The organism is Alphaproteobacteria bacterium, from assembly GCA_019746225.1.
Taxonomy (GTDB): Bacteria; Pseudomonadota; Alphaproteobacteria; order Paracaedibacterales; family VGCI01; genus VGCI01.
Genome location: JAIESE010000017.1, coordinates 1 through 57,671 on the forward strand (window position 1 = coordinate 1; position 57,671 = coordinate 57,671).

Annotated in this window: 43 protein-coding genes, 1 tRNA gene and 1 pseudogene (1 of these 45 running past the window's edge); 26 read left to right on the top strand and 19 right to left on the bottom strand. The window is 44.6% G+C overall.

Annotated elements, in window-relative coordinates:
* On the top strand, positions 1–300 hold a 300-nt coding region (locus K2Y18_03285), incomplete at its 5' end, for a hypothetical protein (protein MBX9804762.1).
* Complete coding sequence (locus tag K2Y18_03290; protein MBX9804763.1) at positions 300–965, top strand: phospholipid methyltransferase; 666 nt, start codon at positions 300–302, stop codon at positions 963–965. The genes K2Y18_03285 and K2Y18_03290, both read left to right, overlap by 1 nt.
* 15 nt (positions 966–980) lie before the next feature.
* Here K2Y18_03290 and K2Y18_03295 read toward each other — a convergent pair whose 3' ends face one another.
* Positions 981–5,825, bottom strand: a complete 4,845-nt coding sequence (locus K2Y18_03295; GenBank protein ID MBX9804764.1) for a hypothetical protein — start codon at positions 5,823–5,825, stop codon at positions 981–983.
* 317 nt (positions 5,826–6,142) lie between these two features.
* Here K2Y18_03295 and nuoL point away from each other — a divergent pair, with 317 nt between their 5' ends.
* The 12 genes from nuoL (at position 6,143) to K2Y18_03355 (ending at position 19,986) form a co-directional block, all read left to right on the top strand.
* Positions 6,143–8,113, top strand: coding sequence for an NADH-quinone oxidoreductase subunit L (nuoL, locus tag K2Y18_03300; protein ID MBX9804765.1), 1,971 nt, complete (start codon positions 6,143–6,145; stop codon positions 8,111–8,113).
* Positions 8,114–8,116: 3 nt separating this feature from the next.
* Positions 8,117–9,910: an NADH-quinone oxidoreductase subunit M gene (locus tag K2Y18_03305; GenBank protein ID MBX9804766.1), complete on the top strand. Its 1,794-nt coding sequence runs from the start codon at positions 8,117–8,119 to the stop codon at positions 9,908–9,910.
* A 61-nt stretch (positions 9,911–9,971) separates the two neighbouring features.
* On the top strand, positions 9,972–11,444 hold the full coding sequence (nuoN, locus tag K2Y18_03310; GenBank protein ID MBX9804767.1) for an NADH-quinone oxidoreductase subunit NuoN: 1,473 nt from the start codon (positions 9,972–9,974) through the stop codon (positions 11,442–11,444).
* Between the two features lie 10 nt (positions 11,445–11,454).
* Complete coding sequence (locus K2Y18_03315; protein ID MBX9804768.1) at positions 11,455–12,180, top strand: biotin--[acetyl-CoA-carboxylase] ligase; 726 nt, start codon at positions 11,455–11,457, stop codon at positions 12,178–12,180.
* Between the two features lie 492 nt (positions 12,181–12,672).
* On the top strand, positions 12,673–13,398 hold the full coding sequence (locus tag K2Y18_03320; protein MBX9804769.1) for a LuxR C-terminal-related transcriptional regulator: 726 nt from the start codon (positions 12,673–12,675) through the stop codon (positions 13,396–13,398).
* 205 nt (positions 13,399–13,603) lie between these two features.
* Positions 13,604–15,187 (top strand): ribonuclease J, encoded by a 1,584-nt coding sequence (locus K2Y18_03325; GenBank protein MBX9804770.1) that lies wholly within the window; start codon positions 13,604–13,606, stop codon positions 15,185–15,187.
* Between the two features lie 22 nt (positions 15,188–15,209).
* A complete protein-coding gene (gene mce / locus K2Y18_03330) occupies positions 15,210–15,614 on the top strand; it encodes a methylmalonyl-CoA epimerase (GenBank protein MBX9804771.1) in 405 nt (134 codons plus the stop codon).
* Entirely contained in the window at positions 15,614–15,799 is a 186-nt protein-coding gene (locus K2Y18_03335; protein MBX9804772.1) for a hypothetical protein, read from the top strand. Before mce ends, K2Y18_03335 begins: the two co-directional genes overlap by 1 nt.
* Positions 15,792–16,520, top strand: a complete 729-nt coding sequence (locus K2Y18_03340; GenBank protein MBX9804773.1) for a gamma-glutamyl-gamma-aminobutyrate hydrolase family protein — start codon at positions 15,792–15,794, stop codon at positions 16,518–16,520. The genes K2Y18_03335 and K2Y18_03340 overlap by 8 nt, the downstream gene beginning before the upstream one ends.
* On the top strand, positions 16,517–17,263 hold the full coding sequence (locus tag K2Y18_03345) for an rRNA pseudouridine synthase (GenBank protein ID MBX9804774.1): 747 nt from the start codon (positions 16,517–16,519) through the stop codon (positions 17,261–17,263). Before K2Y18_03340 ends, K2Y18_03345 begins: the two co-directional genes overlap by 4 nt.
* Before the next feature lie 289 nt (positions 17,264–17,552).
* Complete coding sequence (locus K2Y18_03350; GenBank protein MBX9804775.1) at positions 17,553–18,122, top strand: DUF924 domain-containing protein; 570 nt, start codon at positions 17,553–17,555, stop codon at positions 18,120–18,122.
* 232 nt (positions 18,123–18,354) lie between these two features.
* The gene (locus K2Y18_03355) at positions 18,355–19,986 is read left to right on the top strand and encodes a hypothetical protein (GenBank protein MBX9804776.1); all 1,632 of its coding nucleotides are present in this window, start codon (positions 18,355–18,357) and stop codon (positions 19,984–19,986) included.
* 197 nt (positions 19,987–20,183) lie between these two features.
* Here the strand turns inward: K2Y18_03355 and fabZ are convergent, their stop codons facing one another.
* The 5 genes and pseudogenes from fabZ to K2Y18_03380 all read right to left on the bottom strand — a co-directional run bounded on the left by fabZ (position 20,184) and on the right by K2Y18_03380 (position 25,931).
* A complete protein-coding gene (gene fabZ / locus K2Y18_03360; protein MBX9804777.1) occupies positions 20,184–20,639 on the bottom strand; it encodes a 3-hydroxyacyl-ACP dehydratase FabZ in 456 nt (151 codons plus the stop codon).
* A gap of 53 nt (positions 20,640–20,692) precedes the next feature.
* Positions 20,693–21,712: a UDP-3-O-(3-hydroxymyristoyl)glucosamine N-acyltransferase gene (lpxD, locus tag K2Y18_03365; protein ID MBX9804778.1), complete on the bottom strand. Its 1,020-nt coding sequence runs from the start codon at positions 21,710–21,712 to the stop codon at positions 20,693–20,695.
* Positions 21,713–22,076: 364 nt separating this feature from the next.
* Positions 22,077–23,987 (bottom strand): annotated as a pseudogene (locus tag K2Y18_03370) (acetyl-CoA carboxylase biotin carboxylase subunit).
* A gap of 11 nt (positions 23,988–23,998) precedes the next feature.
* Entirely contained in the window at positions 23,999–24,331 is a 333-nt protein-coding gene (locus K2Y18_03375; GenBank protein MBX9804779.1) for a 2TM domain-containing protein, read from the bottom strand.
* 67 nt (positions 24,332–24,398) lie between these two features.
* The gene (locus tag K2Y18_03380) at positions 24,399–25,931 is read right to left on the bottom strand and encodes an acyl-CoA carboxylase subunit beta (protein ID MBX9804780.1); all 1,533 of its coding nucleotides are present in this window, start codon (positions 25,929–25,931) and stop codon (positions 24,399–24,401) included.
* A gap of 114 nt (positions 25,932–26,045) precedes the next feature.
* On the opposite strand from K2Y18_03380, the gene K2Y18_03385 reads away from it, so the two are divergent.
* The 4 genes from K2Y18_03385 to K2Y18_03400 all read left to right on the top strand — a co-directional run bounded on the left by K2Y18_03385 (position 26,046) and on the right by K2Y18_03400 (position 29,835).
* Positions 26,046–26,876, top strand: coding sequence for a hypothetical protein (locus K2Y18_03385; protein ID MBX9804781.1), 831 nt, complete (start codon positions 26,046–26,048; stop codon positions 26,874–26,876).
* Positions 26,877–27,050: 174 nt separating this feature from the next.
* On the top strand, positions 27,051–28,151 hold the full coding sequence (ychF, locus tag K2Y18_03390; GenBank protein MBX9804782.1) for a redox-regulated ATPase YchF: 1,101 nt from the start codon (positions 27,051–27,053) through the stop codon (positions 28,149–28,151).
* A gap of 13 nt (positions 28,152–28,164) precedes the next feature.
* Positions 28,165–29,379, top strand: a complete 1,215-nt coding sequence (locus tag K2Y18_03395) for an MFS transporter (protein ID MBX9804783.1) — start codon at positions 28,165–28,167, stop codon at positions 29,377–29,379.
* Positions 29,380–29,385: 6 nt separating this feature from the next.
* Positions 29,386–29,835, top strand: coding sequence for an NUDIX hydrolase (locus K2Y18_03400; GenBank protein ID MBX9804784.1), 450 nt, complete (start codon positions 29,386–29,388; stop codon positions 29,833–29,835).
* 69 nt (positions 29,836–29,904) lie between these two features.
* On the opposite strand, the gene K2Y18_03405 is transcribed toward K2Y18_03400, so the two are convergent.
* Together K2Y18_03405 and K2Y18_03410 are read right to left on the bottom strand one after the other, a co-directional pair.
* Positions 29,905–30,258: a hypothetical protein gene (locus K2Y18_03405; GenBank protein ID MBX9804785.1), complete on the bottom strand. Its 354-nt coding sequence runs from the start codon at positions 30,256–30,258 to the stop codon at positions 29,905–29,907.
* A gap of 301 nt (positions 30,259–30,559) precedes the next feature.
* Positions 30,560–31,249 (bottom strand): hypothetical protein, encoded by a 690-nt coding sequence (locus K2Y18_03410; protein ID MBX9804786.1) that lies wholly within the window; start codon positions 31,247–31,249, stop codon positions 30,560–30,562.
* A 190-nt stretch (positions 31,250–31,439) separates the two neighbouring features.
* Between K2Y18_03410 and dnaE the strand changes: the two genes are divergently transcribed.
* From dnaE to K2Y18_03435, 5 genes are all read left to right on the top strand, one after another.
* Positions 31,440–34,913, top strand: coding sequence for a DNA polymerase III subunit alpha (gene dnaE / locus K2Y18_03415; GenBank protein ID MBX9804787.1), 3,474 nt, complete (start codon positions 31,440–31,442; stop codon positions 34,911–34,913).
* A gap of 162 nt (positions 34,914–35,075) precedes the next feature.
* Positions 35,076–35,693 (top strand): hypothetical protein, encoded by a 618-nt coding sequence (locus tag K2Y18_03420; GenBank protein ID MBX9804788.1) that lies wholly within the window; start codon positions 35,076–35,078, stop codon positions 35,691–35,693.
* 81 nt (positions 35,694–35,774) lie between these two features.
* Positions 35,775–36,278, top strand: a complete 504-nt coding sequence (locus K2Y18_03425; GenBank protein ID MBX9804789.1) for a hypothetical protein — start codon at positions 35,775–35,777, stop codon at positions 36,276–36,278.
* Between the two features lie 162 nt (positions 36,279–36,440).
* Positions 36,441–37,700 carry an MFS transporter gene (locus K2Y18_03430; GenBank protein MBX9804790.1) on the top strand — a complete coding sequence of 420 codons (1,260 nt, stop codon included), beginning with the start codon at positions 36,441–36,443 and terminating at the stop codon, positions 37,698–37,700.
* Between the two features lie 110 nt (positions 37,701–37,810).
* Positions 37,811–38,491, top strand: a complete 681-nt coding sequence (locus tag K2Y18_03435) for a hypothetical protein (GenBank protein MBX9804791.1) — start codon at positions 37,811–37,813, stop codon at positions 38,489–38,491.
* Here K2Y18_03435 and K2Y18_03440 read toward each other — a convergent pair.
* From K2Y18_03440 to rpsB, 7 genes are all read right to left on the bottom strand, one after another.
* Positions 38,445–40,538, bottom strand: a complete 2,094-nt coding sequence (locus K2Y18_03440; protein MBX9804792.1) for a hypothetical protein — start codon at positions 40,536–40,538, stop codon at positions 38,445–38,447. The genes K2Y18_03435 and K2Y18_03440 overlap by 47 nt on opposite strands.
* Before the next feature lie 208 nt (positions 40,539–40,746).
* A complete protein-coding gene (locus K2Y18_03445) occupies positions 40,747–46,152 on the bottom strand; it encodes a hypothetical protein (GenBank protein MBX9804793.1) in 5,406 nt (1,801 codons plus the stop codon).
* Positions 46,153–46,364: 212 nt separating this feature from the next.
* A tRNA-Arg gene (locus K2Y18_03450) sits at positions 46,365–46,441 on the bottom strand.
* 26 nt (positions 46,442–46,467) lie between these two features.
* Positions 46,468–47,025: a ribosome recycling factor gene (gene frr / locus K2Y18_03455; protein MBX9804794.1), complete on the bottom strand. Its 558-nt coding sequence runs from the start codon at positions 47,023–47,025 to the stop codon at positions 46,468–46,470.
* Between the two features lie 21 nt (positions 47,026–47,046).
* A complete protein-coding gene (gene pyrH, locus K2Y18_03460; GenBank protein ID MBX9804795.1) occupies positions 47,047–47,799 on the bottom strand; it encodes a UMP kinase in 753 nt (250 codons plus the stop codon).
* A gap of 44 nt (positions 47,800–47,843) precedes the next feature.
* Positions 47,844–48,782 carry a translation elongation factor Ts gene (gene tsf, locus K2Y18_03465; GenBank protein MBX9804796.1) on the bottom strand — a complete coding sequence of 313 codons (939 nt, stop codon included), beginning with the start codon at positions 48,780–48,782 and terminating at the stop codon, positions 47,844–47,846.
* A 49-nt stretch (positions 48,783–48,831) separates the two neighbouring features.
* Positions 48,832–49,716 (bottom strand): 30S ribosomal protein S2, encoded by an 885-nt coding sequence (rpsB, locus tag K2Y18_03470; GenBank protein ID MBX9804797.1) that lies wholly within the window; start codon positions 49,714–49,716, stop codon positions 48,832–48,834.
* 322 nt (positions 49,717–50,038) lie between these two features.
* Here rpsB and K2Y18_03475 point away from each other — a divergent pair, with 322 nt between their 5' ends.
* The 3 genes from K2Y18_03475 (at position 50,039) to tmk (ending at position 52,768) form a co-directional block, all read left to right on the top strand.
* Entirely contained in the window at positions 50,039–50,824 is a 786-nt protein-coding gene (locus K2Y18_03475) for a septal ring lytic transglycosylase RlpA family protein (GenBank protein MBX9804798.1), read from the top strand.
* A 24-nt stretch (positions 50,825–50,848) separates the two neighbouring features.
* Positions 50,849–52,078 carry a D-alanyl-D-alanine carboxypeptidase gene (locus K2Y18_03480; protein MBX9804799.1) on the top strand — a complete coding sequence of 410 codons (1,230 nt, stop codon included), beginning with the start codon at positions 50,849–50,851 and terminating at the stop codon, positions 52,076–52,078.
* A gap of 63 nt (positions 52,079–52,141) precedes the next feature.
* On the top strand, positions 52,142–52,768 hold the full coding sequence (gene tmk / locus K2Y18_03485; protein ID MBX9804800.1) for a dTMP kinase: 627 nt from the start codon (positions 52,142–52,144) through the stop codon (positions 52,766–52,768).
* 5 nt (positions 52,769–52,773) lie between these two features.
* Here the strand turns inward: tmk and K2Y18_03490 are convergent, their stop codons facing one another.
* The 4 genes from K2Y18_03490 to K2Y18_03505 form a co-directional block, all read right to left on the bottom strand.
* Positions 52,774–54,342 carry an MFS transporter gene (locus K2Y18_03490; GenBank protein ID MBX9804801.1) on the bottom strand — a complete coding sequence of 523 codons (1,569 nt, stop codon included), beginning with the start codon at positions 54,340–54,342 and terminating at the stop codon, positions 52,774–52,776.
* A gap of 453 nt (positions 54,343–54,795) precedes the next feature.
* On the bottom strand, positions 54,796–55,392 hold the full coding sequence (locus K2Y18_03495) for a hypothetical protein (protein ID MBX9804802.1): 597 nt from the start codon (positions 55,390–55,392) through the stop codon (positions 54,796–54,798).
* A 96-nt stretch (positions 55,393–55,488) separates the two neighbouring features.
* Positions 55,489–57,384, bottom strand: a complete 1,896-nt coding sequence (locus K2Y18_03500) for an extracellular solute-binding protein (protein ID MBX9804803.1) — start codon at positions 57,382–57,384, stop codon at positions 55,489–55,491.
* Positions 57,385–57,390: 6 nt separating this feature from the next.
* On the bottom strand, positions 57,391–57,671 hold the 3' end of the coding sequence (locus tag K2Y18_03505) for a cytochrome c family protein (protein ID MBX9804804.1). It continues 286 nt past the right edge of the window; only the last 281 of its 567 coding nucleotides appear in the window; its start codon lies beyond the right edge, outside the window; it ends in the stop codon at positions 57,391–57,393.

Consider the following 57,671-nt stretch of genomic DNA (forward strand, 5'->3'; position numbering starts at 1 on the left):
ATTCCAGGTATCAAGGTCATTGAAGGTGATGCGAATCATTTGGCGACATTGATTGCACCTGAAATAAAGGAGAAAGTCGGCGTTGTGGTTTCCGCAATTCCCTTGATGTATCTTGATGAAACCTTGCGCAAGTCCTTGATGAAGGCTGCTTTTTCCGTGTTAAGGCCAAACGCAAAAATCGTTCATGTCACTTATAATCCTAAATCTCCTTTAACCTTCTGGAGTGGTTTAAAACAAAATCGAGTCGGTGCGACTTGGTTCAATTTGCCACCCGGTTTTGTCTGGCAGTTTCAAGAATAATGCTGTATACCGCTCAAGCCAAAAGAGATGAGAATTTGCTATTCTTCAGACGCCTGTTGAAAAATCCGAAGGCTCTAGGAGCCTTGGCACCAAGCTCCCTTGCTTTATCCAATTTTATTTGTCGACATGTTGAAGCAACGCCTGATAGTTACGTTGTGGAAATAGGGGCAGGTACAGGTCGATTTACGAGATCTTTGTTGAACAATGGGATCAATCCAGCCCAACTTTTTGTGGTTGAAATGGATGCGGAACTTTGTGAGTATTTGAGCCTCCATTTTTCCCAAGTGACCGTCATTAATGGCGATGCAAGTAAGTTGCTTGAGATTCTCCCCCCTCATATCATTGGAAAGGTGAGCACCGTCATCTCTGGCATTCCTTTGGTGAATTTGTCCGCCACCCTTCAAGCTGGGATTGCGGATGCCTGTTTTGCCGTGTTGGCGGAAGGGGGTCGCATGCTGCAATTCACCTATGGGCCTATTTCTCCCCTGTCCAGCAGGAAGTTGGGGCTTCACAAAAAGCGCCTCGGTCATGTGTTATGGAATTTCCCCCCGGCCGTGATTTGGGCCTATAAACGCGGCGGGGTGGACGAAAAGAAACCGCAAATCTTTAAACGTCGCTTACGCTATTTTCGTCGAAAGATGGGGCTTAAAGCTAAGCCCTCCTAATCAAGTTGTCTCATTCTACTTATCTCCTTGAAATTTCCGAATAACCTTCACGACAGGCGGGGCTGCATAAAAGTTGAGAAAATCTTCCATGGTTAACCCATCTTCAGATTCAATAGTCAAGAGGTCTGGATCAGCCGATACAGCTTCTTCTATAATAGAGGCGTTTTCACCACTCATCATGAGATGCACAAAGTAGGGCAGGCCTCGACTTTTCCATTCTGTTTTTCTGAGGTGTTTTAAGTTTTGTGTAACCAAAATGCTCAAAGCAGGTTTGGGTAAGAATTGAATCGAAGCCAAGAAAAAATCTTCATCATTGTGTTGCCATAGAAACAACCATGGTACTAAGTGAGTCAATAGGCGAAGATCTTTTGTAGGCTTCGTTTTTATGAGGGAAATGAATTGGGCGGTTTCAAATCCATAAAGAAGCTTAGGGGCGTCTTTAGGGTCGAGAAAGGCCTGCATTTGAAGAACCATGTCAACAGGATTCTCGGCATGAAGGGCGAACGTGAAGGGATGTCTAAAGTAAAAGTAGGAGTCACCGTCCTTTTCGCAAAAGTCCGTTTCTTCGGCAAATTCACTGGCGCCGCCTGGGTAAAGTCTTTTCAAGATCTGCGGTACAAATGCGGTACAGGGTTTCGTTAAAAATAAATTAAGCGAGCTTCGCAATGCCTTTGAATTGTGGGGGGCGTTTAAGAGTTCATTAATGAGGGCCAAATCGGGACAAGTAATTTTAGTGAATACAGTTGCTACCATAGCGCACCAATTCTTTTCAAGGAATTGTACATAACTGGACACCCCACCCGTGATGTCCGCATATTGTACATGTCCTCCAAAAATTTGGAGGTATTTATTTATAAATGCCATAACCTCTTTTTCTTCCTCTTTATGAAGGGGGGGCATAATGGCCATATGGGCATAGATCTCTGGATTTGCCTCTGTTAAAGAAAAAGTTCTAAATCTCCTTAACCATTCCTCTTTGTCTTCCGTCCATTTCCTTTCATGGGCTGCAAGACATGTTTTGACTTCAGCAAACTGAGGAAATTCTTCAAGAGACTCATCTAATTCGGCTGTCCAATATTCACTCGGGGTCTTTACGTATTGTGTTGTCATGCCTTTAGGGATATCTGAAAGAAGCATCAAAACGGTTCTCCTTTTCTTATTTCCCTGAAAGAAAGAGTTTTCATTTTCTCGAGGAAATTGTTTGTGAATTTGGGCAACGGCACCCAGCATTTGAAATTGGTTATTCAAACCATCTTCCGATGTTGTACGACCCCACATTTTGGAAAAGATATCAAAGGCAGATCTGCTTTCATTCGTCTCGTTCTCGTCGTTTTGACCATTTTCTGCGCGAAGAGCCTGAAGTAATTCCTGGCGCCAAGCATACATTTTTGAGCGATGGCTTTCGATCTTCCCATCAAAGATTCTCATTAACTGCAATTTTTTTATTTTGTGGTCACATAGATCCAAAAGACGCGCATCGGGGCATGTCATTCTAAGCTCGTTGAGGTCTTGACCGGGCTGCAGGGAGGCGAGTTTCATCGTCCATTGACGATTTTCTGAATGACTCATGGGATCTTTAACTTGCCAATACTTGGAGATATCTCTTGGGTTTTTGCCAAATAGGTCAAGGTAGGGTGGGTAGGAATCTTCTTTGATGGAGAATCCATTTTCCAAACAAAGGGTGGTGACCTCACTTAAAGCCGTCGCCGAACGCCCCTCTAAATATCCTTGTTGAAAGGCGCCAAGAAGTCTTAAACCCTTGCTATTTCGGACTTGAAATATCTTCGTTTGCGTCTTCAAGTAGTCCACCAGATCTCGACAGAGGCGATTTTTCCAGTCAATGAGGTCAAAGAGATAGGGGCTCCCCGAATCACTGACTTGTAAAAGGGGTTCTTCTCCTTCTTTACATTTTAAGATCTGAAGAAATAGGAGTTGATGAGGTAAACAATGGCTCGTTGAATCTTGCACCACCAAAATCCCATGAAGATAATTTAAAATTTCTCGAGGCGTAAACCAACCTTTCGGAAAGAAAATTTCCGTAAAAAGCCAGCCGGCAATTTGGATTAACTTTGTTGAAAATATCTGCGCTCGAACATACTCCTTAAGACCTTCAGGCTGAGGAGCGATTTTGAAAAGATTGACCAACTGGGCGATTTTAACTGTGGGATCTGTTCTGTCGCTTAAACTAGAAAATATATCTTTTGGTTGTTGCAATCGATGTATTGTAAACACAGACTTATCGTTAAAGCCTAACTGTTTATTTTTTATATAACCGATGATAAAGTTATAGGATTCGAGCCACCGAGAATCTAAACAAATCCGTGCCCATTTGGATAACTCATCACGCGTAAGCTTGAGTTCAAGTCGCTCTTTGAGATCTTCAAATAAGAAACGGAGCATGTCAGGACAATTGCTTTTCAGAGCAGCAAACAGAAATGTTTCTTTAAGATGTTCTGATTCAACAAAAATTTCAGGATCAATGTCTAAGTATTCTTTAACGGCTGCAACATGTCCATGGCGAACCAGGTGCAATAAGCCTTCTGCGGATGCTTTCTCAGCGAGTTCATGTCCCGTAACACCTCTGTAAATGAGTTGATGGAGCCGTTTGGCAACGGGGTAATCTTGAAAACACCCTACCATGACCGAGTTTCCTTCCGATAACCATTCCGCCACCATGGCAAGGGAAACCAAGTGCATTTGTCGTTTGTACTTTTGTTCCAATCCTTCTTTCCAGGCAAAACGATTAAACGCTTTGACACGAACATTTTTTGGATCGAACATAATATCAGGATGAAGCAGAATGCGCACCTCTGGGACTAAATTTCTCTTTTGGTCTTTTGCCTGGTCAAAGTGTTCGGGAGAGACATTTTGACGATCATGTTCTGCCTTTACGTTGTCACACACATCCTGCGTGGTGAGGGTCGTTTCTGTTTCAGAATGCTTGCCTTCACGTGTATAGGGGCTCCCACCCCCATAAGCGGGATAGGTGTGTGTAGCAAAAATCTCAGGATTCACCTGGAGAGCAAGCATCACGCTGTTCGGATGATCCTTGTGAGCATTTGCAATAAATTGTTGAAAGAGGGATTCGAAATAGATATTGGTTGGATTCCCAAAGCCACAAAGAGCAAGGGCTTCCTGAATTGCAAAGCTCAACTCGGGTGGTTTAACACAATGGTTATTCATAAGGTATTCTAGTGAAGAGGAAGTTGTTAGTGTGTTTTTGAAACCTGCAAGAAGGAAGAAGTTCGCACATAAAATTAAATTTTGCCTAGGATTTTGGTGGGCCTGTTGCCGATCATAGTCTTGATAACCAAACATTCGAATGACATCGGCCATGGTTTTGACACCTTTGAAGTAGATGTCGGTGCCTCTGAGAGCTGCCGGACCCTCGAGAAAAGAAGCACGCATGAATTGTCGCAAGCTTGTGAAAGTTTGGAAGATGCTGTGCAAATCTTGGGTGGTGGCATGGTAAAAGGTTTGCCAAGAGGGTTGGGAGCGTTCCCATTTCAAAATAGATTTTACAACGGCTCGATCAGAGGCCAAAGCTGTTACGTCTCTTTTTCCATCCGACTTGCCATCTTGCCCATAATAGAGATCGAAGAACGTGCCGACATTTCGTGTATCAGCTGCATCTTGGGGGTCTAGACATTCGACAAAGTCTTCTGGTGTTTTGTAATCGGGTCCCAAATTGATCTTTAGGAACATATTACTAAAAGAAACCATGCCTTCATTGGTCACTTCAGGCGTTGAGTTATTGGAAAACTTTTGTTTGAGGTCAATAAGGGCACCCAAATGTGCGGAAACTGCTTTTGAGAAAATTAAAGAATCTTCAGGGGTGTCGAAAGAAACTGCTTCATGGTTGTTCTCTTGAAATTGATCATAAGAATCTTTGTTTTGCCAAAAGTAAATCCATCTATCCTTGTATTCCTGACATCTAGCCTCAAAACTCTGCTTTGATTCATCTTCTAATTGAACGGGTCGAATCGGGATCGGCGATTTTCTCATATTCTCTTGGGCTAAGGCTTGGAGCTTAGGCAAAGCACCAGGGTCCACGACGACTTCTGGCCAATTGTTTGAGGGCATAGGCGCCAAGTGAGAATTATTGGCATGTCCCGATCCAACAAGGTAGAGACGATTAATAAAAGGGCGAACTTTTCGAGAAAACCGATTAATTTTTTTATTCACCTGCAGGCTTTCTAGAAATATGATTCCAGCAGGCGTTGAAAGCGTTGTAAATAGTTCGGGGTAGACTTCAATGGTTTTGTCCTCCTGAACCGTGATCATTGGATTCCCCGACTGAACGGCCTCTAACAGAAGGCTGGCCTTAACCCATATCACATCCGTCACTTCGCGACCGGTGGGAGGGGCATTTTGTAACCTATCCAGAAAGACTTTTTCATCTAAGCGTTGGACTTGTTGCCAGTACAATCTGTGCAAGAGTGATCCAGTGTAAGTATCAATAAAAGGTTGATCTTGTAGGAGAAGGGGATGGTGGCAATACAAGTGATTTGACTCTTCGTCAGATTCAAAAGATGCCGTATGGGCGAGGGTTGGTTCATCCCCGCGTTGTTCATCGCTGGATCCCCCATAATTTCCCCAATATCCCTTTTCTTTATTTTGACTATCTGTTCGACGGGCTAGATGGATAAGATCTTGATCATAGTGTAGAATTCCAGACGCTGTTCGACCCATTTGAGGACGAAACGTTCTTTTGGCTGGTGCTGATGAAAAACGACGCAATGTTTCTCTTCGGGCGTCTATATTTTCTACGGTGTCCAATTGCATGGCAAAGCAAGGGGATAGGGATTGTAAGAGAAAGCACAAACTTAACACTGTAGAGAATAATTTCTTTAGCAACATTGTGTTTCCCTTTCAAGAAATGGAGTTCTTCTGCTTTATAGAAGTCCGGGCTAGTATTTTATAAATTTTTGGAAATGTTTGTATCTGAGACTATAGAAGAGTGTCTGGACGATTACAATAAAAATTGATGGGATGCTTTAGTTGTTTATTATGTTTTTGAAAAATTAACATTTTGCTGACTCTTGCCAGGATTGCAGTGAAAATCTGAATTCACATGCTTTCTCCCCATTGGCGGCGGCAGGAATCTCGTGTTAAGGTTAGTTCCATCAGAAGCATCAACACGAAAGTATGGGGATTGCTCCCCGATTGAGGAAGGAATGGATCTGTTTCACCTTGCTGAACTTGCGATCTTTGCACCCTTATTAGGCTTTTTAATAGCTGGGTTTGGGAGTATGAATACCCGAGGCATTTTACAGGATGGTGGCCAGTTTGGCGACCGGTTTGCCTTTACGGTAACTTGTGCTTTTATGGGGGTATGCTGCCTTGCATCGGTGTTTTTGTTTTATAAAGTCGGCCTTGATCATCAAGAGGCATCAACCTTGTTGATTCCCTGGATTGAGGTTGGAACATTTCAGGCACATTGGGGGATAAAACTCGATGCTTTAAGTGTTACCATGATGATGATTGTTTCCATCGTCTCTTTCCTCGTCCATGTCTATTCCATTGGCTATATGAGTCACGACCACTCGATCCCTCGATTTATGGCTTATTTAAGTTTCTTTACTTTCGCAATGCTTTCCTTAGTAACGGCACCCAATTTGCTTCAACTTTTCTTTGGGTGGGAAGGGGTGGGGCTCGCCTCCTATCTTCTCATCGGCTTTTGGTATGAAAAACCGTCAGCCAATGCGGCAGCGATGAAAGCTTTCATCGTGAATCGAGTCGGGGATATGGGCTTGGCGCTTGGGATTTGTGCCATATTTATGGTATTTCATACCGTTGATTATGATGTTTTGTTTCAAAGTCTTTCGGTCTATTCAAACAGTTCAGCAGACCGACCGGTCCTCTCTTATCTTGGACGTGAGGTTGACGTTCTCAATTTTGTTGGCATCTTATTGTTTATAGGCGCTATGGGAAAGTCGGCTCAGCTCGGGCTACATACATGGTTACCAGATGCCATGGAAGGCCCAACACCCGTTTCGGCATTGATCCACGCTGCAACCATGGTAACCGCAGGTGTATTTTTGGTCGTGAGAATGTCTCCCTTATTTGAATTAGCGCCTTATGCAAGAAATATGATCTGCATCGTGGGTGCTGTAACGGCCCTATTTTCGGCTTTAATTGCAGTGACGCAAAACGATATCAAACGAATCATTGCGTATTCAACTTGCAGTCAACTTGGGTATATGTTTTTTGCAGCAGGTGTTTCGGCGTATGGGGCGGCTATGTTCCATTTATTTACCCATGCATTTTTTAAAGCATTGCTGTTCTTAGGCGCAGGGGCGGTGATCCATGCCATGTCTGATGAACAGGATATACGTCGCATGGGGGGAATTCGAGCGATGATTCCTATAACCTATACCATGATGTGGGTAGGCAGTTTGGCTTTGGCAGGGGTTCCTTTCTTTGCGGGTTATTATTCAAAGGATGCTATTTTGGAAGCGGCTTATCTTCAAGGGAGTGCGATCGGTTATTTTTCATTTGGTGTTGGTTTAGTTGTTGCAATTCTCACGGCCTTCTATTCTTGGCGCCTCCTTCTGTTGACTTTTCACGGAACTCCGCGGGCGGATGATCGGGTGATGGCACATGTCCATGAAGCTCCCATATCCATGAAAATTCCTTTATATTTATTAGCCCTTGGTGCCATTTTATCCGGTTATTTTGGGCAAAACTTGTTTTTGAATTCGGCGTTCTGGGGAAAATCCATCGCCTTTGTTGCCGCTCAACCTCATGATCCTATCCCTTACGGGGTCTTTTTCCTTCCTCTCTTGTGTGCGATTTTGGGTATTTCTTTAGCTTATCGGTTCTATTATTCAGATCAGGATCTTCCTAATCGACTGGCTGCGAGATGGCAACGCCTGTATTCCTTTTCTCTCAACAAGGGCTTCGTGGATGAACTGTACGACTGGCTTTTTGTATCTCGAGCATTGTCGGTGGGGCAATTGTTCTGGAAGAAAGGGGATGGTGTCGTGATAGATGGTTTTGGTCCAGATGGTGTAACGAAGGTATCTCTTGGGGTTGCGAATCTTGCTGGCCGGCTTCAAACCGGTTATGTATATCATTACGCCTTTGCGATGTTAGCGGGTCTTGTGGCTCTCACGACATGGCTTATCGTTGCAAAAGGATTTTAACCGATGTCTGATTTGCCTCTCTTATCTGTAATAACTTTTCTCCCTTTGGTCGGTAGTTTCTTTATATTGGTGATGAAAGGGGAGGAGGCGACCATCGCGAGTAATGCGCGCAATGTGGCTTTATGGATCTCCTTTTTGACTTTTGCACTCTCTCTTGTCCTTTGGTTTAACTTTGAGGTTGACCATCTCTCCTATCAATTTGTTGAAAATACGCGTTGGGTTAGGGACTTGGGCATCCGCTATCATTTAGGGATTGATGGAATTTCCCTATTCTTTATCCTGCTCACCACATTTTTAACGCCCTTATGCATCTTGTCGAGCTGGGAGTCTGTTCAGGTTCGCGTTCGAGAATATATGATGGCTTTTTTGTTATTAGAAACCTTTTTGATCGGGATGTTTAGCGCTCTCGACCTGATATTATTCTATGTGTTTTTTGAAGGCGTTTTAATCCCTATGTTCCTCATCATTGGCATTTGGGGAGGAGAGCGTCGGATTTACTCTTGTTTCAAGTTTTTCCTTTATACCTTTTTGGGATCCATCTTGATGCTGGTTGCGATTCTTTCCATTTACTTCATAACGGGAAGCACAGATCTCCCCGTTTTGTTAGATTTCAATTTCCCCTTGTTGACCCAGAAATGGTTGTGGTTGGCGTTTTTTGCATCCTTCGCTGTTAAGGTTCCCATGTGGCCTGTTCATACGTGGCTGCCGGATGCGCATGTGGAGGCACCAACGGCTGGGTCAGTTATTTTGGCGGGGATCCTTCTGAAAATGGGGGCCTATGGATTTTTACGTTTTTCTATTCCCTTATTCCCAGGTGCGACGATATATTTCACACCCATGATGATGACTTTAAGTATCATCGCGATCATCTATGCCTCTCTTGTGGCTTTGGTTCAAACGGATATGAAGAAACTCATTGCCTATTCTTCGGTCGCTCATATGGGGTTTGTCACCCTGGGGATCTTTACCATCACCAACCAAGGAATGAGTGGGGCTGTGATGCAGATGCTGAGCCATGGCATTGTGGCTTCTGCTTTGTTTTTGTGTGTGGGAATTATTTATGATCGCCTTCACACACGGGATATTGAGCGTTATGGTGGGTTGGTTGCGCGCATGCCTTTGTATGCATTGTTTTTCATGATCTTTACTTTTGCTGCTGTTGGGTTGCCGGGCACAAGTGGATTTGTAGGAGAGTTTTTGGTCATCCTTGGCGCTTTCCAGACGAATACGTGGGTAGCAACATTTGCAGTCTCAGGGATGGTTTTGGGGGCAACTTATGCCTTGTGGCTCTATCGCCGGGTGATTTTTGGAAAATTAGTACATGCCGATTTAAAAGCGATTTTGGATCTCAATTTGAGAGAAGCCACGATTTTGGGGTCACTGGCAGGCCTTGTGTTGTGGTTGGGAATTTACCCCCAACCATTTTTGAATATCATTAATCCAGCGGTGAATGAGCTCATAGAAAACCACAAAAACTGGGTGAGGGATGAGACAATCGTTGCCCTTCGTGAGGGAGTGAAAGAGGATGCATCTGACATTCTTGCTGACAGGTCTCAAACCGGGATTGATTCTTTGGGGGTGATCCCAGCAAAGGCCTTTGGAGATTACAAAAATTCAAGATTTTTTCAGCGTCATTGCGAGCCTCCCGTACGACCCGAAGGGGTAGGGGGTGCGCGGCAATCCAACGGCAACAGGAATGAGGTAGAAACAAAGTATTTATTAGATGATGCTGTATATAACTTGTCTTTGGCCCCTGGGTTGCTTTGTCGTTCGCCTTCGCCGAAAGCTGCGGCTTAACGACTCGCAATGACGATGGAAAGGGATGAAGCATCACACTAACTAAAGTTTAGGAAAAACCATGAACCTTGCCTTTGAAACATTAGATCTTAGCCTCATTTTCCCTGAACTGGTCCTTTTGGGATCAGCCTTTATTTTACTGATTATTGGGCTGTTTCGGGGAGAATATGCCTTCCACCGGGTTATGCTCATTTCAAAAATTGCGTTGGCAGCTGTATTCATCATTGTTTGTGCAACACATCCCGCACGTGAAGTTGCTTTTCAAGGCGCATTTGTGAGTGATGCTTTTTCGATATTGATGAAAGCCCTTGTACTTGGTAGTGCTCTCATTGTGTTGATGGTCAGTCGCAAGTCCCTAGCCTCGGAAGATATTGCGCAGTATGAGTATCCAATTTTGGTTTTGCTTGCGGTCTTAGGAATGATGGTGATGATCTCAGCAAATGACTTGATCAGCCTATTCATTGGTCTAGAGTTGCAAAGTTTGAGTCTCTATGTCTTGACAGCCCTGCGCCGCGATAATGTAAAATCTTCAGAAGCGGGTATGAAGTATTTTGTTCTAGGAGCTTTGTCGACGGGCCTTTTGCTTTATGGTTGTTCTTTGATATATGGGTATACAGGAACGACGAATTTTGATGTGATCGCAGACATGCTAAAAGGAATGAAAAGTTTCCCTTTGCCTATGATGTTTGGGTTGGTTTTCTTAATGGCAGGGTTGATATTTAAGATTTCAGCCGTTCCCTTTCATATGTGGACACCTGATGTTTATGAAGGCTCGCCCACATCGATTACTACTTTTCTCGCTTCAGCGCCTAAAGTTGCCGGATTTGCCCTGATCACACGTGTGTTCATCTCCCCTTTTATCAGCATTTTACCTCAATGGCAGATGATGCTTGCGGTTATTGCAATTGCTTCTATGGTTTTGGGGGCCTTTGCTGCCCTTAACCAACGCAATATCAAGCGCCTCTTGGCGTATAGTGCCATTGGAAATATGGGATATGCATTAATTGGCATTGTTGTGGGGACGGAAGAAAGCGTGACAGCGAGCATTCTCTATATTTTCTTGTACTTGATTATGATTGTGGGTGTTTTTGCATGCCTTCTCAATATTACGCGTCGCAGTCAAGAAACGGATACCATTGAAGATTTGAAAGGTCTGGTCCGTTTCTACCCAGGGACGGCGTTCATCTTAAGCTTTTTGCTTTTTTCTATGGCAGGCATTCCGCCCCTGGCTGGGTTTTTAGGGAAGCTGTATATTTTTAAGGCAGCCGTGGCTGCCAACTTCTATATCCTCGCCATCATCGGTGTTTTGACCAGTGTGGTGGCGGCAGCTTATTATCTTTGGATTGTGAAAGCGATTATGATGGATGACCCGGACCTAGATCGATGGGCAGAACATTATCGCAGTTATAGAAGGGAGCCAGCCATGACCTTCGTATTGTTGGGAACTGTTGCGGGTCTCATTTGGGTATTTATCGTTCCAAGTCCTATCATAAAGTTAGCCAATGATGCAGCTGCATCCTTGTTTGATTTTTAGGGACTCACTGTTGCAAGAATTCATCCTCTATGATTACTCAGTTATTGGAAGCACCAATGATGAAGCCAAATCCCTTTTGAGCCAAGGGGCTAGCGAAGGAACTGTTGTTCGGGCAGAATCTCAAACAGCGGGTCGTGGGCGTCGGGGTAGAAAATGGGTCTCTGAGCCTGGTAATTTATATTTTTCAGTAATTTTGTGTCCAAAGTGCCTATTAACAACAGCAAGTCAGCTTTCCTTTGTGATTGCCTTAGCTGTGGGCAAGGCAATTTTACCTTATCTGACCAATCCTGAAATATTAGCCTACAAATGGCCCAATGATTTGCTTCTTCAAAAAGAAAAAGTCGCTGGGATTTTAATTGAAACAGAGTCGGCAGGCGGACAACTGGCCGAAGCATGTGTGATTGGTATAGGGCTAAATCTTATCTCGATCCCTGAACATCCGGCTTACCGTGTAACAGCTTTAAAAAATCATACCAAAACAAACTTAAGTCGGGATATTTTGTTTTCTCAGCTCCTTGATCAAATCAAAAGTGTCTATCAGATTTGGCAGCGTGATGGCTTTACCCCCATTCGTGAAGCTTGGATGGAACGTGCCTATGGCCTTGGGGAAAACTTGACCGTAAACCTTGGAAAAAATGACATCTGTGGCGAGTTCCTTGGGCTGAGCGATGAGGGGGCGTTCTTGCTGAAGGATAACAATGGGGTTGTTCACTGCCTCGTATCCGTAGAAATCTGATGCAACATTCTTGCTAGTTGTTTGTTTCACCCACCACTTTAAATTCATCTCATAATCTATAGACTAGCGTAGTTTTGACGTATTGACCCCATATGAGGGTGTATGAACTATGGCTTGATGCTTCTTATATTAGGTTTCGAAGCATTGATAGAGTTGAGTAGATCAGCCCAGTCTGGTCCCCGGGCTGATCTACCCAGCTTATCATTTTCTGGAGTTTAATTCCTTATTTCCCTTCTTTTGAGAATATCTCCCCATTCATTTGGTTTTTATGAAGTTTAAAGGTTTCATATTGCTCTTTAAGGCCGATCGTTGTATTTATATATATAAAGTCCACCAGTTACTGGGAATAAAAATAGGACATCCATTTTGCATCGAATAATACTTTAGGTTGTTTTGATATAAAATTTATACATTAATCTTGTAAATTAAAATCAAATAACTACATATACTTGGAGATTGTTTTTGAGCATTATGCGAGAGGTTTTTTAAGCAATGATTGATATTACAAAATATCCCTACTTCAACTACGATGAGACTATTGAGCGTCTTTTGGCTCCTATGAACAGTCAAGCTGATCTCAAATTCGTCAATTTTGATAGAATATTCACGGATCGTCGAAAATTTCTGATTATCCCAAATAGCGATCAAGCCTTCGATAGTCAAGTCGATTACTATTCACTTGGTCAATATCAACACGGCTTTTTTGAAAGAAATCCCAACCTGTACGAATCTGGATATCATATGTGGGACAGTCTCCCCTTTGATCCCAATGGGATTTTTGAGTTTGCGGAGAATTACCACAACCTGGCCCATGGCTTAAGTATCCTCAAGCAATATGATACCCATATTGATGTTTTCGGTTTTGCTACAACCCCCGGAAATAAGCAGATTAATAATTTTTACCTAAACAAGAAAGATCTTTTTGAAGATTTTGTTGGGAATTTCTACAATGAAATGGAGAACTCATTGAATGAGTTGTCTGAACATACATTTTACTGTCCAGAAAATTCGTCCTGCGCTTCGAATCCCTTAGAGAGGCTCTCAACACGTCAGCATGATTGCGCGGTCTTATTGGTAAATGGGTACTCAAGCAAGGAAATTGCGAGGCAACTCAGGATTTCCCCAAGAACAGTTGAGGGGTATATCTCCGTTTTGAAAGCCAAGTTGCAAGCTAAGAACCGTCTTCAACTCATCAGAAAGTTGCCTGCTCACTTTTGAACTGTATTTGACCAAGCCTAAAGCCATTATGGAGGATTTGGTCGTATAATCACTTGTAATCAGGCCTCTAACCGCTTATTTAAAGAGTAGAGGTTTTAAACTCTCAACATATCAACTTAATCTTAGGTAAAAAATTTACGTGAAATATAAACCGACAAAAAACGATCTGTGGTTTCTCCCGCTTGGGGGATCTGGTGAGATCGGTATGAACCTGAACCTATATGGCCATGATGGCCAATGGTTGATGGTGGATTGCGGCATTACCTTTGGGGATCGCCTCGGCGTTGATGTTATTACGCCAGACCCAGCTTTTATTGTGGAACGCAAAGATGCCCTTGTGGCCCTCATCATTACCCATGCCCATGAAGACCACGTAGGGGCTGTGCCTTATCTTTGGCCGCTTTTGCAGTGCCCTGTATATTGCACCCCCTTTACCGCTAGTATTTTACGCCAGAAATTGAAAGACAAGCCTTGGGGTAAGAAAGTGCCAATCATCGAAGTTCCTTTATCCGGAACCGTCCAGGTTGGGAAGTTCGCCGTCGAATTTATTACTCTAACACACTCCATCCCAGAGCCTAACGCTCTTGCGATTACAACACCTTTAGGGACAATCCTCCACACAGGCGATTGGAAAATCGACACGAATCCCCTTGTTGGGGAGGTGACGGATCATACACGCTTGTCCGAATTGGGTGACCAAGGCATTTTGGCCATGGTTTGCGATTCGACTAACGTTTTTACGGAAGGAACTTCTGGTTCCGAAGAAGGTGTGCGGGATGAGCTGACTGATTTGATTCGAAAGCACCCAGAAGGTCGTGTTGTGGTGGCTTGTTTTGCCTCTAATGTGGCCCGCTTGGAGACCGCTGCCGTGGCCGCTCGTGCCACCGGTCGTCAGCCGGTTTTGGTTGGACGTTCTCTCATTCGCATGGAAGAAGCCGCACGTCAGAATGGGTATTTGAAGGATATCCCCGCATTTCTCAATGAAGACACAGCAAAAGATTTGCCCCGCAATAAGGTTTTGCTGATTGCAACGGGCTCGCAAGGTGAACCCCGCTCTGCGTTGGCGCGCATTGCGTCAGACCAACACCCTGCCATTCAACTCGATCCTGAAGATACGGTGATTTTTTCTTCGCGTATGATTCCTGGGAATGAGCGCAGCATTAGTGCCTTGCAAAATCGCCTCGTTTTGAATGGCATCAAAGTGATTACGGCCCATGAAGAAGATATTCACGTCTCTGGTCATCCTGCGCGCGATGAATTGCGTCAAATGTATGAGTGGGTTCGCCCGCAAATTTTAATTCCTGTACACGGGGAGGCGCGCCATCTCCAAGCCCATGCAACATTGGGACTCGAGAGTGGCATTCCAAAAGCTGTGATCCCGGAAAATGGATCTTTGATTCATCTCGCCCATGGGTTGCCCAAAATTATTGATCTGATTCCCACAGGTCGTTTTGGTTTGGATGGAAATCGCTTGGTGCCCATGACCAGCTTGTCCTTACGAGACCGGTATCGCTTATCAGTTCAGGGCACGATTGTGGTTACGATTGCCTTAGATAAAAAGGGAAAGCCGGCACGCCCCATTCACCTCACCATGCTTGGTGTGGCGGAACCGGGGGAAGAAATGGATGAGGTATCCGAAGAGATTAACCAAGCCATTCGTAAAGTTTTAAATGAAAGCCAAAAAGATGAAGAAGCACGCGCAGAAGCTTTGCGCGTTATCATTCGTCGGACTGTTAACACCCGGCTAGGCAAGAAGCCCCTGACTGAAGTACACTTAATACAAGTTTAGGGTGTACTATGGATAGCTCATCATGCTCAACCGATTAAATCACGTGGCCATTGCCGTTCCTGACTTAAAGAAGGCGGCTGCGTTTTACCGAGATGTTTTGGGTGCAAAAGTATCTGAACCTCAAGACGTGGCGGGGCATGGGGTGACATCGGTTTTTGTTGAGCTTTCCAATATAAAACTTGAACTTTTGACGCCACTGGGGGAAACATCTCCTATCGCCAAATACTTAGAGAAAAACCCACAAGGGGGTTTGCATCATTTGTGTTTTGAGGTACAAGATATTCACGCCTCAAAACGAGTTGTGGAAGGCGCTGGGGTGCGTGTTTTGAATCCGCCGAAACCCGGAGCCCATGGTGAGTCTGTCATTTTTATGCATCCAAAAGATACTTTTGGATGTTTGTTAGAGTTAGAAGAAGGACAATCGTAATGTATCAATGTTTTGTGGTGATGATCGTTGGCTTGCTCCTTGGCGCCTGTGGCAAGAAAGGGCCCCTTGAGCAGTTGGAATCTAGTGAATACCCACGAACTTATCCAAAACCACCAAGCCCAGATACATTTCCTGTGAATAACCTATTGAAAAAACAAAATATAAAGGACTGTTGTAATGAGTAATAAGCCGCTGATTGCCGTAACATTAGATGCAGAATCTTCAGGTGGATATTCTAAGATGCCCTGGTATGCGTTGCGGCAGAATTATTGTGATGCAATATTACGGGCAGGCGGTATTCCGTTTCCCGTTTCTCATCATACTGAATTGGCGGAAGATTACGTTCGCTTGGCCGATGGTTTCGTTTTCACTGGGGGCGATTTTGATATCGATCCTCTCCTTTATGGGGTGAATGAACGGCACGAAAAAGTCACAACAAAGCTGGAGCGTACCGCCTTTGAATATCATCTGCTTCAACTTGCCCACAACCAGGGAAAGCCCATATTAGGGATTTGTGGCGGTATGCAGCTATTGAATGTTGTTTTAGGAGGTACGCTCATTCAACATGTGCCTGATGAAGTTCCAAATTGCTTAGCCCATGAACAGCCCAATCCCCGCACGGAGCCTGGTCACGATGTTGAGATTTATGGGGATACCTTACTGCACGTTCTTGTAAATTCAGTCATGGTTGAGGGAAAAATTCCTGTCAATAGTGCCCACCATCAAGCCGTAAAAACCCTCGGGAAGGGTTTGTGCGTTAATTCAATCGCCTCCGATGGCGTTATTGAAGGGATTGAAGATCAAAAGCACCCTTTTTGCTTAGGCGTTCAATGGCATCCTGAATTTCATATTAGCGAAGCAGATCATAAAATCTTTGAAGGTTTTATTCGGGCTGCAACTCGATGACGACCCCACAATCACCAGAACGAATCGCCAAGCGCATGGCCCGGGCAGGTTTATGTTCACGTCGTGACGCGGAACGCTGGATCTTTGACGGTCGCGTGACCATTGATGGGGTCATTCTCAACACCCCGGCCATTATCGTGACGGACGAAATGGACATTCGCGTTGATGGAAAGCCTATCACCCAAGCCCCGGCGGCTCGAGTGTGGCTGTATCACAAGCCAGCGGGCCTGTTGACCACCCATTCTGACCCCCAAGGGCGTCCCACCATTTTTGAAACGCTTCCTGACTTTTTGCCTCGCGTGATTTCCGTCGGACGCCTGGATCTCAATTCAGAAGGATTGCTTCTGTTGACCAACGACGGTGAGTTGTCTCGGTATGCAGAGCTTCCCGCTACAGGATGGGCGCGCACCTACCGCGTTCGTGTGTTTGGGGAAGTGGATCACCAAGCTTTGAAGGACCTTGAGAATGGTATTACGGTTGATGATGTGACTTATGGTCGTATCGAGGCTGAAGTTATTGATGGCCCGGATGAAAATACACGTATGAATACCTGGATTACTATGACCCTTTATGAAGGTAAGAACCGCGAAATCCGCAAAGTTTTGGCTCACCTAGGTCTTCGCGTGAATCGCCTTATTCGCATCACCTATGGCCCCTTTTCTTTAGGGGAATTAGAGCCAGGGGAGGGGACGGAAGTGCCTTCTGAAGAGGTTGAAAAGATTTTTGGGAATAAGGGATCCTGAGGTATGGTTTTTCCACCTATCACTTCATTGCGAGGAGCGAAACGCACTTAAGTGCGTAAGCGACGCGGCAATCCATGTATTTGATTCTCTGACTTATTATGTGTTGAATTGGATATTGAATACATGGATCGCCACGTCGTTTCACTCCTCGCGATGACGTAACAATAAATTCAATACCGAATCTATATCTAGCCAAAACTGACGCAGACTAAACTCCAGTTTATCCCTACTTGTTAAATCATCCCCTTATGATACCATTAGGGTATAGATCATAATCAGGAGCTCCCAAATGTCTTATAAAGATTTGCCCCAAAACGTTTCCGTTCTCGACTTTTGGTTTTCACCCGAAGTGCAGCCAAATTGGTTTATCAAGGATCCCAGTTTTGATGAAGAAATTCGAAACCGATTTTTGAAAGAGTATGAAGAGATCATTGCAAAATTTAAGGATGGTAAAGTCGACGGGATTAAAGATGCCAGGCAAGCTCTCTCTTATGTCATCGTCCTTGACCAATTCTCCCGCAACATGTTTCGGGATAAAGCAGAAGCTTTTGCGACCGATGATTTGGCCCTCAACATAGCAAAATATACGGTCGAAAAGGAACTGGATCTGGAGTTGACCGAAGGGGAACAATACAATTTCCTCTATATGCCTTACATGCATAGTGAAAACCTGGATGAACAAGAGGAAGGTATCCGCCTCTTTTCGAGAATTCCCGGCAATGAGCAAACCGTAGAATTCGCTGTGAAACATCGCGATATCATCGCGCGCTTCGGGCGCTTTCCCCATCGAAACGTTCTTTTGGGACGACCCTCCACCCCAGAAGAGGTTGACTTTATGTTAGAATTCTTCGGGTTTTGACCTGTGGAGAGATTAAGAGGTAAGGAAGAGCTGAATTCAAGCATTCACTGAAAGCGATGATATATAGGGGATTGATTCAAAAAATAAGATATGAGAGCATAACTTATTAATATATTTATAAATATGGTTCCTGAATTTGGGAAACAAACAATACCTTAAAAGTTCACTATTCGCTATTAATGTTTTCATCCTCATTTTTCATTTCCTCATTTTAACATATTCCTGTGAAGGAATGGACCGCGATGCCAATAGTTCTGACGGAAATAAACTTGTGCTAAGCGAGGTGCCCGGTTCTGTTCAAACATGGGAAAGCATCAATCCCGCTTTTGAAGATCTTGTTAGCTGTTGTGACTCTTCTATCTTTTCTAAGCAGTTTGTGGCGTATGCAAAACGAGATTGGCAAAGCCTCAAATCCGTCGACCCTGCCTGTTATGACCTTGAGTCGCCTCAGGCCACAAGACTCTCCCTCACCCAATATTATAACAAAGCTCTCCAGATATTTAAATTAGACTCTCAGGTGACACGAGATAGATTAAATGCATGTTTTTCAGACATGACTATTTTGGATAAATCAAATCACTTTTTTGATCAGGTATTAGTTATTTGGTGTGACCTTCTTCCTCAAATTGATGAATTAAGTGGTCACCGGAAACATACACTCCCCTATGAAGACAAAAGAAAGCTCATGAGAGCTGCCTGGGCGATCCCAGCCCCCCAAATAATGAGTCGGATGAAAATAATTATAGAGGTGCGAAAAGAGTTTGACGGGGAGGGTGTCACATCTATCGTCCTTTCGACCCCTTCAGAAGAGATTCGCGGGCGCATGAGGCTTATTAAGGATTTGAAGCCATCCCTTTTTCCAAAAGAGTCCCCCTATTATCTCGATAAGATCATGAAAGAGTTGTTTAACTATTCCAAAGGGCACCTTGAAGTGTTTCAAGAATTGCTTCACCTTGCTGGATTTAGCCCTAATCGCCCATTTTATTCTGATCAGAAGAATGAGGAGAGGGCTTTAACTTGGCTTGGGGATTGGATAAGCAAAGGGCTGGAAGAACTTAAAAAGATGCCTGAGATTTATAAAACTCTACTGCTGGGAATGGATGAATCTCAACTAAGAGACATTCAAAGGCATCTTCCCAACTGGACACCTGGGCAAGTACGCACTTTTGTTAACACCGTTGTTGTGCCTTTCCTTCACCAAACCTATAAGGATGATTTTGGTTTTGAAGTTGAAGTTGGTATGAAAAGTGAAGAACGTTATCGCGTCGTCCTGGTTGCTCTTGAAAACCATAAAGAGGATATTCAGTTCTGGTGTGAGGAGGCCGAAGAGCATTTTGAAGCCCTTCTGCTTCCCGCTATGGTCCAGCCTGGTCATTTATCCCTCGCGACAATGGACTATATCAAGGATGTCCTTGGTACTGCCTTGCTTTTGAAGCCCAATACTCTTCAATTCCATTGTAAAAAACTTAAAGATAAGGCTCATGTTCTTTTTAGGGAGAAAATGAACCTCAGAGAGAAAATTGGTATAATCATTGCCATTCTCGCAGAAGAGAACACAAGAATATTAAATAAGCGATTGGAGATTCTTGAGGGTTTCTTGGCAAAACAGGAATGGGTTGGTCAAGGTATGGACGCCCATCACCAACGATTGGTTCATAGCCTTCTTTGTATGCCTTACCCCTATATAGATAAGATTACACCCAGCTGGAATGTTGTATGTCACAAGTTGCCAAACCTAAAAGAAAGGGCAGATTTTGTAGAAGAAGTTGCGGCTAGTCCAAGCTTGAATGCGCTAGAAATCCTTCTCCTTCAAAAGTTGGGAAGAAGTGAGGGTGAAAAAGTGGGAAACATTCAAGCTGAGTAATGGAACATTTCCTGTTTTGGTTTTAAAAATGAATTGAAAATAAAATAAATATTTGCAACTTGTGTATCTGTCAAATAGATATTTTGTCATAGCAAGTCGTCCGCCTTTGCAAAATGCTACGGCGTGACTCTTCTCGATGATGGCTCGTGTGTTGTATGAATGGGCAAATATCTTGCATATCCCTCCCAAACAACCCCCTACCGATCCACAATCATCGCGGCAAAGGAGGCTTCGGCAACCAGAACGTCGTCCACATAAGCATCGCCTTTAAATTTCCAGACATTGCCGCGGCTTTTATCTTTAGAGACTTTCAATTTTAAGACATCACCAGGGACAACGGGTTTGCGGAATTTGGCTTCTTCAACGGACATGAAATAGACAAGTTTGTTGTCATCAGCACCATTGGACTTCATCACCAAAACAGCGGCTGTTTGGGCCATAGCTTCAACAATGAGGACGCCCGGCAAAATCGGCTTTCCCGGAAAATGCCCTTGGAAGTACCACTCATTGATGGAGACATTTTTTACCCCAACAGCGCTCAAGCCCAGCTGAATATCTTCAACTCGGTCAATGAGTAACATCGGATGCCGATGGGGGATGAGAGACATAATTTCATTAACATCAATAGTGTTAACAGATTTTGGATCCTTCATGGTGTCGGCTCCTTTTTGAAAGTCATGAACAATTACTGTTGATTGAGTCATTATTAATTTCCTTTTTCAGTAAGTCTTTTGAGCGCAATTGTTTGGCGGTGCCAATCCCGAACGGAAACGGATGGATAACCGGCAACGATTTCACCTTTTCCAATATCCCGCATGACGCCACTTTGGGCCGCGATCTTGGCCCCATCGCCAACATGAAGGTGACCAGCAATGCCAACTTGCCCTGCCACAACGACAAAACGACCCAATTGGGAGCTGCCCGCAATCCCCGATTGGGCAACCATCACACAGTTTTCACCCACTTCCACGTTATGGGCTATTTGGACTAAATTATCAAGCCTTGTGCCACAACCAATGATGGTATCTGCTTCGGCCCCTCGATCAATCGTTGTGTTGGAGCCGATTTCCACCTCATCCCCGATGATCACCCGCCCCAATTGGGGGATATTCAAATGACCATCTTCATCCATATGGAAGCCAAAACCTCTTTGTCCGATGCGGGCACCTGGTTTGACGACGACACGTTTTCCGAGGATGGCATGACTGATGGTGACGTTGGGGGCGATGGTGCATTCTTTGCCCAGCTCACAGCCTGTATCAATCACAGTATTCGAGCCAATTTCACAACCCTCTCCAACGATGACATTCGCTTGAATGACCGCAAATGGACCAATATAGCAATTTTTGCCAATCTTTGCTGTTGAGTGGACGGAGGCTTGAGGAGAAATCCCCCCCTCCTTTCTTATAGAGGGGTAAAATAAAGCCGCCACTTGACCATAGGCCCGATAGGGTTGAGAAGATACAAGAAGCGTTAGCCCTTTGGGGGCATATTTTTCGAATTCAGGAGAAACCAAGCAAGCCGAAGCCTTGGTTTGTTTGAATTGGTCAATATATTTGGGATTGTGAAGGCATGAGATGTGTCCCGCATTGGCTTTGTGCAATGGTGAAACATCCGTAATAACTTGGTTGGGATCAACGTTTGGGCCCAAGGATGCGCCGCATAGGGCGGCCAGATCTTGAATGGTGTAGGGTCCTGTGTTTTGATAAAAACGCTCATCTGCCACGTATTAAATCCTCCCTTCAAAATTTACATATTCAAGCACAATTTTAATGCCTTTTAGGGACTATAACATATATTAGCCAACATCTTAAATCAAAAAGAATAGGGGGTGAGGTCATAGAATTTAATGAACATGATAACAAAAAGTGAGAAAACTAAAACGAATCTTCATATACCTTTAGCTGTCAATGAGATGTTTCTCATTATTTAAACAATCATGTCATTTCGAGGAGTTTGAGCACGATGTGCTGAAAGGACGTGGCAATGACCGTATTTGTTTACAATATACGGCATCTCTCATACCCCTCACCCGCCCCATGCCTCAACTTCGTCGCGGCATGTTGCGACCTCTTGTACGTTCAAAAACACTATCCCAACGTAACAAGAAGCTGATTACGCGTCAGGGTTTCACCGGGGGTTACGTAGATCTCCATCACGATGGCCTCCGCGGGAGATTTTAAAGCATTTTCCATTTTCATGGCTTCGATCACAAGAAGAGTTTGTCCTGATTTAACCCTGTCTCCCACCGTAATCGGTAAGGAGATTAAGATGCCCGGCATGGGCGCTGTGACCGTCAGATTCTCAGGGGCCTTTTCTGGAGGGCGCACATGAGTATACAAATCCCATACTTTGGGGGTCATCACTTGAAGGCGATGCTGCGTTCCTAATAATGACAAATTGAGCCCCATGGTGGTCAGGCGAACCTGGCCGTAATAAGACTGTTCCTTGCTCTTGGCTGTAAAGCGCCTTTCACGCGCAGACCACTGAAGATCAAGATCAAAAGGTGTCCCTTCCACCTGAACCGCCCCATCTTTAAGGCTGGTAAAGGTCCCTTCACCATTGTCCACAATGACCCACTCTTCAGAAGGATTTTCCGTGTATGCCTGATGATGGATGGACGCTGCAATGGCGGGGATTAATCCTTTGGGAGCGATCGGTAGACCTGGGGTCATCTCTTCCTGAATAAAGGCGGTCGTAAAATCGCCTCCTTTTACTTTAGAGTGCAACAGCAGTCGTTCCAGAAACCCAGCATTGTGGGTAGGACCTTCAATGATAATTGTCGCTAACGCTTGTTGGAGTTGGTCGATTGCTTGGTTCCGCTTTGGTGCCCAGGAGATAAGTTTGGCAATCATCGGGTCATAATAGATGCTGATATCAGAACCAGCTTCTACGCCCGTATCCAGGCGTAAATTCTCCTTTAAGGGCAAGTCAAATCGGGTGATGCGCCCACTGCAGGGCATGAAGTCTTGCTCGGCATCTTCTGCATAAAGGCGGGCCTCCACCGCATGACCGGAAAAGGAAATTTGAGATTGGGTGAAGGGGAGGGTCTCATCAGCGGATATCCGAATCATTTGTTCAACAAGATCGATTCCGGTAATCATCTCCGTTACGGGATGCTCAACCTGCAATCGTGTATTCATCTCAAGGAAGTAGAAGTTTTGATCGCGTGCCACCACAAATTCTATGGTGCCGGCAGAACTATAGCCCACCTGACGAGCCAAGGCGACTGCTTGTGTTGTCATGGCTTCGCGCAGCTCTGGTGTCATGAAGGGGCTAGGGGACTCCTCAATGACCTTTTGGTGGCGCCGTTGCAAGGAACAATCTCGTTCCCCTAAATGCACGATGTTCCCGTGGTGATCCCCCAAAATTTGAATTTCGATATGACGAGGGACTTCTATATATTTTTCAACAAAGACGCGCCCATCTCCAAAACTCGAGAGGGCTTCATGGATGGTGCGCTCCAACCCATCGTCAATTTGGCTTGGGTCAGAGATAATGCGCATTCCTTTTCCCCCACCACCGGCAGCGGCCTTTAAGAGAATCGGATACCCAAGGTCATTCCCAAGGATTTTCACTTCCTCAGCCGTCGTGACAGGGGCATTGCTACCGGGAAGCAGGGATATGTTAGCTGTGCGCGCGATGGCTTTGGCTTCGAGTTTGTCGCCCATCATGCGTATAACATCGGGCCGGGGGCCAATAAAGACGAGGCCAGCTGCTTCAACGGCGCGTGCAAAATCAGCGCTTTCCGATAAGAAACCATAACCAGGGTGAATAGCTTCTACCCCGGATTTTAAGGCTACTGTTATGATCTCATGGGAATCGAGATAACTTTGAGAGGCGGGAGAAGGGCCGACAAAGAAAGCTTCATCGGCCATATCGACGTGTAAGGCTTGAGCATCTGCTTCTGAGTAAACGGCAACGGTTTCGATCCCCAGTCGCTGACAGGTTCTCATAATTCGGCAGGCAATCTCCCCCCGATTGGCAATGAGGATCTTCCGAAACAAGAAATCTAGTCTAAATCTTCGATAGATTTTCCACCAGATTTTGTCTTCTTGTCATCCTTTGAGCTTTTTTTCAGCATCGTCTTGACTTGGGTTTCTTCCCACTCAGGACTCAAGAAAGGAAAATATTCTTCCAAGGCTTTCAATTGACCAAGACGTGCTCCTTGCAAGCCTGCTGCAATACCAAAGGCCATGATCGGCCAAATGGGCCAAAATGCCCCAGCGCCATTCAACAACCAAACGAGAATACACCCGGCAGAAACACCTGCGTAAACAACGAGGTTTGTGTAATAAAGACGTAGTTCACGAACACGTTCCCGAACTTGAGTTTCTTTGTCCATTTGCAATCTCCCTAAAAAATTAATCTAATTGATTCTATATTACCAAAAATAACAAGATAAGCTAGCCCTATAATGGAATATTGTCATGTTTCTTCTGCGGGTTGACAAGGGCTTTGTTGGCCAGCATTTTCAAAGAGCGACACAATCGTAATCGGGTTGTTTGGGGGAGGATGATGTCATCGATAAATCCCCGGTGGGCCGCAATGAACGGATTGGAAAATTTGTCCCGATATTCTTCTACACGTGCGGCTGTTTGTTCCGGCGAGACTAAGTCTCCCCGAAAGATAATTTCAACCGCGCCCTTCGGTCCCATGACGGCTATTTCAGCCGTTGGCCAAGCAAAATTAACGTCGCCCCGAATATGCTTGGAACTCATCACATCATAAGCCCCTCCATAGGCTTTTCGAGTAATTACCGTCACTTTGGGAACTGTGGCTTCCGCATAAGCAAAGAGCAATTTTGCCCCGTGTTTAATGATGCCGCCTTGCTCTTGTTCGACCCCGGGTAAGAACCCAGGAACATCTACAAAAGTGATAATGGGAATGTTAAAGCAGTCGCAAAAACGAACAAATCGTGCCGCCTTTCTCGAGGCATTGATATCGAGACAACCGGCCAGAACCATGGGTTGATTCGCAACAATGGCGACAGTCTGCCCTTCTAGGCGTCCAAACCCGATGAGAATATTCGGCGCAAAGTCTGGTTGGAGCTCGAAGAAGTCACCATCATCGACAATGCTCAAGATAAGCTCTTTCATGTCGTAGGGCAGGTTGGAGTTCTTAGGGACAAGCGTGTCCAAAGCTGGATTTATCCGATTTGAAGGATCAGCCGTTTTGCGATTTGGAGGCGCTTCGCGGTTTGACAAAGGCAAGAAGTCAATCAATCGACGTGCCTGCATTAGGGTCTCAATATCATCCGCACAAGCCAAATCAGCAACACCGGACTGAGAGGTGTGCATGGCAGCACCGCCGAGATCCTCCGCTGTTACGGTCTCATTTGTTACAGTCTTGACCACATCCGGACCTGTCACAAACATATAGGCCGTGGGTTTTACCATAAAAATAAAATCTGTCATGGCAGGGGAATAAACGGCGCCACCTGCGCAGGGGCCCATAATCAAGGACAACTGGGGGATAACACCTGAGGCGAGGACATTACGTTGGAAGACTTCTGCATAACCGGCAAGAGAATCAACACCTTCTTGAATGCGGGCACCTCCTGAGTCGTTCAGGCCAATGAGAGGTGCTCCCACCTGCATGGCTTTATCCATGATCTTAGCAATTTTTTCAGCATGGGATTCACTCAGAGATCCACCAAATACCGTAAAATCTTGGGAGAATACAAAGACCAGGCGACCGTTGATTGTGCCGTACCCAGTGACAACACCATCCCCGGGGATCGTTTGTTTATCGAGTCCAAAATCTTTCGAGCGATGCTCAACAAACATCCCCCATTCTTCAAAAGATCCTTCGTCAAGGAGAACATCGAGACGCTCCCGTGCGGTGAGTTTTCCCTTTCCATGCTGACGATCGATGCGTTCTTGCCCGCCACCGAGATGGCAAGCGGTACGCTTCGCTTCAAGCTGCTTCAGGATCTTTTGCATTCAGACACCCTCGTATTAGTCCTCTGACTCATTATAATTTTAAATAAATTAATAATTTATCAACAAAAGGGGGAGATAATTAAAACTGAAGGGAAATATAGTTAGGAGTTAAAAATGAGTAATGTGAACCAAAAAACAATAAAGCTTATGACCACTGTTGGTTTCGTTATGGCTGGTCTTATGAGTGACACAAGTGCAGTAGGGGGCAAGATTAGTTGTGCAAAATTAGCAAAAAAGTCAGAAAGATGTGCAACAGATTTGAATTTCTACAATGAATTCAAAATGAAATGCGAGACCCAACAACCTAAGCATTTTAAAGCCTGTGAAACAGCTCACAGAGAACACGAAATAAATTTGGAGAAGTGTAAGATCGAGATGGATAAGCTCAAAGGAATTCTCGGGGAGAAAATTGAACATAATCAAATACCGACCCCTGAAGCACTCCAAGCCATGATGGAGCCGCATGTGGCTAAAGGATGTCCTCAAAAGGACCTACGTCAATTGGAGGCTATGATTGATGCATCGAAGCATTTTGAAAAAATGCATACTCCTACAACCTCTCCTACAACCTCTCCGGCAACCTCTCCTACAACCTCTCCGGCAACCTCACCCAAAACTTCACACTGGGGTGTTAAACCCAAGGCTGAAGGTGTTCCCACACTGTCGTTGGGAGGAAAGAGAAAGAAAGAAAAAGTTGCCCATGAACAAGCAGCAGCTGAGCCTCTGCATGAAGTAGGTGCGCCTCCACCACCTCCACCTCCACCCCCACCTGCCCCAGCAACACTGCCAGGTGGGGCGCTCCACATCGAGAAAAAACCGGAGGCAGCCCAACCTGCCTTGGACCCAGCAGCAGAACTCGAAAATAAGAAGAGGGCAGCTCTTCTCAAAAGAAGAGGTGCCCTTGCAGAGTCTGGGAATAGTTCTATGGATGAATCAGAAGATTAGGATTTAACGATCCTGGATTTATCTCAAGCCCCCACTCCTTAACGGTGTGGGGGTTTTTGGTAAGTAGGACAATGCCTATTCGTCTTGCCCCTCTTCCTTTCTAAAACAATTGCATATTGGCGCAGTATCGCTTACAAGTTGTTGTAAGATTGGCCCTTCATTAGAGTAAATATCATGGGATTTAATTGTGGAATTGTGGGTCTGCCGAATGTGGGCAAATCCACCTTGTTTAATGCGTTAACAGCAACGGCAGCTGCAGAAGCGGCCAACTATCCATTTTGTACCATTGAGCCCAACGTCGGCCGTGTTGGTGTTCCAGACCCGCGTCTCGACAAATTGGCCGAAATTGCGGGCTCTCAAAAGATTATCCCAACCCAGCTTGAGTTCGTTGACATTGCCGGCCTTGTCCGCGGTGCCAGCAAGGGGGAGGGCCTCGGCAACCAATTCTTAGGGCACATTCGGGGCGTTGATGCGGTTATCCACGTCTTGCGCTGTTTTGAAAATGATGACATCACCCATGTGGATGGCAGTGTTGACCCGATTCGGGACCTGACAACCATTGAGACGGAATTGATGCTGGCAGACTTGGAAAGTTTGGATCGACGCATGCAGGCGATGGCGAAAAAGGCCAAAGGCGGAGACGTGGAAGCCAAAGCGCTTCTGGATTTGGCGGAGCGCGCGAAGACTCACCTTGAACAAGGCAAACCTGCCAAAACAATGACCTACTCTAAAGATGAGGCGGATCATTTTAAACAGCTTGAACTTCTCTCAGCCAAACCCATGCTTTATGTGTGCAACGTATCGGAAGCGGAAGCGGCGACAGGTAATGAGTGGACCAAGAAAGTCTCTGACTATGCGGCGACCCACGATGCGCGTGCGGTTGTGATCTCCGCTGCCATAGAAGCTGAAGTGTCCGCCCTTGATAATCCACAAGATCAACAAGACTTTCTCGAAACGCTCGGGCTTAAAGAAACCGGTCTGAAGCGCGTCATTCGTGAAGGGTACGGTTTGCTCAATCTCTTAACCTTCTTCACCGTAGGGCCTAAGGAAGCGCGGGCTTGGACAACCCATCAAGGGGCAAAGGGTCCCCAGGCGGCGGGGGAGATTCATACGGATTTCGAACGTGGATTTATTTGTGCCGAGACCATTCCTTATGAAGACTATGTGGCCTGTGGGGGAGAAGCAGGGGCAAAGACTGCCGGTAAACTCCGCCTTGAGGGTCGTGATTACCTTGTGAAAGATGGCGATGTATTCCATTTCCGCTTCAACGTGTAAGGGAGTTTAGGTTGTGGAAGAACTCAGTTTAGAAAGACGCACTCTCCTTGCGCGATTGATTATGGTTTGTGTTGTGATCATGGTATCCAGTATGGACATCTTTCTCCCCGCATTACCCCAGATGCGCGATTATTTTGGTACGTCTGAATATCTCCTCCAGCTCACTTTGATGATAGGCCCTTTAACCAGTGCGGTTGTGGGACTCTTTTTTGGCCGCTTAAGTGATACCTACGGGCGGAGGAAGATTTTCTTTATATCTCTGGTTTTTTTCTTAACCGGTGGTCTCGGGTGTTGCATCGCCGATACCATCGACTCTTTCGCTTGGAGTCGTCTCGTTCAATCGATCGGTACAGGCGGAATTAGTATTGTTGCGGTCGTTATTGTGGCGGACATGTTTCATGGAATTCAATACGCCCGTTATATGGCCATTTATGGATCTCTTTTCCCCATTACCTTTGCAATTTCCCCCATTGTTGGTGCTTTATCTATGGAATATTTTGGGTGGCGATCTTGTTTTATTCTGAATTTTTTGGCAATGCTTTCTATCGCGGTAATCTTACGAGTGCTTCTCCCTGAAACGATAAGAAGAGGTGATAGCGCTAACCTTGGTGGTATGAGAGAACTTCTGAGGAAGGGTAAGTTATTGTTGACGGATCGGGAGTTTGTATTAATGGCTTTGGGCCATGCGCTGCCCATTGGTTTAACTGGGTTGTTCCTCGCCAACGGCTCCTTTATCTTTATTGATGGGTTTGGCATGACACCCTCCCAATTCTCCTTATTTCAAGCTATTCCCATTGCCTTAAACTTTGTCGGAGCCTTGGTATACCGCCGGTTCATTGCTACATTGGGTATAAGAGGGGCTTTGCGAATTGGCATCATCGGCTTTTTAGGATTTACGGTTGCTGCATTAGGGTTGGTGACGCAGCAATTGCCTAATAATCCCCAGATTATTTTATCAATCCTTTGCCTTAGTAATTTTGCGATGCCCTTCATTGTAGCAACTTGCGCTACCCGTGCTTTTGAGATCTTTCCTGATGATCGGGGATTATCGGTTTCCATGGTGGCGACGTTGCGAAACCTATCCTTAGCAATTATAGTGAGCTTGGCTGGGGCGTTTTTTAACGGTACGATCTTGCCCGTTTATATTGCCATGATGCTTTTATGTTTGGTTGTTTTGGGCATTCTCGTGGCAGCGATGCAACGCCCATTGGTCTTTGCTAGTGAGTGATCATTCATGAATACTGTCTTCTTCAAACCTCCACCCGGTTTTCAACCCAAGGTCAGTGTGGCAGGGTGTTATTGTGAATTTGAAGACAAAATCCTTCTCCTAAAGCGAAACTCCCATAAACATCAAGGAGATACGTGGGGCATTCCCGGAGGCAAGTTGGACGAAGGCGAAACCCCACGAGAGGCCGCAGTTCGGGAGGTTTTTGAGGAGGTTGGTATACGCATTCTTGAAGATGAGATGGAAGAAATTAGCGAGCTCTATATTCACGGTCCCCTCAACGATTACATCTTCTACCGGTTTCGGGCGCGTTTTAAAACGCTGCCGGTCATTGATCTGAGCCTTGAGGAACATGTGGAAGCAAGTTGGCTGACCGTTGAAGAAGCGCTCATTTACCCCCTCATTTATGGGGGAGTAGAAGCGTTGCAGAGTTATCAGGAGTTTGTGAAGAAGGGGTGAGGGGGGCTAAGACAATTTGATATACATTCCCCCCAAAAGCCATTCATTGAATCAAGAGGTTACTTGATTTTAGAATTTATAAAATACAGAGGGTCGAAATCTTGTAGTCATTGTACGCAATGTCTTGTCGGGACCAATATACGTTAATGGCACATTAATTGCCATGCATAATGAACCATTATCATTACTGCTAATCACATTTTGAGAATCAACATTTTGCTCCGATTGGCTAACGACTTGTTTCTCCGTTCGTTGTAAAACAAGGTTTTTTTCTTGTTGCTCTTTTGCGTCCTGAAGGGATAACTTTTTGTGATCTTCCACGACGTTGGCTTTTTCATTCTCTACACCTTGTGACGGTGAGACGTTCATAATCATCCCTGTAAGGGTAAGGGCAATAGTTAGATGGTTTAGTTTAAAGCTCATTCTAATAAATCCTTATATCATTAAAGTGTTTCGTAAATATTATATATATTTAACTATTTATAAAGTCAAGGAGTTTTCTATTTAACTGAGCATAAACAACATGCTCTGTGCCCCTCTCAGGACCAATTCATACGAGTAAATCGAAATAGTCACGCCTTTTTCGGTATGGACGCTGAATAAAGTCAAAATATAGGCTGCCAAAAGGGGCAAAGATCTTATGTGCCCTTGTTAGGACGGGAGAAGGGTGATCAAAAGTAAAATTAAAGATCTTGAGAGAGTAGGGATTGCTTCTTTCTTCCCTTTACCCCCGTTTTTTAATTTCATTGATTTCTTTATATATTCCATTTAAGAGTCTAGTCTTTGTTGCCCACAAAATTACAAGATACTCAGGCAGTTTTTGAAAGGTTGATATCGTGATTGCTCCCCCATCAAGTACTGGTATATCGATGGAATGCTCAGACATAGAAGAAGGTCTATCATCCCAAAAAACCGTGAGGGACTCATGCCGGTAAACCGTGGCGGACATAGTCATTCCTCTCCGAAGTGTCAATTCTAATGGTGGCATATCGATCTTATACGGATTCATGGAAGAAGGTCTGTCATCCCATAAAACCGCGAGGTCATCTGCCTCGACGATTACGCGTCCTGATTTAAACCCCTCTTTTTTAAATGCAGGGTCAACATTATTTTTTTCATAGAAGGTGAGTTGAGCAGCTTTTGCTTTGAGAGAAGGGTTACCTTTAATAAGCTCTCTTTGTTCTCTGCTCCAACACCCCTGATCATAAAACTCTTCGATTTGGTCGGGCGTGAGCTCTGGAAGTTTGTCATTCCCAAATTGATCGGCAATCTGTTGATAAGGGGATATTTTAGGGGGTTGCGTGGCTGTCCTTTGGTCCGTAATATCCATACATTGTACGGAGGAGGGTGCTGCAAAAATGCTTGTGAGGGCGATCGAGATAATGATTGTCAATTTGTTTAAAGTAGAGCTCATGAGTCCATTTCCTCTTTCACTTCAGTATTTCTGTATTTTTAGCAACATGACTCTTGAATTTCAAGGTATTTTACTTTAGAAAAAAACGCACCGGCCATCCATCTTCAGACCCCACGACAATCCTCCTTGGCTCTCGCATCAGTTCAGGCTATAAAAGAGGAACTGTTCCACCAATGAAGCTTCTGCATCGATGACCCCTTTTATTCATTTGCGCGTTCACACCGCTTATTCCCTGGCAGAAGGGGCGATTAAGCTGAAAGATTTGGCCAAGTCCTGCCATAAGCTTGCCATGCCCGCAGTGGCCATTACGGATACAGCCAATCTCTTTGGGGCGCTTGAATTTTCTATGATTTGTGCGGAAAGTGGCGTGCAGCCCATCATCGGTTGCCAGGTTTATGTGCGCCGTCCTTCTTCCAACGCTCTTTCATCTTTGAAACCGGCAGAGCCAGACCAGTTGATTCTCCTTGCCAAAAATGAAGAAGGCTATCGGAATCTGATTCATTTGGTGAGTGATACGTATCTGAATGCCCAGACAGGCGAACTCCCCCAAATGACGTTGGAAGATTTGAAAGCCCGAAGTGCCGGGTTAATTGCTTTAACAGGGGGACCTGAGGGAACCATTGGACGTTTGATTTCTGAAGGACAAAGAGCGGCTGCAGAAGAAGCTTTAAAGGATTTTTTGACCATATTTCCCCAGCATCTCTATATGGAAATTATGCGCCACGGCTTGAGCATTGAAGATCAAATTGAGCCGACGCTGATTGATTTGGCTTACCAATATGATGTGCCGTTGGTAGCGACGAACGAGGTCTTTTTCAATGAGCCAGACATGTATGAGGCCCATGATGCATTGTTGTGCATCGCTGAAGGGCGCTATCTGAATCAAGACGATCGCCGACGCGAGACGCCTCATCATTATTTGAAATCTGCTGAAGAGATGGTAGATTTGTTCGCGGATCTGCCGGAGGCCATCCAAAATACGGTTGTGATCGCCAAGCGCTGTTCTTATATGCCCATTCCCCATGATCCCATTCTGCCACCTTATCCCACGGAATCGGGGCGCACGGAAGCCCAAGAGCTTCGGGATATGGCAGAGAAGGGGCTCACTCTGAGGTTGGAGCGACAGGTTTACACGGAAACAGATACGGAAGAAGATCGGACCCAAAAGCAGCAGTTGTATACGAACCGCCTCAATTATGAAATTGACGTCATTGAGAAGATGGGTTTTCCAGGATATTTCCTGGTCGTGGCGGACTTCATCCAATGGGCCAAAGGTCAGGGAATTCCAGTAGGCCCAGGGCGTGGATCTGGTGCTGGCTCGTTGGTGGCGTGGGCCTTGACGATAACGGACATTGACCCCATCCGATTCGGATTGCTGTTTGAACGATTCTTGAACCCAGAGCGCGTTTCCATGCCTGACTTCGATATCGACTTTTGTCAAGATCGCCGTGATGAGGTTATCACTTACGTGCGTCAGAAATATGGAGACGATCGAGTCGCTCACATCATCACTTTCGGTAAGATGCAAGCCAAGATGGTCTTGCGAGATGTGGGCCGGGTGCTCCAATTGCCTTATGGTCAAATTGATCGCATCTCCAAACTCGTCCCCAACAATCCAGCCAATCCCGTGACCTTGGAGCAAGCCCTGGAGATGGAGCCACTTCTCGCCCAAGCAAGAGATTCGGATCCCGCGATTGCTTCCATGATGGATATCGGGATGAAGCTGGAGGGACTCTATCGCCATGCCTCCACCCATGCGGCGGGCGTGGTGATTGGGGATCGTCCCTTGGCGGATTTGGTTCCCCTTTATAAAGATGAGGGATCAGAGCTCCCCGCAACCCAATTTAGCATGAAATATGTGGAGTTGGCAGGTCTGTTGAAGTTTGACTTCCTCGGCCTTAAGACATTGACTATCATTGAAAATTGTTGTCAGCAGTTAAAGTCAAATGGGGTATCTATGGATATCTCCCAGATTCCTTTAGATGATCCCAAGACCTTTGAATTACTTCAGCGCGTTGAGACGGTTGGTGTGTTCCAGGTTGAAAGTGCGGGCATGCGGGATGTATTGCGCAAACTCCGTCCGGACCGTTTTGAAGACCTGATCGCCCTTGTGGCCCTGTATCGCCCCGGACCTATGGATGATATTCCGCGATACTTGGCTTGTAAGCATGGGGAAGAGAAGGTCACCTATCTTCATCCGGAACTGGAGCCCATTCTAGAAGAGACCTATGGGGTCATGGTCTACCAGGAACAGGTCATGAAAATTGCCCAGGTACTGGGCGGATATACGCTTGGCGCTGCTGACTTATTACGCCGAGCGATGGGTAAGAAAATCAAGTCGGAAATGAATGCGCAGCGGGCTTTGTTTGTGGATGGGGCCGTTAAAAATGGGGTCAATCCAACGGCGGCCAGCCAAATCTTTGATCAGATGGCGAAGTTCGCTGGCTATGGTTTCAACAAGTCGCACTCGGCGCCCTATGCTCTGTTGACTTATCAAACCGCTTATCTCAAAGCAAATCATCCCCTCGAATTCTTTGCCGCGTCCATGACCTATGATCAAAACAATACGGATAAACTAAATGTGTTTCGTCAGGATTTAGAACGTATGGGTGTTCGTCTATACCCACCAGATATCAATGGCTCTGAGGTGAATTTTAGTGTGGAGAAGGAGGGAATCCGTTATGCCTTGGCTGCTGTTAAAGGGGTTGGGGATGCAGGTATGAAACAGATTCTAGAGGAACGCAAAGCCAATGGTTCCTTTAAAGATTTGAATGACTTCGCCAATCGCGTCGGCGTGTCTGGCGCCAATGGGGCGATGAATAAGAGACAGTTGGAAAATTTGGTAGCAGCTGGGGCCTTCGATACTTTAAATGCTAACAGAAAGCAGACTTTCATAAGCATAGAACAGATCTTGAGGCATGCAGGGTTGGCCGCGGAAGAAAAGCAAAGTCAGCAGCATAGTTTGTTTGGATTTGCGGCCGCAGAAGGAAACGTCACCTTGAATCTACCCAAGGTGAATGATTGGGGATCCTTGGAAAAATTGCAGCATGAATTTGAAGCACTTGGCTTTTTCTTGTCGGCCCATCCCTTGGATATTTACGGGGGCTCCCTGTCTCGGTTGGGGGTGACGACCAGCGATTTTCTGAAAAGTATGGGGGACGGGGCGAATGTAAAATTGGCAGGCATTGTGTTGGTAAAACAAGAACGTACCTCCAAGGCCGGGCAAAAATTTGCTTTTGTTCAATTATCTGACGCGCAAGGGGTCTTTGAAGTCGCTGTCTTTTCTGAGACCTTTAATAAATCCCGGGATCTTTTAGAACCCGGGAAGCCTCTCTTAGTATCCGCCACTTTGAAACAAGAAGCGGAAGGAGATCGAGGCGGGGAGGGGTATCGTTTGACGGCACAAGGCGTCCAACTCCTTGACGAGGCGATGCAGACGCTGACGCGCATGATCACCGTTCGATTGGATGAAACAGCAAAGGCAGACCATTTGAGGGAGATTTTGATGAAAGCCCCTCAAGGGACGGCGCGTGTCTGCTTAGAGGTGGTCTTCAACGCTTCTCCAAAGGTTCAAATTTTGCTTCCCACTGGTTACCATATTCAAGCGGAAACGCGTTCCCACTTGCTTGGACTTCCTGGTGTATTGGGGATTGAAGATTTGTAATTAAAAACCTTTTTAAACGCCTCTAACATTCTCAAAGTCAACGGTATATCTATTTCTCAAATTCGTTGATTGTGATAAAAAATCTGAATTGACAAAATGACGAAAACATAAATATAATTTTACGAAAACCACTCAAAGAAAAATAATAAATAAGGAGAAATCATGAAAAAGTATTTATTCGTTCTTAGTTTTGTTATTCTCGCTCTTTCAATAAAAGCTGCAGAAGACGAAGGCCCAAAAGATTCTATATCTGTCGGCGTCCCCCTTGTTCAGGCTTCTGTTCAGGCTTCTGATCAAGCGAAAACTCCAGAAGAAATTATGCAAGAGTTGAACAACAACCCTCAGGGTGTGGAAATGGTCGGGGGTTTTAAAAATCTATTTACAAAAGTTGCGGTTCCAAAACAAGAAGCTGTGCAAGCGCAAATTGAATTGCTCGTGAGAAATAACGAAGATCTAAGACGTGCCGCCCAAGATTCTGACGCTATTCGAAGAGCATTGGGTGAAGCCCAAGTTCAAAGGGATGCTGCGATTCGGGAGAAGGAACAAAAAGAGGCAGAGCATACTGCGTTACGCGCCCGTATTGCTGTCCTTGAGAAAGGTAAAAAAGATCTTCTCATTAATCTAGACCAAAAGAGTGCGATCGCAGCCCTTGAAGAACAACGTCGTCAAGAATTAACAGTGAAAAATCGTGAATTGTCAGAGAGCTTCAATCAAGTCGCCCAATTGGTGAATGAGCTGGGAGGTCTGGAAGCAGCGACCGCCGACTTAGAAGTGGCTTAGGATATGCAAGAGGGAAGTGCTGAAGAAGTTAAAAAGAAAGTTTCTCAAATTGAACTCATTATATCGCAAAACAAGGAAAGAATGGCTCGATTAACTGTCCAAAAAGATGAATTAGAAAAGCGCCAAGCCCTTCATAAAGAGGAAATTAAGGCTTTGGAGCTAAAAATTAAAGAGAATGATTTTTACCAACAATTGAGCGATATGATTTATGATAGAAGTATCAGTGACGAAGAACTCGCCTTTCAATTTCTTTCGATTTGCAATGTCTTACACATGGATCTTGACGAGCTCTCCAAAGGGAGAAAAAGGCTCATTGAGATCTTGATTGGTGTTTCCTTGCCACGGGAACCCCGCCCTGAGTCTATCCCGGATCCTTTGCCAGAAGATTATATTACACTAAACCCGACAGAACGATTTAGGTTTATTGGTAATGATTTCACTCCACTTGGGCTTTCCTGGTATGGTGTACCATTGAAGCTTAAAAAGTGTACGCATAAAGGAAGTTCTTTTGAAGCAAGTTATGAACAGGGGGTTAAGGAGGATGCTTCTCAACGTCTTAAGGCATTAAACAAAAGTAAAAAATAAGGAATATTCATGGGAGAAAGCATTTCGCTTTCTCCCCATTGCCCTCAAATTACCACCTGTGATGCCCAATAAATTAACCACAAGTCCATAAAAATCTTGCAATTTTGCGTCAGACAACCTACTAAAAAGGTAAGAGTCAATTGCCAAGAGAAAATTAAACTCATGAAATCCAAACACCTCCCCTCGGCCTACTTCATTTGGGCGTGCGCTGTATTTTTCTATTTGTACCAATACATCATCCGCGTCTCCCCAAGCGTCATGAAGGACGACTTGATGATTGCCTTCGATGTGACGGCCATTGGGTTCAGCAGTTTATCTTCCTTTGCTCTGTATAGCTATGCATTGATGCAAATTCCCGTGGGCATGTTAGTGGACCACTATGGAACGCGCCGGATGATATTATCTTCCATTACGTTGTGTGTTTCGGGGGTTGTCCTGTTTGCTTCTTCTGAACAACTGATCTTTGCCTATCTTGCTCGCATGATGATGGGCACCGGCTCTGCGTGTGCTTTTCTTTCTGTCAGTAAGATTATCAATGAATGGTTTCCTGATGCGCGCAAAGGTCTGATGATGGGACTCACCGCGACCTTTGGCACCTTTGGGGCCTTTTTGGGGGGCCGTCCGCTTGTCATGCTTATTGAAAGCCAAGGGTGGCGGACAAGTTTGCTCATTCTTGCCGCCATTGGATCTGTCGTCCTATTCTTGAATTTTATTGCCCTTCCTCACCATCCTAAAACAGCCAAAGAAGTTGTGCCTGGGGAGGAAATGACCTCATTTAAATCCATCCTTGCGGTCTTTAAGAGCTCTCAAGCCTGGATCTTTGCGCTTGTTGCCGTGGGCATCTATCTTTCTATCTCTGTAGTCGCAGATTTGTGGGGTGTCTCCTTCGTGCAAGAAAAATTTGAAATTGACCGTCAGAATGCGGCAAGTATGATTTCCTACATTTACTATGGCACGGCCGTAGGGTGTCCCCTTTTCGCATGGTTTAGTCGCGTGATTGGTTCTGTCAAGCAAGCCGTCATTATTGGCGCGTTTGGGATGATTGCGCTTCTCGCCTGTTTGGTTTTTGTTGATCATATCTCCGTGCTTCAAGGAAAGAGCCTCTTCTTTGCCATTGGCATTTTTACAGGGGCTGAGATTTTGTGCTTCATTGCCGCTTGTACCATCATGGGACCTGAAGTTGCGGGCACGATGACTGGATTCCTAAATGGCGTGGTTAGCCTGGCGTCAGCCATGATTCAACAGCACGTGGGCATTGTCCTCGACTATTTCTGGGAAGGGGAATTGACCGCTGCCGGCGTTCGGGCGTATTCCCTTCACACCTACAAGGTTGCCTTTGGGGTGATCTTATTTTTCACCTGTATGTCTTGTATCCTTGCCTTCTTTATTAAGCCGGGTCATGGGGAAATTAAACAATCTTAAAGTACAGTGGTAATGCCTATTGTCAAGCAATGGGCAATAATATAATTATGAATTTCAATATTTCCTTAGTATAAAAACTCTCAAGACTATTTAATTTGAGAGGTGTTTATTTGTTATATGCCATATCTCCCCACAATAGAGAAATATATGCTCAATATCTTGATGATTATTTTAGACTCCGAAAAGAAGTTCTCATTGATCAAAAGGGCTGGGATTTAAAATCCATTGAAGGTAAGGAAATGGATCAATTTGATCACGACCAAGCCCATTACCTCATTTATAAATCTCCTCAATCCAATTGCGTGACGGCAGGCGTGCGATTAATGCCAACAACAGTGCCAAATCTAACTGTTGATATTTTTTCTCATCTCATTGATCCTTCGCATAGATTCGCTCCCTCATCAGAAGTTTGGGAATGCAGTCGATTTGTCACCAAACCGTCTGCGGTAAGTACCCATAAGGAATTGATCAAAGAGGCTACTTTCATGTTGTTCATTGGTATGCTGGAATATGGATTGCGCAATGATGTTCATGCTTATCTTGCTTTGACAGATGTGCGCCTGGAGCGCATTGCTAGAATGAACCAGTGGTATATGACGCGTTTAGGGGCGGCACAAATCATCGGGAATACGCTAGCTGCTACAGGCCTTTTTGAGGTGTCCAGCAGAGTCGGGGAGAGGATAAGGCGCAATTCTGGCATCTCTAAAAACATTTTTTGGGAAGAGAGGGGCCTTTCTTCCTCTATTACCAATTACCATCATCTTCACTTCCTGAATCTTCAGTCTGTTTGACTGGAACCACTTCCACTGTAACTTGGGGAGTATCCGTAACAGTCTGGGTACCAGAATGATCATGGGGTGATCTTCTGCCTGATCCTTCTCCCGAAACTGCTGTTGCCTCTGAATCGCGAGATGAAATAGACGAAAATTCACTATGATCCCCATCAATCGGAAGCAGATTTCTTCGAATGCTCAAATGGTTAAAAAACTCTCTAGCATGCTCCGCATTCATATGTCTTATTTGGTAATCTAATTCCTCATACCTGTGAACAGTCTCGATTAATTGTCGAGTAGAACCTGTCATATCAATGCCACAACAGCAGAATTTAACATTGTTAAAACACCAGAAATTCATGATGCCACCTGCTCTGCACCACTCAACAAAGTCACCCAGAAGATGATCTGTAAATTTGAGAGGGCCTGGCATAACTCGGAAAATAAAGGTAGTGGTTAACAAGGCTTGAGCTGGTACATTGTCAATCCCAACAGCGGGCAATACCGTACGCACTAAATGATCCGCAACAGGCCACCCTAAGTACATCATCCATAGGGTGCGTGATGTAATTGTGGATATTCTTCCACCCATTAAGGGGGCTTCTAATCCTTTGCCCCAGAGCTGAAATTCATAGGTAGTCAAGGGAATTTCTTTATAAGCAACAAAGGGTTGGAGGAGTGAGAATACTCCTGCTCCAACGTAGCCAATTGTGGATGCTAATCCTGGGCTCGCGGTGCATAATATGGATACTTCTTGAAATACATACTTTGTCATAAGGAACATCACAGGCATGCTTAACGCATGCATTACAACACTGGCTGCTTTAGATATTTTTTTGTTTCTTCGATGCCATATGACAATCCGATTGGGTACATGTTTTGCTTTATCTAATACATGGTTAGAAATCTTTACGAGGCGATTGTATAAAGGAGAAAAGGAAATAACGTTCAAGTTTAAGCTTTGACTAGGAGCTTGTGCGTGACTCTCTTGACCTTCCCGATGTTCATTCTCACCCTCCAATCCCAATTCATCGCCTTCATTGTCAGTGGGAACTTGGCGAAATCCACCGGCAGGCGCGAGTGCAGGAGCGTGATGAGCGAGGTTCAAGTCCACGGCTTCAGCGTTAAATTGATTAGGGGAATTGGCATTACGTTTTATGATAAGTGATCTCATTGCAAAGGCATCACTGAGCTCGTCCCTTAAAGGGGCAAGATTTTGGTCTTCGTAAGTATGTAAAGGATTATCAAGTGGGTCGCAGGTAAAGTATGTATACCAAAAATAAACAAAGATGAATGTCGCTGCCGTAAAAATGGATTTTGTTACAAATGGGGCCCAACCTTCTGTCAACCTGCCTTCATTATCCCAGGCTTGGATACCGAGATAGGACCACCAAATGGCGTATTGCGCAGCGTTCATGAGGGGGTGATAGGCAACTCGTTCATACCAAGGAAGAGACGTCGATGTTACAGTTCTTGTCAATAACTTTGCATCAGGAGTTACTTTACGATCGACACGATCTGCAAATGTTTTGGACGTTAAGCCGGCAAGAAAAAATTGGGGGGCAGAGGCCCCCGCAACTAAGAGCCAGCTTCCAACGCTGTCGACAGGAATGTGGGCATTCATCCCTGGAATTGAATTTCTCAAAACATTGAGGAGCCAGGGATCGACCACTGTAAAATCAGCGGCTCCGAGAATACCAAACGTAACGATAAGGAAAATGCTTTTGCCGGTGGGGCTAAATCTTAATTGAATTAACGTGCGACCCAAGTGGTCTTCGATGCGTTGCCTTCTTTCGATTACGATTACATCTTCCCCATTTTGGGCGTCACCATCCGTGACATTGGATAAAGCTAAATTGTCTCTATTTGGTTGACCTCGGGAGGTCATCATGGCGGGTTCATCCCGTAGAAAACTATAAGGATCATCTTGTGTTTGAGCAGAGACAACTCTATGAGAACCTTGGATATCGCCATCTTCTGGCTCGGCTGTTAGAATTGGAAGAGAGAAGCTGAGGAAGAAAAAAATAAAACAGAAATAATTAATTAAGATTCTATGTTTAAGCATTGATTTTCCCTTTTAATTTTTTCATGTATGTTCATACAATTTATTTTTAATTCCAACACCAGTTAGAATTTTGACTTTGTAAAACTGGATCGGATGAGTATCAGCTTAACCATATTGATATGAATTGACAAGAATCTTTAAATAAATATTGAATAATTTATCTAAAGGTTGAGAAGGTTCAAGAGGGGCGTAGGTAATACATTCAAAATTATTGGTTTTGTGGGGTATAAAAAAAATCACCTGTGTTTTGATAACCATTTAAAAGGTCAGCAGGGATATGATTCATTGTGATATTGAAACGTACCAAAGGCAGAGATCGAATGAGAGGTAGGTCTCTAAATCTGTTATTCGCGAGATTCAGCAGCCTAAGGTTCAACATGGAGGAAAGGAGAGATTGGCCAGACAAGACGTCAGTTTCAATGAGGTTATTAGCCAGAACCAGAGCCAAGAGGCCCTTAAACTTCGGCAGACGGTCTTGATAGAGGCCCACCAAGGTAGTGATCTGATTGCCAGTAAGATCGAGAATTCTCAATTTTGGAAGCACTGGTAGGTCCTCAAGAAGCTTGGGTGTTCTTGTGTTAATGAGATAAAGGTCTGTTAAGCATTCAAATTGGGGGAGTGTTTTAAGAAATGCCATCTGAAAAGGGCCCCCTGAAATTTCGAGTCTCTCTAAGCAATTCGCTTCGCACGTAAATCCATTCAATACTAATTTATGGGGATTTGTCTCTGGTGGAAGATGCCATTTTAGCGCAAAAAGTAATTTGTAAAGAGAGTCCCGAGGGTCAAATGCTTTTACAAACTCTTGTAGTTCTTGAAGAGGGGGTAGATCCTTTAGGGCTTCAGGCATAAGAGCCGCTTTACAATTTCGTTCATAAAGAATTTCAAGGATATAAATCATTTTTGAAATCGACTCTGTACCTTTGTTGTCCTTGCCTTTCCAAAGATTAAGGAAAGCGGCCACAAGTTCCTCAACATCCATAGCGGTAAAGCCAATTTTCAGTTGAGCTTGATCACCGGTTTGTTCACATTGAATGTTTTCTAAGGGCTTCTTAAATCCTTCAGGGCATCCCATTAATACACGTAGATCCTGAACACTCGCTACGTTGGGAATGAAATTATTATTGAACGTTAGCATTCGAAGAGACTTTAAACTATTCACTCTTGAGACGTTGTGGAGATGGTTCTCATTTAAAGCAAGTGTTTGGAGCTCTGAAAGTCTTTCTAAGGAGGGGAGAATAGGAGCAAGGGAACATATTTGATTTTTTGAAAGATCCAGAACTGCTGTTCTCGGGAACAAGTTTATGAGTTCATTTAATACGGCAAGACTCTCTTTGTCATCATGAACGAATAAACCAGAAATACTAAAGAATCCGCTTTCAATTCGCATAGCGATGCTTTTTTGCAAGTACCTCAACCTCAATTCTGTAGCGAGGCGAATGCATGCTACTGGCGCGTTTGCTTGGACGAGATTGACCAGGATTGCTGGATTTTGCCAGAGAGCTGAATTAATTCGATTCACTTGAATATCGAACTGATCCGCTAGCGCTAGTACCTGGATGATGACATCCGTTCCATGAAGCTCAGGATTGAAACGCGCAAGACATTCATTGGCACTATCATTTAAAGAATGAGGCGGGACACAAACACTGTTAAAGTGTATGTCCTCCCATTCTTGCAACATGGTGGCTAGGTTCTTCCCATTGCTCCCAATCCAATCAAGGTCTGTATCTTTGTTCTCTATGGGACTCAGGCCAATTGTTTCTTCCGCCTGGTTGCCCCAGAATTCTTGACTGGTTGCTTGTTTACTCTTCAACTTTTGCGTGGCTGCATAATACAACTCTGGCCACAGTGCTTCGAGTATGTCCTTAAAGGTTAGATGCAAGTTCTTGGTCAACACATCCTGGAGAAGAAACGACTTGTCCAGAAGAACTTTCACATACCAAGGATGAAATTCTGTCGCCGGAAATGCATCTTTAAGACACTTCAGCCAATGAAGGTGAAGAAGGGGGATTGAGTGGCTTAACAGATGAATGCGGGCTTGAAAGGATAAGAGTTCTTGAGATTCCAAGAGGCCTATTGCTTGGTTGATCGCAACAAGGAGAAAATGATCACCAACCCGATACTTGAGTTTGAAAATGCCCCCTTTGGTTTCTTCATTTACGGCAAAGCCACAAGATCTCACAGGCATCTCGAGGGAGTTACCCTCCCCTGATTCTGCTGGGTTTACAGGGGGGAGGAGGAGAAGATTAATAATGGCGTTTAAAAGATTGACATCCTGTTGCCCCATTTCAAGACTTCCGATCCATTGTTGGCGAAATAGCTGACAGGCGACCCCCACAGGGTCAACAGAGTCAGCGTCTACGTGAGCAAGATCTCCATATTTGCGAAATCGCACAAGTTGTGCAACAGTTTGAGTGTCTCTCTCTGTCGCTGCTGCAAACCCTCGCTCTTGAAAATATGTCAATACTCTGGGCGGGAGAGCTAAGAAACCCTTTCGCGCTTCCTCAAGGATACGTTTCCAACTGAAATGAACTCTATCATGATTGGGATTCGGAAGGTGTTTGAGGACAAGATCAATGTACTTAATGGCATCCTCTAAAGTCATTGTATTGATATCAGTTTCTTCTATTAAGTCTTCTCGCATGAAATCTAAGGGATGAGTTGACTCCATACAGGCATAGTTAGCTCCCGCCTCGAGTCTGAGCATGGGAACTTTATCCCAGGAGATCATTGGGCTGGAGTCTTCATGACCTCTAATAATATCTTCATAGGCAGTATTTTGGTCAAAACCGTCTAGAGGAATAAGATCCCAAGCCATTTGACATGCTTTGGCTCGAAAAGCGCCTCTCTGGCAAGCCCAGTCAAATTTTTCGACAAAGAACTCTTTAACATTTTGAGGATATTCCTCTACAAGGGTTTTGAGATTAATGCATGAGATCTTTGATAAGGATTCCAGACTTTCCTTAGTGTATTTGTTAAATTTATCAAGGTCATCCAATTTGTATCGGACTCTTTCACCATAAGCGTCAGCTTCAGTCACCCATTGTCGAAGTTGCTTGAGGATCTCTGGAATGATCATTTCAAAGAAGTGAATAACCATAGCATTATTAACTTCTTTTTCCCCATTTTTTAGGAAAATTTCGTAACAATAGCCTTCGTGGGGGTGAATATATTTGAGAAGTTCTAGATAAGTAATCCTGGTTTTTAATTTTGCTACCATCATATTAAAGGTTTGAAGCAACTGACGAACTGTTTCTGGACGGCCCGAAATATTTAGTCCCAACGATGCAGCTTCACTATCATCAATTGCAAAGACGCGCACATCTTCATCAAGGACAGGAGCCTCGCTCACTTCATCGTGGTCATCTTCTGTTTCTGTTGCAAGATCATTCACCCGATTGGAAATATTATGAAATGTAAAATCTGTATTTTGCTTCAATTTATATTGCGATGATATTTCGTCAAATTCTATTTGATACTGTTCAAGTTGATCCATGAGGTGAGCAAGCATCAAGGGGAGAGCGTTCTTAACGAATTTCTCTTTGACATCTTCGGGGATGATGTCATTTCCAAATGCCAAATAAAGAATGTTTCTGCCAATAAAAACATGTTCATCAACATGGTAAATTTCTTCCCCGATCATTCCATCTTCCCATTTAGAGGCCAAGCAGATCTTCCGTCCACCAGCATAAATATATTGAGCAAGCTGAAATGTAGGCTGGAGGAAGGGATCAAAACCAGTCCTTTTTAAAATGAATTTTCCACCCACCGGCTCAACAGATAAATTAATAGGATTTGCATGGGCTTGGGATAATATGCTGAAAAGGACTCGCATCCCGACAGAAATAGGATCAATCTCGCCAAAGGCTCTATTGCCAGTCGAAACGCTTATGAGCCATTCCATGAAACTTGAATTGGCGTTACTTCTTCTGACTCCAACAAATTCATGCCTTTTTTCTGTTGTCCAGCTCGCTGGATTCTCAATAAAATTTTTGATAGGGGCATTGAATCTGTTTTGTTCTACTGTTGGGGTATCGATCATTACCTCATCTAAGACACCAAATTCTATGGGTTCTGAATCAAGACCAAACATTCGCTCAAACCAATAGCGAAAATATTTATTCCCGACTTTAAAGGGATAGGTGTCTTTTTTTGAGACCGTTAAATCACCGATCTTACAAACTTTCTCACCAACGATATTATCCTCACTGGCATTTTTAGTTCCAAAGCAAAAGGGTCCAAAGCATTCCCAGGAGAGAGCTGTTCTTGCAGTCGTTTGAGAAATTCTCTGTATGGGGCCCCCGAGCATGCGTAGACAAGCCTTTGGGGTGACGAAATTCCTTTGGAAAACTAAATCCCTATCTTTCGTAGGTTTGGAAAAGGCTCCCCTAAAGTCTGCAAAACAAGTATCAATTGGTTTCAAGGGGTTGAGTACTAAAGCCCTCGTTAGGAAATAATGAGCTTGAAGTTTAAATCTTCGAACTTTTTCTTCCCAGTCAGGAATTTGAGAAAATATATTCACAAACCTTGCTAAAAAAGTGACGTTTCCTTCGGATCCATCCTTGAAAATCTTCAGACCTGGTTTGATCACTCTTTGGGGCGGCGCGGGCTCCTCCATAACTTGAGCTCTTCTGAATCTTGGGGATAGAGATTGGACGGCTCGTCTCGGGGACATCGGTGCGGCACGAGGGGAGCTTATGACTTCTTGGGGAGGTGGGGGAGGGGGTGGAATCTGTTCATCTTCATCGACAAATGCTATGGCATTTTTTGGAAGTGAATTGAGAAACTTTGAAACGGGTGTCGATTTTTCCACAAAGTAGTCTTCTGGTATATCCTGATAGGTTTCGGGCAAATCGGGAAGGTCTAGGGAATGGCGCAAAATGCACCAGAGAAGGTCCCCGTTTTTGTCCGCAAAAGACTTGAGATCAACAAGCATCCAATCCAATTGGGAAAGTGTATCTGGTGCAGAAGTATCATGCTGTCTTAAGTTTTGTAGGAGATTGTTGAGAGACGTTTTAAAATACTTGGACTGAGTGTGAAAATATTTAACCCATTCATATATTTCTAAAAGGTCTTCCTTACATAAAGTAGAGCTGCTTATTTTATCATAAACTCGAATTCTAAGGTTGTGCCATTCCTTTTGAAACCAAAGAGATTGATTTACAGCTAAGAGAAGGGTTGATACATGGTCAGAAGTTGTCTGCCATTTTGTCAGTATTCTTTTTAAACTGTTGGTAACTCTTGTGAGAGGTATAAAATGATCCGTGCAAGGCTTGGAAATCAATTTGATGGCTTCTGCTTCGGTAAAGCAATATTCTGGAGGTACAGCTACCTTCATGAATCGCTCTAAGTCTTGTACCAATGGATCGGTTGGAGGTACCTCGAGAAGCAAACGATGGATATTTTCTGCGAGCTTCACAGGGAGGGGGGCAAATAGATCAGGTTTGGCTGATAGAGAAGAACTTATAGCTTTTTGAAGGCTCTGAATTGCAGATTTTGCTTCTCTTATTCGGTCTTGATAAAGTTGATTTGTGGATTCATCCTCAAGCTCAACCACTTCCATGGCAAAACACGGAGCAAGGAAAACAAGACAAAAGAGAGCGAAAACCTTCATTTTGTTCATTTCTTTTAGGGTAGAAAGTTCTTAATTGTCTATCAGTATAGGGCGATTACCTAAAATGATAAATACATTTTTGAAAAATTTCATATTAAATCTGAGAGTTTCATTTGTTATTAGCTAGTGGATTGATTTCATTAATGTTTGTGTAAAAAAAGGACAATATAGATTTTAACTATTTGAATTATTGAAAGCTTAAGAAAGATAAGTGGCGCGTCCTGGAGGATTCGAACCTCCGACCTGCGGCTTAGAAGGCCGTTGCTCTATCCAGCTGAGCTAAGGACGCAATTTGTCGGGGTAACTCCCCCGAAACTACACTTGCATAATATCTTTTTGCTTGGTGCTAAGCAAGTCGTCAATCTTTTTGATGTGCTTGTCCGTGACAGTTTGGACTTCTGTTGAAAGGCGATGAAGCTCATCTTCAGAAATATCCCCATCCTTTTCAAGCTTTTTCAAGGCCTCCATGCCGTCTCTTCGGACATTACGTACACTAATCTTGGCGTCTTCTGCATATTTGCCGGCGATTTTCACCATTTCTTGGCGACGTTCCTCACTCATGGGGGGCAAAGGAATGCGAATAAGCTGTCCATCTGCTGCTGGATTTAAACCAAGGTCGGAGTCACGAATTGCTTTTTCAACCGCTTTGACCATGCCTTTATCCCACACTTGGACTGTGAGCATGCGTGCTTCGGGAACGTTAATGGTTCCGATTTGATTCAAGGGCATGAGAGATCCGTATACATCTACCTTGATACTGTCGAGCAAATTGGTAGAAGCGCGCCCGGTTCTAAGTCCTGTAAACTCTCTTACAAGAACTTCGTATGCTCCATCCATGCGCTTTCCCAAGTCAATTAAAAGTGTTTCTGTCATTGAATGCATCCTTTTTGGTTTTTATTTTTCTGAAATTAAGGTGTAGTTTCCTTTGCCACAAACAACTTTAGCAAATCCACCCTTTTCAAAAATAGAGAAAATGGCAATTGGAATCAAGTTTTCCCGAGATAAGGCAACAGCTGTTGCATCCATGATGCCAAGGTTTCGGTTTAAAATGTCATCATAGGAAAGTGTCGGGTGAAATTCTGCTTCGCTGTTCTTGTGGGGGTCAGAACTATAAACGCCATCCACCTTTGTTGCCTTCAAGAGCAAATCACACCCCATTTCGGATGCGCGTAATGCAGCTGCCGTGTCTGTTGTAAAGAAGGGGTTGCCAGTGCCACCGGCAAAAATGACGACACGACCTTTTTCCATGTGGCGCAAAGCCCGGCGACGAATATAGGTCTCGCCTATGGCCTCAATTGGGAAAGCACACATGACCCGACAGTGCATGTTGGATTGCTCAAGGGCATTTTGAAGGGCTAAAGCGTTTATGATGGTGGCCATCATTCCCATGTAGTCAGATGTTGCGCGATCGATACCATGCTCTTTGGCGCCTGTTACACCTCTGTAGATATTTCCACCGCCAACGACGACGCAAACCTGCACTCCAAGTTGATGCACGTGGGCGATTTCTGAAGCCATCTTTTCGAGCATGCCTTGGTTGATGCCTTGCGAGGTTGACTCCTCACCAGCCAAGGCCTGGCCGGATATCTTTAACAATACCCGGTTATAAAGAGGCTTTTTGGAGGAAGAGGAGGGAGGTGTCACCATCTCAATTGTTACCACTTAATTAATTATGAGTGCAGTTACTATCCTTATAAACCTGCCTGCGCCAATACTTCTGCTGCAAAGTCGGATTCAGCTTTCTCAACGCCTTCTCCTAAAGCATAGCGTACATATCCTTTTAAGTGAACCGGTGCATTTAATTCTTTTGAAGCCGTTTCCAACATATCGCGAATCTTTGTTTTGCCATCAATAATAAAGGTCTGTTCCATTAAGACAACTTCTTCATAGAATTTGCGCAAACGACCTTCAACCATTTTAGCAATGATATCATCGGGGCGACCAGAAGCACGTGCTTGGTCTGCCACAATCGTTTTTTCCCGGTCCAATGATGTTGGATCGAGGTTTTCGATGAGCAAAGCTTGCGGGTTGGCAGCTGCTATATGCATGGCGATACGCTTGCCAAGGTCGGCTAATGTGCCTTTATCACCAGAAGATTCCAAAGCCACTAAAACACCTATTTTTCCAAGGCCAGGGGAAACCGCATTGTGGACATACGATGCAACATGCCCTTCGGAAACACTCAAACGCACAACGCGGCGCAAATGCATGTTTTCTCCAATAACGGCAATGAGGCGTGTGATTTCGTCCTCAACGGTTGGAGCTTCGCCTGGAAAAGGAGCCGCCTTTAAGGTATCAACTGTATAGTCTTGTTTTGCAGCAATAAGGGCCGTATTGCGAACCAAGTTTTGGAAGTTCTCATTACGGGCGACGAAGTCAGTTTCTGCATTGATTTCAACAACAGCACCTGCCGTTGCATTGCTGGCATCATCTATTGCAGCGGCAACAAGTCCTTCAGATGCTACGCGCCCAGCTTTTTTAGCGGCGGCCGCAAGCCCTTTTTTGCGAAGCCAATCGATGGCGGCTTCCATATCGCCCTCAACTTCTGTGAGCGCTTTTTTACAATCCATCATGCCGGCGCCTGTGCGTTCCCGTAAATCTTTTACGAGGTTTGCTGTAATTTCAGCCATTACTTAAATCTCCTTAAAAAAACGATATAAAGATATTTTCAACGACCCGTTATTCAGGTGTCGAATCTTCCTTAGGTTCAGCTGGACTTTCAGCTTTATCTTTCCCTTTTGCTGTTTTAATTTCGGGTGAGGCTTCAGCAGGAGCTTCAGCACCAAACTCTTCAGCCAGTGTTTCGATGGCTATTTCCGGTTCTAGAACTTCCGTAGGAACTTCTGCAGATTCACCAAGATCGATACCAGCGGAGGACATTTCAGCTTGCAGGCCAGCTAATACAGCGCCTGATATCAGCTCGCAGTATAGTCCTATGGCTCGTAAGGCATCATCATTGCCTGGGATTGGGAAAGTTACGCCTTCTGGATCCGAGTTGCTATCTAAGACAGCCACAACTGGAATGTTGAGACGGCGAGCCTCTTGAATGGCGATTGCTTCTTTGTTTGTGTCAATAACAAACAAAATATCAGGCAATCCACCCATTTCACGAATACCACCGAGGGCCATGTCGAGCTTATTAAAGGATCGTTCGAGGTCGAGACTTTCTTTTTTCGTTAAGCCAGATGCTTGGCTCAACCGTTCTTCCATTTCTTTCATTCGTTTGATGGATTGGTTTACAGTCTTCCAGTTTGTCATCGTGCCGCCTAACCAGCGGTGATTGATGTAGTATTGACCGCAACGTTTGGCGCTTTCTTTAATTCTTTCAGAAGCTTGTGTTTTTGTACCCACAAACAAAACGCGTCCTCCACTTGCAACTGTATTGCGAATGGCTTCCATTGCATGATGCAACATGGGAACGGTTTGTTGTAAATCTAGAATGTGAACACCATTACGAATGCCAAAGATGTAAGGTGACATTTTGGGATTCCAACGGCGTGTGTGGTGACCATAATGAACGCCTGCTTCAAGCAATTGGCGCATGGTAAAAGATGGCGTAGCCATGATATATTAACTCCTTTTTCCGGTTAAACCTCCACAGGGGGTGTGATTACTGATCATTTTCTCAAATAAAATATGAGAAACAATAACACCGGACGGTTTTTGAAGGCTCTCCCCCCATAACCACCCCTGTGTGTGGACTTCGATCAAATCTTTAGCATGTCTGAAAGCGTTGTGCAACCTTAATTTACGAGGGGAATGGAGCACATCAGGTTGGGTATAAAAACTTTAATTCTACAAATTTGGATTTCAGATCTTGCTGAAATGGAAACGATGGATTATCCTTTTTTTAAATTAGCGTTATGATCTAGGCAGAAATAATACAATGAAAAAACTCGTGGGGGCAATCATTCTTGCAGGGTTTGCTTTGGCAGGTTGTTCGACAACGACAGTGACTGAGAAGGCACAAGATAAGCTCTGTACAGGCACTAAACGACCCTATCAGGTCAAAGGAACTTGGCATTATCCACAAGACCATTACAACTATGAAGAAGAAGGCGTCGCTTCCTGGTATGGACCTAAATTCCATGGTCGCCCAAAGTCTTGTGGAGAAATTTTCAATATGCATGGGATTAGCGCCGCCCATAAGACATTACCGATTCCTTCCGTTGTACGGGTAACCAACGTTAAAAGCGGAAGTAGTGTTAAACTTCTCGTCGATGATCGTGGGCCATTTATTGGGGATCGTATTATAGATCTCTCAAAGGGGGCTGCTACATACCTTGGCATGTGCAATCAAGGCCTTGGCAAGGTTCGCGTCGAATGTATGCCAGAAGAAAGCAAGGCATTTGCAAAATTTGTTTCCCAATATGGGCGTTATGGACGTGATCCCAGTGGTCGCTCCTGGGAAACAATCTTTCGAGAGAAATTTGATACCGATGGATGCGCCCCCATGCCAAGATCCATGGGGAACATTCATCATGGGAAAAAAACTCAGCGTGTGGGAAAGCAAGCCACTACCAAAAGGCCTTTTCCTGTTCGCAAGCCCAGTGTAAGATCAATTTCTGCGTCGGATCGATCTTTGCGAGAAATGCAAGATGAAATAGATGAACGGGAGATTGATCAACTGTTGCAGGAAACCCGAACTACTTTAGGTCGTAAGCGGGTTTAGTGACTTAAACTTGATGGATGTAATATGAATTTCTTTTCTCTTATTGTTTTGGGTCTATCAATTTTGACATTGACCCCTGCGGTTGCTGTAAAATCAGGTGTCATTGGGCAGATTAAGAAGACAGCACCGAAGCAAGAATCAACAGTTGAACTTCCCTCTCAACCTCTTCGTACGTCACCTTCTGGAAAAATTGAGACGCTGGCAAAGCAAGTCCTCTTGATTGATTTTACAACCGGTGTGATTCTCTATGAAAAGGATCCGGATGAACGAATGCATCCTTCGTCCATGACTAAGATCATGACTGCCTATTTGGTATTCGAAAACTTGAAAAGTGGAAACATCCAGAAGAATACCACTTTTCCTGTGAGTGAGCGAGCCTGGCGAATGGGTGGGTCTAAGATGTTTGTGCCCTTGAATGCTATGGTGAAGGTTGAGGACTTGTTGAAGGGAATTATCATTCAATCTGGGAATGACGCGTGCACGGTTATAGCAGAAGGACTGGCAGGCTCAGAAGAGAACTTTGCGCGAGTGATGACTGAAAAAGCCCATGAGATGGGTGCTGTTCATACAAATTTTCGAAATGCTAGTGGCTGGCCAGACCCGGAGCATTTAACAACTGCTAGAGATCTCGCAATCATTGCCCATCGGATCATTACCGACTTTCCTGAATTCTATCACATGTTTGGTATGAAGGAGTATGTCTACAACAACATTCGCCAATGGAACCGCAACCCTTTGCTTTTTAAAAATGTCAGCTGTGACGGCATTAAGACAGGTCATACAGATAGTGGAGGTTATGGGATTGTGGCCTCAATGGTTCAAGGAGATCGTCGCTTGATCTTGGTGGCGAACGGTATGCCGTCAGAACAGGCTCGCGCAAACGAGGTGCTTAAATTACTGACGTGGGGCATGCAGTCCTTTGAAAATTATACTCTATATAAACCCGGTGAAGAGGTTGATGAGATCCCTGTATGGTTGGGAGAAGAAAATTTTGTCGAGGCGACGGTTCCCGAAGAAATTGTCATTACTCTGCCACAATTCTCTAAAAGTGGCCTAAAGGTGGATATTCAGTATGACGCACCGATTGCAGCGCCCATCAAAAAGGATGCGCCTATTGGGACAATGTTTATCACATTACCCTCACAAGAGCTTCCTCTTGAGGTTCCCCTCGTGGCACTTAAGTCTATTGAAAAGGCAGGGTTTTTCAAGAAGATTAGGGATTCGTTCTTATACCTAATATGGGGAAAAGCTTAACGGATTTTCTGCTTTTAGGTTTTTTATTTTTTTCCGTTCTTAACCGAACATGGAGTGTGTCATATGACTGAAAAAGTTGGAAAGTTCATTACCTTTGAGGGGGGAGAAGGGACCGGAAAGTCTACCCAAACCGTATTGCTAGCTGATTATCTAAATGAACAGGGTCATCAAGTTGTGTTGACACGCGAACCAGGAGGAAGTGATGGAGCCGAATTGATTCGCGCCTTGTTGGTCTCAGGAGATATTGCGCGTTGGTCACCGATGACGGAAGTGTTGTTGCTCTATGCGGCACGCGCTGAACACTGGTCAAATGTTATTGAACCTGCTTTAGCCGCGGGAGCGTGGGTTATTTGCGATCGATTTGCTGACTCTACCCTCGCCTATCAAGGATACGGACATGGGGTAGACCGTGTTTTTATCAGCAAGCTCTATGCGTCTGTGATCGGTTTTCGTCAACCAGACTGGACTTTTGTATTTGACTTGGATCCAGCGATCGGTGTTGAGCGAGCCTTGAAGCGCCATACCAGTGAGAATCGGTTCGAGCATATGGACATGACTTTTCATAACAGAGTGAGAGAGGGCTTTCTAAAAATTGCCCATCAACATCCGGAGCGCTGCCACATCGTTGATGCTACCCAATCTGTTTATGCAATCCACAAGGAAATTGCGCTCCAAGTGAGTGGCGCTTAGATCTTTTAGTGCATCACAGGCGCTGTTATGCTTTGTGAGGAATCTTGGGCGATACCTTTAAAGTATTTTAAGAACAGTCCTATACCAAGGATGCTCAATCCCATCCCAATCCAAAAAGTTAAACTGAACCCATAAAGAAACGCCTGATCAATTAATCCCAACAGATTTGGGATTTGTTCAGCGGGAAACTGTTTCAGTTGTTCGGGCGTGTGCTCAACTTTGGCAATGATGCTTATGAGGGCTTGTTGTTCCTCAATCGTAATGGACGAGCCAGCTTCCGCCATAAGACCAATAAGCTTGGGTCGACCAAACATGACAAGGAAACTGGTTGACGCAATAATACTGATTGCATTCCCCAAAGTCATTGCCATACAAAATATGGCGGAGCCTGTATTAATTTCGGCAGGGTTTAATGTTTTGAACATTGCTGTATTCAGGGAAGGAAATCCGATTCCTAATCCCAAACCTGCCAACAACAACCCTCCACAAACCATCAATGCGGAGCTACTTGCTCCCAAATGGCTTAAAGCAAAAAGCGCACATACACTTAATGTAAAACCTGAAACGATCGGGATGCGGATGTCCATATGGTCTGCCAATTTGCCTCCAACGGGGGACAAGATGCCAACGGCTAATGTCATCGCCAAAAAATACCAACCCGTATCTGCGCTGGAGAGTCTTAAGGTGTTTTGCAAATAAAGGGCCATCATAACGAGGACGAGTGAAAAACAATAGGCCATAATAAAGCCCCCAGTAACCGTGCTCATAAAAGGTTTATTTTGTATGATGTCCTTCGGCAATATTTGAAAGGGTTGCCCTCGATCACGGTATGCAAACAGGACTAATGAGGCAAGCCCTCCTAATCCAAAACTCCACAGGGTGGGATCACTCATTCCCCATACTTCAATCTGGTTTAATGCAAAGACGGCAGAGCCTAACCCGAATGTCAAAAGGGTCACACTTAACCAATCAATGCTTGGCGGGTTAGGATGCTTCTTTTCATGGGGTGCATACATCACGAGGACGAAGATAACCAGAAGTCCTAAAGGAACATTTATATAAAATAGCCAACGCCAGCCAATTTCTTTGATGATCCAGCCAGCAAGGGTTGGGCCGAAAGCAAGACCGAGGCCAGCAGAGCCACCGACGAAGCCCATTGCCATACCTTGCTTTTTGACAGGAACGGATGAGAAAACGAGGCCATATGCTGGAGAGGAAAAAATAGCCGCTCCTAAACCTTGAATGAGGCGACCTGCAATGAGAATTGTAACGTCATGACCAAGGCCCGTCATAACAGATCCAAGAATGAAAGTACTAATCCCCAAATTTAGGGAAAACTTCTTTCCATAAATATCAGCAAATCGGCCGGCTGGGACAACAAGCGCGGCCCAGATCAGAACGTACCCGCTTAAAAGCCATTGCAGAGTGTTTAAATCACTATCAACTTCCTCAGAGATGGGAACCAAAGCCAAGTTCACGGCTGTATAATCAATGTTGATGAGAAATATCAAAAGACCGATGGCAAAAAGCATGATCCATGACTGGAAGCTAAGTGTATTACTTGTTTTAGGCATTATAAGACTCTTTCACGTGTAAATATTAATCTATTGGACTCATTTCATCTCATGACACAAGGAATATACTAGCAATCCAGGGGCCAGAGGCGAGTTATTTAGGGCGTTTGTGAAATCATTCATCTGCCTGCATCACTCCTTTAGCCCCTGTATTGCTTCACTTTCGCTCGCAATGACGACAGGGTTCTATCTCATAGAGGGGTCTTAATGTTCCTATCACTACAGTTTTGGCAACCCCCTTCACCAAACTATCTTACTTTATTATCACTTTTTAACAAAATAAGAATCAATGCTATCCGTTTTGATTACGGACAAATTGAAAGATCTTTGATCGTTAGGAAGTCAGAAGCGAACTTGAATGATGAGGGAGTTTCATTTTGGTGAGTTTGAAAGAGGTGTTAAACTCTCCCCTTAGCCCAGCAGCGCTAGGTAAGGGAAGAGTTAAACAATGAGTTAGCTTGCTTTAGTATGTTTTTTAGGTCTTGTGTCTTCTGTATACGGACTTGCCTTTACAGAAGTGAAGCAGAAAAACTTCTTGCCAGTATAATTCTTGCGGCTCAAGAGGTTTCTGGAGTTCCAGGCAGTAACTTCTCTTTTTTCGATTTGGCCATCAGCTGTTTTAAGAGTGTAAGGGACGCGATGCGCTTTACCATCTGGAGCAGCCCGAAGAGCCGTAATGATGCTTGATACAAATGGCTTACCTGTATCATCTGTCATTGTCATAGCATCTGTACCAATCTTCATTGGTTCTGGTGGATACACAGCCCATTTTCCATCTTGGACGCATCCGACAAACGCATGTCCGTCATCAGAGTTAATGATGGAGGAAATGTCACCAGCTTGGACAATAGACCCTTTGCCGCTGCCTTCAGATGTGCTTGTGCCACCAATGCCTTGCTCATTTAATATTTTAAATGTATCAGCGCCATACTTTGTAAAGAGGTCCCTTACCCCTGATAAGCGGGCATCAGGATCCATGTTTGCAGCAATAACAACGCCAATGCACAAAGCAGAAGCAATGAACGCTCGAGTGATCATTTTTTTTGTCATAAATTTTTCTCCCATTCGATATTAATTAACAATCATATGTTAGACGTAATTTTGGACAAAAACAAATAAAATTATTGACGCTTGGCTTTTTGTTAATCAGGCGAACCAAGACTTTATTCTGTGCCAGAAGGTAGGGCCATTGTTGTTTGTTTTATCATTCGTTTGGACGGAAAGGGGGAGCCTTGCATCTTTTTCTCGATCAAACCACCAGGTGGACGTATCGAGAGCATGGTATTTGGGCAAAATTTTGGGACGGGAAAAGCGATCCCAATAGGCGACCCACACAGCCCCACTGTGCCATGCGGGAATCATGTAGTAGTTCCACAATAGAACGCGATCTAAGGCTCTTGCATAGGTAAACAGAGATTTGTAGCTTGAGGCGTCAATGAGTTTTTCGATGAGTTTATCGACTACAGGGTTTTGAATGCCTGAAACATTTCTTGTTCCCGTAACGTTAGCCCGTTCTGAGCCAAAATAGTCACGTTGCTCATTGCCAAGAGATTGACTTTGCGGAATGAGATTGAAAATCATATCATAGTTCAAATGATCAACACGAAATTGATAAGCGTCCGTATCTAGAAAGCGAACTTTAAGCTGAATTCCCAAGGCCTCTAAGCGTGCGGCATAGTTAAGGAGTATTTTTTCAAGAGACTTATCATAGATCACGGCTTCCATAATAAAGGGCTTTCCTGTTTTCACATTTGTCATCAGGCCATCCCGAACTTCATAGCCAGCCTCTTTTAAAAGGCTTTCAGCTTGGGACAGGATCCCTCGGTGGTCCCCTTCTTTTTGAGGCGTAGGTAAGGTAAAGCGCTCGGTCAAGACTTCCTGAGGCATTTGTGACTTAAAAGGCTGGAGTATGGCAATTTCTTCAGGCGAAGGGACTCCCTTTGCCTCAAAATCCGAGTTTGGGAAGAAACTCGTGTTTCTTTTAAACAATCCATAAAACATGTGTTTGTTGATCCAGGGAAAATCGAACATAAGCGTTAGGGCTTTGCGGACACGGATATCCTTAAAGAGAGGACGTCGAATGTTAAAAGCCAAGCCATAGGTGCCAGATGACAAAGAGTGATTCAGTTCTTCCCGTTTGACATAACCGGCTTTATAAGCGGGGAAAACATAGGCCGTTGCCCAATTTTCCGATCGCGTTTCACGGATTAAAGTGTCTTGTCCGGACTTAAAGCCTTCGAACATCGCATTTCTCTCGAGGTAATAATCAATTTTGATTTTATCAAAATTGTGACGGCCTTTCTGACTGGGGATCGAAGCTCCCCACCAATTTTTTATGCGCTTATAGGTAATCGAATGACGAGCGGACAAGGTTGCAATTTCATACGGCCCGGAGGAGGGGGCTGGCTTTAGAGATGTTTCATCGAATGGGTGAGTGGTATAGTATTTTTTGGACAAAACGGGGAGTTGCCCTAGAATCAAGGGAAGCTCGTGGTTGGATGTTGTATTAAAAAAAAATTTTATGGCGAGGTTATCCAATTTTTCAACACGACTGATGTTCTTGTAATAAGTTCGATAGATGGGAAGTCCCTTGGTTCGTAAAGTCTCAAAGACCCAGATCACATCATCGGCGGTAATGGGATCACCATTATTAAACTTCGCGGATGGGTTAAGTCGAAAAATAACCCAGGATCGATCCGGGGCCAACTCGACGGATTCGGCAGCATAGCCATAAGACTCACCGACGCGATCTTGCGCTTCATCCAGCAAGGTGGCAGATGTGAGGATGTTGATCATCATGGGAGGAACACCCTTAACGATATAGGGATTTAAACTATCAAATGTTCCCAAAACACTTAAATCGAGTACCCCCCCTTTGGGGGCTTCCGGATTTGTATAGTCAAAGTGTGTAAAAGTTGGGGGGTATTTCATCTTTCCAAAGTTTGATACCCCGTGGGTTCCTTGAGGAGTCAGCTTGGGTTTGACAGCTTCTGTCCCTTGAATTCCTAACCACAAAAGTAAGGCATAAATAATGACAACCATGTCTGTTTAAGCCTTTGATTTTGGAGCGGGAGCGGTTGGTAGAGGCTTAGGGGAATCGCTTAAGGTGTTCAAATAGGCAATGACATCAGCGCGTTCTTGGTCATTTTTAAGGCCGACGAAGGACATTTTGGTTGTTTGCACGAAGGCACGAGGTTTTTGCAGAAGGACATTCAGCATCTCATAATCCCAATTTCCGCCCTTCTCTTTAAAACCTGAGGAGTAGGCAAAGTCGGCCGCATGGGCAACTTTTGCCCCAATAATGCCCCATAGATTGGGCCCCGTCCTGT

What these genes read in the sequence shown, in the direction of transcription:
- K2Y18_03290 (MBX9804763.1), top strand. Translation starts at nt 300, where the DNA reads ATGCTGTATACCGCTCAAGCCAAAAGAGATGAGAATTTGCTATTCTTC.
- K2Y18_03295 (MBX9804764.1), bottom strand. Translation starts at nt 5,825, where the DNA reads ATGTTGCTAAAGAAATTATTCTCTACAGTGTTAAGTTTGTGCTTTCTC.
- nuoL (MBX9804765.1), top strand. Translation starts at nt 6,143, where the DNA reads ATGGATCTGTTTCACCTTGCTGAACTTGCGATCTTTGCACCCTTATTA.
- K2Y18_03305 (MBX9804766.1), top strand. Translation starts at nt 8,117, where the DNA reads ATGTCTGATTTGCCTCTCTTATCTGTAATAACTTTTCTCCCTTTGGTC.
- nuoN (MBX9804767.1), top strand. Translation starts at nt 9,972, where the DNA reads ATGAACCTTGCCTTTGAAACATTAGATCTTAGCCTCATTTTCCCTGAA.
- K2Y18_03320 (MBX9804769.1), top strand. Translation starts at nt 12,673, where the DNA reads ATGATTGATATTACAAAATATCCCTACTTCAACTACGATGAGACTATT.
- K2Y18_03325 (MBX9804770.1), top strand. Translation starts at nt 13,604, where the DNA reads ATGAACCTGAACCTATATGGCCATGATGGCCAATGGTTGATGGTGGAT.
- mce (MBX9804771.1), top strand. Translation starts at nt 15,210, where the DNA reads ATGCTCAACCGATTAAATCACGTGGCCATTGCCGTTCCTGACTTAAAG.
- K2Y18_03335 (MBX9804772.1), top strand. Translation starts at nt 15,614, where the DNA reads ATGTATCAATGTTTTGTGGTGATGATCGTTGGCTTGCTCCTTGGCGCC.
- K2Y18_03340 (MBX9804773.1), top strand. Translation starts at nt 15,792, where the DNA reads ATGAGTAATAAGCCGCTGATTGCCGTAACATTAGATGCAGAATCTTCA.
- K2Y18_03345 (MBX9804774.1), top strand. Translation starts at nt 16,517, where the DNA reads ATGACGACCCCACAATCACCAGAACGAATCGCCAAGCGCATGGCCCGG.
- K2Y18_03350 (MBX9804775.1), top strand. Translation starts at nt 17,553, where the DNA reads ATGTCTTATAAAGATTTGCCCCAAAACGTTTCCGTTCTCGACTTTTGG.
- K2Y18_03355 (MBX9804776.1), top strand. Translation starts at nt 18,355, where the DNA reads ATGGACCGCGATGCCAATAGTTCTGACGGAAATAAACTTGTGCTAAGC.
- fabZ (MBX9804777.1), bottom strand. Translation starts at nt 20,639, where the DNA reads ATGAAGGATCCAAAATCTGTTAACACTATTGATGTTAATGAAATTATG.
- K2Y18_03375 (MBX9804779.1), bottom strand. Translation starts at nt 24,331, where the DNA reads ATGGACAAAGAAACTCAAGTTCGGGAACGTGTTCGTGAACTACGTCTT.
- K2Y18_03380 (MBX9804780.1), bottom strand. Translation starts at nt 25,931, where the DNA reads ATGCAAAAGATCCTGAAGCAGCTTGAAGCGAAGCGTACCGCTTGCCAT.
- K2Y18_03385 (MBX9804781.1), top strand. Translation starts at nt 26,046, where the DNA reads ATGAGTAATGTGAACCAAAAAACAATAAAGCTTATGACCACTGTTGGT.
- ychF (MBX9804782.1), top strand. Translation starts at nt 27,051, where the DNA reads ATGGGATTTAATTGTGGAATTGTGGGTCTGCCGAATGTGGGCAAATCC.
- K2Y18_03400 (MBX9804784.1), top strand. Translation starts at nt 29,386, where the DNA reads ATGAATACTGTCTTCTTCAAACCTCCACCCGGTTTTCAACCCAAGGTC.
- K2Y18_03405 (MBX9804785.1), bottom strand. Translation starts at nt 30,258, where the DNA reads ATGAGCTTTAAACTAAACCATCTAACTATTGCCCTTACCCTTACAGGG.
- K2Y18_03410 (MBX9804786.1), bottom strand. Translation starts at nt 31,249, where the DNA reads ATGAGCTCTACTTTAAACAAATTGACAATCATTATCTCGATCGCCCTC.
- dnaE (MBX9804787.1), top strand. Translation starts at nt 31,440, where the DNA reads ATGACCCCTTTTATTCATTTGCGCGTTCACACCGCTTATTCCCTGGCA.
- K2Y18_03420 (MBX9804788.1), top strand. Translation starts at nt 35,076, where the DNA reads ATGAAAAAGTATTTATTCGTTCTTAGTTTTGTTATTCTCGCTCTTTCA.
- K2Y18_03425 (MBX9804789.1), top strand. Translation starts at nt 35,775, where the DNA reads ATGGCTCGATTAACTGTCCAAAAAGATGAATTAGAAAAGCGCCAAGCC.
- K2Y18_03430 (MBX9804790.1), top strand. Translation starts at nt 36,441, where the DNA reads ATGAAATCCAAACACCTCCCCTCGGCCTACTTCATTTGGGCGTGCGCT.
- K2Y18_03440 (MBX9804792.1), bottom strand. Translation starts at nt 40,538, where the DNA reads ATGCTTAAACATAGAATCTTAATTAATTATTTCTGTTTTATTTTTTTC.
- K2Y18_03445 (MBX9804793.1), bottom strand. Translation starts at nt 46,152, where the DNA reads ATGAAGGTTTTCGCTCTCTTTTGTCTTGTTTTCCTTGCTCCGTGTTTT.
- frr (MBX9804794.1), bottom strand. Translation starts at nt 47,025, where the DNA reads ATGACAGAAACACTTTTAATTGACTTGGGAAAGCGCATGGATGGAGCA.
- pyrH (MBX9804795.1), bottom strand. Translation starts at nt 47,799, where the DNA reads ATGGTGACACCTCCCTCCTCTTCCTCCAAAAAGCCTCTTTATAACCGG.
- tsf (MBX9804796.1), bottom strand. Translation starts at nt 48,782, where the DNA reads ATGGCTGAAATTACAGCAAACCTCGTAAAAGATTTACGGGAACGCACA.
- rpsB (MBX9804797.1), bottom strand. Translation starts at nt 49,716, where the DNA reads ATGGCTACGCCATCTTTTACCATGCGCCAATTGCTTGAAGCAGGCGTT.
- K2Y18_03475 (MBX9804798.1), top strand. Translation starts at nt 50,039, where the DNA reads ATGAAAAAACTCGTGGGGGCAATCATTCTTGCAGGGTTTGCTTTGGCA.
- K2Y18_03480 (MBX9804799.1), top strand. Translation starts at nt 50,849, where the DNA reads ATGAATTTCTTTTCTCTTATTGTTTTGGGTCTATCAATTTTGACATTG.
- tmk (MBX9804800.1), top strand. Translation starts at nt 52,142, where the DNA reads ATGACTGAAAAAGTTGGAAAGTTCATTACCTTTGAGGGGGGAGAAGGG.
- K2Y18_03490 (MBX9804801.1), bottom strand. Translation starts at nt 54,342, where the DNA reads ATGCCTAAAACAAGTAATACACTTAGCTTCCAGTCATGGATCATGCTT.
- K2Y18_03495 (MBX9804802.1), bottom strand. Translation starts at nt 55,392, where the DNA reads ATGACAAAAAAAATGATCACTCGAGCGTTCATTGCTTCTGCTTTGTGC.
- K2Y18_03500 (MBX9804803.1), bottom strand. Translation starts at nt 57,384, where the DNA reads ATGGTTGTCATTATTTATGCCTTACTTTTGTGGTTAGGAATTCAAGGG.